At 42.4% G+C, this 42691-nt stretch carries 35 protein-coding genes; 19 read left to right on the forward strand and 16 right to left on the reverse strand.

The features are described from left to right. Positions 1-185: 185 nt before the first annotated feature. Positions 186-1268 (forward strand): endonuclease/exonuclease/phosphatase family protein, encoded by a 1083-nt coding sequence (locus CWC02_RS01385; protein WP_138616035.1) that lies wholly within the window; start codon positions 186-188, stop codon positions 1266-1268. A 245-nt stretch (positions 1269-1513) separates the two neighbouring features. On the opposite strand, the gene CWC02_RS01390 is transcribed toward CWC02_RS01385, so the two are convergent. Further along, complete coding sequence (locus CWC02_RS01390; RefSeq protein ID WP_138616074.1) at positions 1514-2890, reverse strand: NAD-dependent succinate-semialdehyde dehydrogenase; 1377 nt, start codon at positions 2888-2890, stop codon at positions 1514-1516. A 166-nt stretch (positions 2891-3056) separates the two neighbouring features. On the opposite strand from CWC02_RS01390, the gene CWC02_RS01395 reads away from it, so the two are divergent. Genes CWC02_RS01395 through CWC02_RS01405 form a run of 3 tightly spaced genes read left to right on the forward strand, consistent with a single transcriptional unit; the run spans position 3057 to position 5201 of the window. After that, positions 3057-4094 (forward strand): NAD(P)H-dependent flavin oxidoreductase, encoded by a 1038-nt coding sequence (locus tag CWC02_RS01395; RefSeq protein WP_138616037.1) that lies wholly within the window; start codon positions 3057-3059, stop codon positions 4092-4094. Next, positions 4091-4657: a Crp/Fnr family transcriptional regulator gene (locus CWC02_RS01400; protein WP_138616039.1), complete on the forward strand. Its 567-nt coding sequence runs from the start codon at positions 4091-4093 to the stop codon at positions 4655-4657. Before CWC02_RS01395 ends, CWC02_RS01400 begins: the two co-directional genes overlap by 4 nt. Positions 4658-4706: 49 nt before the next feature. Continuing rightward, positions 4707-5201, forward strand: a complete 495-nt coding sequence (locus CWC02_RS01405) for a YgjV family protein (protein WP_138616041.1) — start codon at positions 4707-4709, stop codon at positions 5199-5201. A gap of 7 nt (positions 5202-5208) precedes the next feature. Here CWC02_RS01405 and CWC02_RS01410 read toward each other — a convergent pair whose 3' ends face one another. Next, complete coding sequence (locus CWC02_RS01410) at positions 5209-5742, reverse strand: cytochrome b (RefSeq protein WP_138616043.1); 534 nt, start codon at positions 5740-5742, stop codon at positions 5209-5211. Between the two features lie 80 nt (positions 5743-5822). Next, positions 5823-6335: an NUDIX hydrolase gene (locus CWC02_RS01415; RefSeq protein ID WP_138616045.1), complete on the reverse strand. Its 513-nt coding sequence runs from the start codon at positions 6333-6335 to the stop codon at positions 5823-5825. Positions 6336-6551: 216 nt separating this feature from the next. On the opposite strand from CWC02_RS01415, the gene CWC02_RS01420 reads away from it, so the two are divergent. The 5 genes from CWC02_RS01420 to CWC02_RS01440 are packed head-to-tail and all read left to right on the forward strand — an operon-like array spanning position 6552 to position 12094. Further along, positions 6552-7892, forward strand: coding sequence for a sigma-54-dependent transcriptional regulator (locus tag CWC02_RS01420; protein WP_054552612.1), 1341 nt, complete (start codon positions 6552-6554; stop codon positions 7890-7892). Between the two features lie 12 nt (positions 7893-7904). Continuing rightward, a complete protein-coding gene (locus tag CWC02_RS01425; RefSeq protein WP_054552611.1) occupies positions 7905-8114 on the forward strand; it encodes a histidine kinase in 210 nt (69 codons plus the stop codon). A gap of 22 nt (positions 8115-8136) precedes the next feature. Next, positions 8137-9615: a sensor histidine kinase gene (locus CWC02_RS01430; RefSeq protein WP_138600356.1), complete on the forward strand. Its 1479-nt coding sequence runs from the start codon at positions 8137-8139 to the stop codon at positions 9613-9615. Then, positions 9615-10076 (forward strand): response regulator, encoded by a 462-nt coding sequence (locus tag CWC02_RS01435; RefSeq protein WP_054552609.1) that lies wholly within the window; start codon positions 9615-9617, stop codon positions 10074-10076. Before CWC02_RS01430 ends, CWC02_RS01435 begins: the two co-directional genes overlap by 1 nt. 50 nt (positions 10077-10126) lie before the next feature. Beyond that, the gene (locus tag CWC02_RS01440) at positions 10127-12094 is read left to right on the forward strand and encodes a response regulator (protein ID WP_138616047.1); all 1968 of its coding nucleotides are present in this window, start codon (positions 10127-10129) and stop codon (positions 12092-12094) included. Here the strand turns inward: CWC02_RS01440 and CWC02_RS01445 are convergent. Genes CWC02_RS01445 through CWC02_RS01455 form a run of 3 tightly spaced genes read right to left on the reverse strand, consistent with a single transcriptional unit; the run spans position 12081 to position 15785 of the window. Beyond that, on the reverse strand, positions 12081-13079 hold the full coding sequence (locus tag CWC02_RS01445) for a LacI family DNA-binding transcriptional regulator (RefSeq protein WP_138600360.1): 999 nt from the start codon (positions 13077-13079) through the stop codon (positions 12081-12083). The two genes, CWC02_RS01440 and CWC02_RS01445, sit on opposite strands and share 14 nt — an antisense overlap. Before the next feature lie 21 nt (positions 13080-13100). Continuing rightward, entirely contained in the window at positions 13101-14432 is a 1332-nt protein-coding gene (locus CWC02_RS01450) for a glycoside-pentoside-hexuronide (GPH):cation symporter (RefSeq protein ID WP_138616049.1), read from the reverse strand. A gap of 24 nt (positions 14433-14456) precedes the next feature. Further along, positions 14457-15785: a GH1 family beta-glucosidase gene (locus CWC02_RS01455; protein WP_138616051.1), complete on the reverse strand. Its 1329-nt coding sequence runs from the start codon at positions 15783-15785 to the stop codon at positions 14457-14459. Positions 15786-16016: 231 nt separating this feature from the next. Between CWC02_RS01455 and CWC02_RS01460 the strand changes: the two genes are divergently transcribed. The 3 genes from CWC02_RS01460 to CWC02_RS01470 all read left to right on the forward strand — a co-directional run bounded on the left by CWC02_RS01460 (position 16017) and on the right by CWC02_RS01470 (position 20035). Next, positions 16017-17276 carry a sugar MFS transporter gene (locus CWC02_RS01460; protein WP_138616053.1) on the forward strand — a complete coding sequence of 420 codons (1260 nt, stop codon included), beginning with the start codon at positions 16017-16019 and terminating at the stop codon, positions 17274-17276. 63 nt (positions 17277-17339) lie between these two features. Then, positions 17340-19802 (forward strand): glycoside hydrolase family 3 protein, encoded by a 2463-nt coding sequence (locus CWC02_RS01465; RefSeq protein WP_502705391.1) that lies wholly within the window; start codon positions 17340-17342, stop codon positions 19800-19802. Beyond that, positions 19793-20035: a hypothetical protein gene (locus CWC02_RS01470; protein ID WP_138600370.1), complete on the forward strand. Its 243-nt coding sequence runs from the start codon at positions 19793-19795 to the stop codon at positions 20033-20035. Before CWC02_RS01465 ends, CWC02_RS01470 begins: the two co-directional genes overlap by 10 nt. Positions 20036-20155: 120 nt before the next feature. Here the strand turns inward: CWC02_RS01470 and CWC02_RS01475 are convergent, their stop codons facing one another. From CWC02_RS01475 to CWC02_RS01490, 4 genes are all read right to left on the reverse strand, one after another. Next, positions 20156-21181 carry a cupin-like domain-containing protein gene (locus tag CWC02_RS01475; RefSeq protein WP_138600372.1) on the reverse strand — a complete coding sequence of 342 codons (1026 nt, stop codon included), beginning with the start codon at positions 21179-21181 and terminating at the stop codon, positions 20156-20158. Beyond that, entirely contained in the window at positions 21166-21891 is a 726-nt protein-coding gene (locus CWC02_RS01480) for a SapC family protein (protein WP_138616057.1), read from the reverse strand. Before CWC02_RS01480 ends, CWC02_RS01475 begins: the two co-directional genes overlap by 16 nt. Positions 21892-21911: 20 nt before the next feature. Next, on the reverse strand, positions 21912-23453 hold the full coding sequence (locus CWC02_RS01485; protein WP_138616059.1) for a tryptophan halogenase family protein: 1542 nt from the start codon (positions 23451-23453) through the stop codon (positions 21912-21914). Positions 23454-23542: 89 nt separating this feature from the next. Continuing rightward, entirely contained in the window at positions 23543-26491 is a 2949-nt protein-coding gene (locus tag CWC02_RS01490; RefSeq protein ID WP_249364066.1) for a TonB-dependent receptor, read from the reverse strand. Positions 26492-26791: 300 nt separating this feature from the next. Between CWC02_RS01490 and CWC02_RS01495 the strand changes: the two genes are divergently transcribed. Further along, a complete protein-coding gene (locus CWC02_RS01495; protein ID WP_054552598.1) occupies positions 26792-27403 on the forward strand; it encodes a fumarylacetoacetate hydrolase family protein in 612 nt (203 codons plus the stop codon). Here the strand turns inward: CWC02_RS01495 and CWC02_RS01500 are convergent. The 3 genes from CWC02_RS01500 to CWC02_RS01510 all read right to left on the reverse strand — a co-directional run bounded on the left by CWC02_RS01500 (position 27354) and on the right by CWC02_RS01510 (position 29911). Beyond that, positions 27354-28235 carry an ABC transporter substrate-binding protein gene (locus CWC02_RS01500; protein ID WP_138600380.1) on the reverse strand — a complete coding sequence of 294 codons (882 nt, stop codon included), beginning with the start codon at positions 28233-28235 and terminating at the stop codon, positions 27354-27356. The two genes, CWC02_RS01495 and CWC02_RS01500, sit on opposite strands and share 50 nt — an antisense overlap. 182 nt (positions 28236-28417) lie before the next feature. After that, a complete protein-coding gene (locus CWC02_RS01505; protein ID WP_138616062.1) occupies positions 28418-29470 on the reverse strand; it encodes an aldo/keto reductase in 1053 nt (350 codons plus the stop codon). 12 nt (positions 29471-29482) lie between these two features. Continuing rightward, positions 29483-29911 (reverse strand): acyl-CoA thioesterase, encoded by a 429-nt coding sequence (locus CWC02_RS01510; protein ID WP_138616064.1) that lies wholly within the window; start codon positions 29909-29911, stop codon positions 29483-29485. A 153-nt stretch (positions 29912-30064) separates the two neighbouring features. Here CWC02_RS01510 and CWC02_RS01515 point away from each other — a divergent pair, with 153 nt between their 5' ends. From CWC02_RS01515 to CWC02_RS01530, 4 genes are all read left to right on the forward strand, one after another. Continuing rightward, positions 30065-30271, forward strand: a complete 207-nt coding sequence (locus tag CWC02_RS01515) for a hypothetical protein (protein WP_138616066.1) — start codon at positions 30065-30067, stop codon at positions 30269-30271. Positions 30272-30332: 61 nt separating this feature from the next. Continuing rightward, entirely contained in the window at positions 30333-31385 is a 1053-nt protein-coding gene (gene dinB / locus CWC02_RS01520; RefSeq protein WP_054552593.1) for a DNA polymerase IV, read from the forward strand. A 106-nt stretch (positions 31386-31491) separates the two neighbouring features. Continuing rightward, positions 31492-33174: a carbon starvation CstA family protein gene (locus tag CWC02_RS01525; RefSeq protein ID WP_054552592.1), complete on the forward strand. Its 1683-nt coding sequence runs from the start codon at positions 31492-31494 to the stop codon at positions 33172-33174. Between the two features lie 103 nt (positions 33175-33277). Next, entirely contained in the window at positions 33278-34801 is a 1524-nt protein-coding gene (locus CWC02_RS01530; RefSeq protein ID WP_138616068.1) for a M17 family metallopeptidase, read from the forward strand. Positions 34802-34896: 95 nt separating this feature from the next. Here CWC02_RS01530 and CWC02_RS01535 read toward each other — a convergent pair whose 3' ends face one another. The 3 genes from CWC02_RS01535 to CWC02_RS01545 form a co-directional block, all read right to left on the reverse strand. Then, entirely contained in the window at positions 34897-37017 is a 2121-nt protein-coding gene (locus tag CWC02_RS01535; protein WP_171043805.1) for a Calx-beta domain-containing protein, read from the reverse strand. Positions 37018-37330: 313 nt separating this feature from the next. After that, positions 37331-38968, reverse strand: a complete 1638-nt coding sequence (locus CWC02_RS01540) for a methyl-accepting chemotaxis protein (RefSeq protein ID WP_138616072.1) — start codon at positions 38966-38968, stop codon at positions 37331-37333. 149 nt (positions 38969-39117) lie between these two features. After that, positions 39118-41343 carry a S9 family peptidase gene (locus CWC02_RS01545; RefSeq protein ID WP_138600392.1) on the reverse strand — a complete coding sequence of 742 codons (2226 nt, stop codon included), beginning with the start codon at positions 41341-41343 and terminating at the stop codon, positions 39118-39120. 112 nt (positions 41344-41455) lie between these two features. On the opposite strand from CWC02_RS01545, the gene CWC02_RS01550 reads away from it, so the two are divergent. Next, positions 41456-41860, forward strand: a complete 405-nt coding sequence (locus CWC02_RS01550) for an HIT domain-containing protein (protein WP_138600394.1) — start codon at positions 41456-41458, stop codon at positions 41858-41860. A gap of 58 nt (positions 41861-41918) precedes the next feature. Further along, positions 41919-42671: a substrate-binding periplasmic protein gene (locus CWC02_RS01555; RefSeq protein WP_054552586.1), complete on the forward strand. Its 753-nt coding sequence runs from the start codon at positions 41919-41921 to the stop codon at positions 42669-42671. Positions 42672-42691 lie beyond the last annotated feature (20 nt).

Consider the following 42691-nt stretch of genomic DNA (forward strand, 5'->3'; position numbering starts at 1 on the left):
TGGCAGAAGAAATTACGCAAAGGCGATATTCTTGACCGTGATATTTACCGCCGCGGTAAAGTGATTAAATCACGAGACAGAGATGGTCTAATTTCAATTCAAGTCGACGATACTGTCGTGCGTTTAGTGGAAGATACCCGAGAAATTATTTCTATTTTGAGTCGCTAATTTTGCTTGAATCGATCATGACTTATGGATTGAGTTCACTATTGGCCATGCTGCTAGTGGTCTCAATCTTGCCATTTTCATATTCCCAACATTACTTAATTCGCAGTTGTGACTTTGTACGCTTGCAAGTGGTTTACCTTGCTTGTGCGAGTTTAATTGCTGCAAGCTATTTAATCAGTCGTACGGGCTCCGCGCTTTATATTGGTTGTGCTCTGGCGAGTATCGTCGTGTTGCTTTTACAAGTCGGCTGGATTTACCCTTACACAAGGCTCGCTAATAAAGAAGTTGCCTCAAGTAATATATCCGCTAATCACAGTATTCGTATTATGTCGGCAAATGTACTGATGTCGAACACTGAATATGACAAACTCATTGGCTTAGTCAAAACGCACCAACCTGATTTCCTCATTACGTTAGAGTCTGATCAAACTTGGCAAAATAAACTGAGCAGTTTAGAACAAGAGTACCCATATCGAGTGTACTGCCCAAAAGATAATCGCTATGGCATGCACTTGTACAGCAAGTTTAGAATCAAACAACAGCAAGTTTGTGAGCTTATCGAAAGCGATATCCCCTCAATCCATATTTTGTTCGAAGATGCAGATGGCGTAGAAGTACAAGGGCACTTTATTCATCCTGCTCCCCCGAGCCCCACAGAAGAAGACAGCTCACGACCTCGTGATACTGAGTTGATAATCTTAGCGAAAGCACTTAAAAACAGACAGCGACCTTGTATTGTTGCCGGTGATCTAAATGATGTTGCATGGTCGCGTAGTACCCGCTTGTTTATGCGTATCAGTGGTTTGTTAGACCCACGTAAAGGGAGAGGTTTTTTTAATACGTTTCATGCCAGTTATTTCTTTATGCGCTGGCCACTTGATCACCTTTTTCATAGTAATGAGTTTAGTGTTAAGCGTATTGAGCGTTTGGCAAAATATGGTTCTGATCACTTTGCACTGCTGACTGAGCTTGTTTATAACCCCGATTCTGACAATCAAAAACAACAAGAGCAGATTGATAAAGAAAAAGCAGTGGATGAGTTAAAAATGCCAGCAGCGTCTAAGCAGCAAGTGCCTATGTTTAATACCAACCCGCAATAATACTTAATCATTTTGAGGGATAAAACCTGTCGCTAACTGCGTTAAAAATTTCTCATTTACGACTGCATGGATGCAGAAGGTAGAGCAATGCAGGAGCAATTGCCGAGCACAACTAAATAACGAAATTTTTGCCTTGTTATCAACGATATTTTATTGCCTCAAAATAGACTACTTAATTAAGCGGATTGGTATGAAAAGTGATTCGTTTTAGTAATAAAAAGGGCTCTAATGAGCCCTTTTTGTGGTTAGTCGTTGACCATAATGGTTTTGATATTAACAAATTCGCGTAACCCAAAGCCGCCGTGTTCACGGCCATAGCCACTGTCTTTTACACCACCAAATGGTAAGTTCGGCTGCGCAAGACCATAGCCATTGATATTAACCATGCCGGTATCAAAATGGTGCTTTGCAAGCTCAATGGCTGCTTGTTCGTCTTTTGAGAAAATACCGCCACCAAGACCATAGCGAGAGTCATTAGCAATTTGCATTGCCTCATCATTATCTTTTGCTCTGATAAGCGATGCTACAGGGCCAAATAATTCATCATCATAGGCGGGCATGCCCGGTTTAATGTTTTCAAGCAGAGTCGGGGTGTAATAAAAGCCTGTGTGCTCAGCAACGTTACCGCCGGTAACAATGCTCGCACCCGCATTTACTGAATCAGTCACTTGCTGATGAAGTTTATCGCGTAAATCTTTACGGGCCATTGGGCCGAGTGTGGTTTTTTCATCATTCGGATCACCAAGAACAACCTGTTCAAATTGCTCTTTAATTAAGGCTTTAAAATCATCGTATAAGGCATCAACCACAATAAAGCGTTTTGCTGCAACACAGGTTTGCCCGTTATTGATCAAGCGCCCTTGCGTACATGCGGTAATCGCCGTATTTAAGTCAGCATCATCGAGTACAACATAGGCATCGTTACTGCCAAGCTCAAGTACGGTTTTCTTAACCTGTTTACCTGCAAGCTCAGCAACTTTTTTGCCTGTTTCGTCACTGCCAGTAAATGTCACACCTCGAATAGCTGAGTGCTCAATAAGTTTGCTTGCGGTTTTACCGTCAATCAGTAGGTTTTTAAAGCAATAGTCATCAAAGCCAGCTTGAATAAATAATTGCTCAATTTTTTCAGCCATGCCAAATACATTGCCTGCATGTTTTAGCACCGTGGTATTACCCGCCATGATATTCGCACAAGCATAGCGAATGACTTGATAAAGCGGGAAGTTCCAAGGTTGGATACCTAAAACGACACCGATTGCTTGGTAGCTAATAATTGCACGGCCGTCTTGCATATCACGGCTTTCATCAGCAAGCACTTGTGGCCCTTGCTCTGCGGTATAGCGACAAATTGCAGCGCAAAGCTCAACTTCTTGTAGGCCTTGTTGATATAACTTGCCCATTTCATCGGTCATTAATTGGGCTAACTCTTGTTGATTAGACTCAATTACTTGTGCAAGTTGATTGAGTAATTTAGCGCGCTGCTCATGGGATGTGGTGCGCCACTTTAAAAAAGCTTGATGACATTGGTCAACTTCACTCTGTGCTTGTTGCAATGACAATAAATTATACGTATTTAAGGTTTGCTCATTGGCTGGATTGATTGTAGTTACAGTATCAGTCATCATTATCTCCTTACAAAATTGTAGGAAAAGGTTTGCAAGGCTAATACCTATTTTTATCCATTGTAGCCATCTGATTTTATTGCCTTTTATTTTAATTTAACCTTGGCTAGGTACTCTTTTTTCTGTAAAAACTGCAACAGGCTGCAAAACTTACAAGGAATACGTAATGACAAATTCTGTGTTAAATACCGAACTTGCGATTATTCAAGCGCCAATGGCGGGTGTGCAAAACGCCAAACTGACAGTGGCTGTGTGTGAAGCTGGGGGGCTTGGCTCGTTACCTTGCGCTATGCTCTCGGCTGAGCAGCTTGTCTCAGAGCTTGATTACATTAGTCAGCATACTGATAAGCCATACAACCTTAATTTCTTTTGTCACCAAACACCTGACTATACACTGGCTCAGCAAACTGCATGGCATAATGTACTTGAGCCTTATTTTGATGAGTTTGTTGTCGATGCCTCACAATTTACCCGTAACGCTTCACGCCAGCCAATTAATCAGCAAGTGATCGATATTATCGCGCCTTACAAGCCTGCCGTTGTGAGCTTTCATTTTGGCCTGCCCAGTAAAGAGATTGTTTCTCAGATTAAAGCGTGGGGCGGGGCTGTTCTTTCATCAGCCACAACGTTAGATGAAGCGCGCTGGTTACAAGCAAATGGTGCCGATGCGGTTATCGCACAAGGGATTGAAGCTGGTGGTCACCGAGGTCATTTTTTATCGATGGATTTATCGCTGCAACCAACCACTGTTCAATTGGTGCGAGAATGTGTAGAGCTTGATATAGCCGTTATTGCAGCAGGTGGAATTTGCACAGCAGAAGATGTAGCTCAGTACCAAGCATTAGGTGTATCTGCAGTGCAGGTGGGGAGCGCTTACTTACTTTGTGAAGAGGCAACAACAAGTGCTTTACACCGTGAAGTGTTAAAAACGGCTGAGCCAGACTCAACAGAATTGACGACATTATTTTCTGGCCGCCCGGCACGAGGAGTACGCAACAGAGTGATGCAAGAGTTAGGGGCGATGCCAGAGCAAGCGCCGCCTTTTCCGTATGCGTCGATTGCGATGACGGCATTACGTGCAAAAGCAGAGGCTAAAGGTGACAGTGGTTTTTCACCGCTTTGGTGTGGTGAGCGCTTTGTGGTTCGAGAAGGTATAAACGCTCAGCAAATGACTAAACTACTAATGCAAGGTTGGCAATCTTGATAGATACCCAGTTACTTCCACTTGGTGATAGTTACCATCAACTAGCCTGTGAATTTCGTAACAAGCTTGCTGGGCAATGCGCCATAAAGCGTTACGCTAAAGGTGATGTTTTATTACAACAAGGGGACGAACAAGATGCAGGTTACTTAATTATATCTGGGGTGCTTGGGGCATTACATGCATCATCGCAAGGCGGGCAAAAGTGTAAAGAGTTCTACTTTCAAGATGAATTTGCACTGCTATATGGTAACTGGTTAGCCAAAACCCCAGCGCTTTACCAGCTCAAAGTGATACGTGATGCTGAGCTTGTTAAGGTGCCTTTGGTTTTACTTGATAGTGCCGACTGGCAAGCAATTAAACATCAGTTAGTTAGTCAGCAATTATTGTTTAAAGAAGCAAAAGAAGCGTTTTTATTACTCAATACCCCTGAGCAGCGTTACCAATATTTACTGGAACAAAAACCGCATTGGCTTGAACAACTGAGTTTAAACGAGGTTGCTATGTATTTAGGGATCTCTGCGATTTCTTTATCGCGAATTAGACGGCGTCTTAACTTAAGTTAAGGCGTAGCAAAACAGTGAACATTACACTGCTGATTTTTCAGGAGTCGTTATGTTTATTTTATCTCAGTGCCTAGTTGCCATTGCCACATTACTCGATTTGGCTTCTTTTCAATTTAAACAAAGACAGGCAATTTTAGCTTGTTTGTTTAGCTCGGTTTTACTGACATCTGTGCACTTTATGTTGCTCGAAAACTTTAGTGCAGCAAGCTTAATGCTGATTGCTGCACTGCGTTATGGCTATTGTATTTTTGCCCGCAAAAGCTGGGTGATGATAGCTTTTATGCTTTTGAGTATTAGCGCAGTACTATTTACTTGGCATAGCTGGGTGAGCTTTATCGCGCTGTCGGCAACATTACTGCAAACCTACGCTTCATTCCAAGGCAAAGACTTTACCTTACGCATGCTGATGATTGTTGGCACGATTGGCTGGATAGTCCATAACATCTTGGTTTTTTCACCATTGGCAGTGCTTATGGAGACGGTTTTTTTAATAAGTAATTTAGTGGGCTTATGGCGCTTTTATGCTCACCCTAAGCCCGCTTAAATCTGATTTAAGACTTACCTAACATGCGGCTCAGCATGCCATCTTTGTCAACAAACTGGTGTTTAAGTGCTGCGGCAATGTGCAAGGCTAAAATCACTACGATAATAAGCACTGAACTGTGGTGCACTAAGCTGCCTGCATCAGCAAGCCAAGGTGTTTTCTCTGGTGCGCTCAATAGCTCAAACTCAAAGAAGCTAATTGCACGGCCGCCCGCATAGCTCATGATAAAGCCAGACAACGGCATAGCTAGGGTCGCAAGTAACAATAAGCCATGAGTGAGGTGAGCAATTACGGTTTGCCATTTAGGCATGTCAGATGTTGCAGGTAATGCGCCTTCTTTTATGCGCCAAATAAGCCTTGCGATGGCAAAAACTAATACTACTAAGCCCATTGATTTATGCCATCCCATATAAGTAAATTTAGCGGGTGGCTCGGCAAAATCAGCAACATAAATGCCCATCGCAAATACGCCGATAAACAAAATGGCAACGGTCCAATGTAACAGGATGGTTGGCTTAGAAAGGGCAGCTACTTTACTCATGGTTGACTCTCATAATTGGCTTTAATTATAAGTATAGACTGCCCCAATAGCTGAGGGTTGCGTAAAGTAATGTAAAAAACTTAAAGAGTGTCAGCAATCAGCTTTAATAAAAAGGTCTCGCGCTGAATCGATAAGCCCTGTTTTTCACTCATTGCCATGGTGGTTTCGTTGTGTGCGATGGCATCAAATATATTCACCCACTTAGGTTGCATGCCATTTTGCACTTCGTAGTGCTCCATTTTTGGGTCTGCAAATTCATCGCTAATTTCACAGAAGTAGCAATAGGATTTGATATGAACACAATCAAAGTCGTCTTTATACCAAGGCCTCACTTCTTCGTATAATCCTAGAGGCTGCTTTATTTGAATTTGTAATGCCCCAGTTTCTTCATGAAGTTCTCGCAGGAGCCCTTGCTCAATACTTTCGCCTTTATCAACCCCGCCACCCGGTAAACTGTAGTCATCATAACGAGCGGTGTATAAAAGTAGTATTTGTTCACCTTTTAAAACAATGGCGCGGGCAGTGTTACGAATAAATACAGTGCCGTAGTCGTTTCCTAAACTTAGGTGAATAACTTTTCTTAATAACTTCATATGATTACAACTTAATAACTTAAAATAAGTACAGCTCAGCTTAATTTTGAGTAGGCAATAATAACCCGTTTCTAGTATTTTTCTCACTTTTTACCCTAAAGTGGAACTAAATGCAGTAATATGGTCGTAATTTGAATTCAATTAGTATCTAACGCGCTTTATTTTATTTTTATTGGAACTAAGCGTAGAATGATTAAAAAAGCTTATGGAATAAATATGTTAAACGTACTTTTAGTTGATGATGACAGTGAGTTTAGTGATGTAGTTTGTCACATTGTTGAGTTCCTCGGGCACAATATAAATACCGCAGCGAACCTTGCTGAAGCTGAGCAATGGTTTGAAAACAACACGTTTGACCATGTTTTTTTAGATTTTATGTTGCCAGATGGCAGCGGTCTACATTTGCTTGAGCACTTAAAAGCAATCGGTCAATCGCCTCGTGTTACGTTAATCTCAGGGCATCCTTCAGTAAAGGGTAAGTTGGCTGAAATGTGTGAGCCTAATGTTGGTCACCTAGTCAAACCACTACAACGAGAAGATATAGAACGGGTACTCAACCCGAAAAAAGCAAGCCCTAAGAAAAAAGCAACGCCAGCTATAAAGCGCCACTTTGGCACCTTAATTGGTGAATCTGAGGTGATGCAAAAGCTTTACACTATGATTGAGCGTGTTGCAGCAACTTCTGCCAATGTAATGTTGATGGGGGAAAGTGGTGCTGGTAAAGAAGTGGTTGCTCAGGCAATTCACAACGCCACTGAGTGTGATGGCCCTTTAGTAGCAACTAACTGTGGTGCATTTTCTAAAGAGCTGATTGGTAGCGAACTTTTCGGCCATGAAAAGGGCGCATTTACAGGCGCTATTGCACGTAAAGAGGGGGTGTTTGAGCAAGCTGCTGGTGGTACTTTGTTTTTAGATGAAGTGACAGAAATGCCCATTGATATGCAGCCAAACTTACTACGTGTACTCGAAAGTAAAAAAGTAACTCGAGTGGGTGGAACCAAAGAGCAAGCGGTAAATTGCCGCGTTATTTCTGCAACCAACCGCACCTTGACCGACCTTGCGCAAAATAATGTTATTCGTGAAGACATTTACTTTCGTTTAGCGGTATTCCCTATTGATATTCCACCGCTTCGTGAGCGCAAAGAAGATATTCCATTGCTTGCCAATGCTTTTTTAGAGCAGCTTAATGATGAAAACGGCACCGACTTTAAATGGCAAGCAGCGCAAATCAAAGAACTTGAGGCCCATGATTGGCCTGGTAACGTGCGTGAACTTCGCCATGCTATACACCGTGCCTTTATCATGAGTGACCCTAAAGGCTCCGTTATTACTTTACCTGATTCGTTAGAATCACCGTTTTCTAAAGTGAATAAAGAGAGCCAAGCAAACCAAGTTGTTGCAGGGCAAACCATTGAAGAAGTTGAAAAAGAATTGATCCACGCGACTTTAGATAAAGTACAAGGTAATAAGACGATTGCTGCGCAAATGCTGGGGATCAGTACGAAAACACTTTATAACCGTTTAAATGCTTATGGGGGCATTGGCGAATACAAATAACTAAGGATAGCTATGAGTAACAACGAGTCTTTACGAAAAATGGTGCACGATGCTCGTGCACCGCTAAACCGTATTTCGATGAATGCAGAGTTAGTTAAGCTCGTATTAGAAAATGATATGCCTAAGCAAAAAGCGCTCGAGGCATTAGATAAAATAATTACAAACTGTCAGCAGTGCAGTGAACACTTACAAGAAATAAGTGACACTCACGCAGCAGATTGAGCACTCATTGATTGGGAAGCAAATGCAAAAACAAAAAGGAAAAATAGCGGTCAGTTGGGCTGGCTTTATTGCCGTGGTGCTGTGTATCGTGGTGGCGAATGCTTTTTTAGCCCTCAATAGCATTCGCTCTCTAACAGAAACACAAAGTAGTCTTGATAATACTAACTCACTTAATACTGCAATAGAGCGGCTACATTTATCTGTAGTACAGGCTGAGTCAGGTCAGCGAGGTTATCTTCTTAGTGACCGAGAAGATTATTTACTGCCTTACAATGATGCTATCGCTTCAATGCAAGCGCAGATCATGCTTGTGAAAAGCTTGCATTCAGAAATTCCCGGTCAAGCAGACCGCATTGCTCGTTTAATTCATTTAGTAAACGATAAAGTCGCAGTGATGACTAAAACCACCGATCTGGCTCTTGCAAATAAAGACGTGAAAGCTCGCCGCTTGTTATTAACAGACCAAGGTCGTGATTTATATAAAGATATTCGCGCTGGAGTTGATGAAATTCAAATGCGTGAGCTTAATTTTAAAATAGAGCAGTTTGCAAAGCTCTCACAAATTAAAAACGAAGCGAAGTTAACATTTGCGATTACTGCAGTGACAAGTGCTTTACTGCTTATTGGTATGTTTGTGTTAACCCGTATCAACATACGCAATCAAGCTAAGTACCGAGCTGACCTTGAAAAACAAAACGAAAACTTGGCGGCAAAGGTTGCAGAACGTACGCAAGAGTTAACCATCTATTCAGATGAGCTAAGTCGCTCAAATAGAGAGCTTGAAGACTTTGCCTTTGTTGCAAGTCATGATTTACAAGAACCACTGCGTAAGATTCAAGCCTTCAGTGACCGCCTTGAAAAGATGTTTAAAGATGAGCTCGGCGAAAAAGGGGTTGATTACATTAATCGTATGAAAAATGCCGCTCAGCGTATGTCTAATTTAATCAATGACCTACTTGAATTCTCACGCGTAACCACTCGTGGTAAGGACTTTGTTGATACAGATTTGAATGAAGTCGTTGCAGAGGTACTTGATGATCTTGAAATCGCAATAAAAGAATCTGAGACCACGGTTAACCTCGATACCTTACCGCATATTCAAGCAGACCCGAGTCAAATGCTACAGTTGTTCTTAAACATTCTGTCGAATGCAGTAAAGTTTAGACGTGAGAATGTTGCGCCTGTCATTGATATTGCATATCAGCGAATTTCAGAATTTAGCGAAGTTCATCACACTGATGTAGAGTGGGAAGTTATTACAATTTCAGATAACGGAATTGGCTTTTCAGAAGAATACCTAGAAAAAATATTTGTTCCGTTCCAGCGGTTACATGGCCGTTCGCAATACAAAGGCACAGGCATAGGACTATCGGTTTGTCGCCGTATTGTGGAGCGCCATGGCGGAGAAATAACAGCAAGTAGTCACGTTGGTGAGGGTGCAAGCTTCACTCTTAAATTACCCGTGGAAACATCGCTTTTCACACTACAAGGAGAGGCGTAATGCCACTTAATAAAGTTAAACCAATAACCATTTTAATGGCTGATGACGACGAAGATGATCGTTTATTAACCCAAGATGCATTGGCCGAAAGCCGTGTATTAAACGAGTTGTTTTTTGTTGAAGACGGTGTAGAACTGCTTGAATACCTTGAGCGTAAAGGCAAATTTAGTGAAAAAGAAAGCTCACCGCGCCCGGGCTTGATTTTACTCGATTTGAATATGCCGCGTATGGACGGCCGTGAAGCTTTACAAGCAATCAAAGCTAACCCTAACTTGAAGGGTATTCCGGTGGTGATTTTAACTACATCAAAACAAGAAGAAGATATGGTTAAAGGCTACGACTTAGGGGCTGCATCATACATTACTAAGCCAGTTACTTTTGAAGGTTTAGTCGAGTTAATGCAAACATTAGGGAAATACTGGGTAGAGTTTGTAGAGCTGCCAACACCACAGAACGATTAATTCCAATTTGCGATAATATTTTATTAAGCAAATTGCTATAAGGAATAACAATGTTAGATAAGGTAACCCGATTACTCTTAGTAGAAGACGACGAAGACGATTATATTCTTACTTGCGACTACCTAGAGCAATTAGGTTCCCATACATTCGATGTTGAGTGGTTAAGTTGCCCTGAACAGGCCATCAGTGTGCTGAGCGAAAACAAGCATGATATTTGTTTGTTAGATTATCGTTTAGGTGCCTCTGATGGTCTCGAAGTGCTAAAACGGGCCGTTGATAATGGTTTTCGCGGTCCGATTATCATGCTTACCGGGCAATCAGATGAAGCACTCGATTCTGCAGCGCTTGATGCCGGTGCGGTTGATTACCTTGTTAAAAACGAGATGAACTCTAGCCGTTTTGCCCGCGCTATTCGTTATGCGTTAGCACGACGAGATGTTGAAGATGAGCGTGTTGAACGCTTAAAAGCTGAAGCAGAAAACCGTTCTAAAGACCGTTTTTTGGCGCATTTAAGCCATGAGTTACGTACGCCCCTGTCATCCATCTTGGGTTATACCGAGTTACTAATGCAAAGTGGTAAGAACCAGCATGCCCAAAACGAGCTGGGTGTGATTTACCGAAATGGTAAGCATCTACTGAGCTTACTTAATGACGTGCTCGACCTATCAAAAATTGCTGCTGATAAACTTGAGCTCAATTGCAGTGATGTCAATTTAGATAGCCTAATGGCGGACGTATATACCTTAATGCGCGTCTCAGCCGTTGATAAAGGCTTAACACTTAAATTTGAATCTCAGCAAGCCTTACCTTTAGTTGTCAACACAGACGCGACGCGGTTACGCCAAATCCTAATTAACATCATCAACAATGCAATTAAGTTTACTAACCAAGGCGAGATCACAGTGCGTGCTTGGACTGCTTGGGTTAATGAGCGCGAAATGCTGTTTTTTAGTATTAAAGACACAGGTCTTGGAATCCCAGCCGAAAAACAAGCTTTGATCTTTAAACCATTTGAACAAATTGCCGATGTAGAATCCCGAGATGTGGGTGGAGCAGGGCTTGGCCTCGCCATTTGTTCTGAGCTACTTAGTCGAATGCAAGGCTCAATTGAGCTTGAGTCTACGCAAGGCGTGGGCTCAGAATTTACCCTTTCTATCTACCCGGGCAACATTCGTGATGTTGAGCGCCAAGTACTGCGTTTTGATTCAAACCCAGATTGCCAACAAAAATTAGCCACCCTTGAAACCAGTGGTCGGGTATTAGTGGTCGACGACTTAAAAGATTTACGTAACCTAGTAGGTCATATGATCACTATGACCGGTGCTGAAGTGGAATACGCAGAACACGGTAAACAAGCTATTGAGAAAGTCGCTAGTGCAGAACAAGCGGGTGAGCCTTTTGATATTGTTTTTATTGATTTGCATATGCCGGTTATGGGCGGTAAAGAAGCCACTATTGAACTTCGTAAAATAGGTTATCAAGGGCCAATTATCGCGCTTACTGCAGCCACCATGAAAGGGGTGAAAACTGAGTTAAGCGCGCTGGGTTTTAACGATATGATTGCCAAGCCGGTTGATTCTGGGTTGCTTTACCAAGTGCTTAATCATTATATTTGCGAAGGCAATACTGCACCTGTGGTTGAGCAAGACGACAGCCCTGAAATGACCAACCAAAGCACGCGTTATTTATTGGTTGAAGACGACAGTGATGCGGCACAGATTACCCAATTATTGCTTGAAAGCTTAGGTGTTGAAACTGTCATAGCGCCAAGTTGTGCCGCTTGTCTTGAGACACTGAGTGACGACCAAAATTTTGCTAAAGTATTACTGGATATGCATTTGCCTGATGGTGGAGGGCTAGATTTAGCAAAAGAAATTAAACAGCGCCACCCCGACTTAAAATTAGTCATTGTAAGTGGCGCCGAACCAGAGCCAGAAAGAATTAAACAACTTGATATAGAACAAGTGCTGTTAAAACCGATTAATCTTGGCTTGTTATCCGAGCTTATTGCTGACTAATTGAATGCCTGACTACAAGTTCAGGTTCAAATAGCGTTTGTAACGGCGGTGTTTGTTTTTGATAAACTTGGTTTAATACCCAGTCAGCAGCCATGCGGCCCATTTCATTTATGGGGTAATTAATGGTGGTTAATTGTGGGTAAACGTGACGGGTGAAAAACACGTTATCGTAGCCCATAATCGACAATTGCTTAGGTAACGTTAGCCCTAAATCGCGTGCGCTTGCCATGGCACCCACTGCCATTTCATCATTAGCACAGATAAGCGCCGTGAATGGATGCGTTTGTTGATGAAGCGCTTTTAACCCCTCGTAACCGCTCGCTTCCATGAAATCACCTTGAAATAAGAGGTTTTCATCAAACTCAAGGTTAAACTCAGCCAGCGCTTGTTTGTGGCCTTCTAGGCGGTCTTTGGCATCTTGCTTCCAAGCTGGTCCACTGATGTAGGCAATGTCTTTATGACCTTGTTCTAGAACATGTTTAGTCGCTAGATAACCGCCTTTAATATTATTAAGCAAAATGCAGCGGTCACTGAGTTCGCTGATATAGCGGTTGATTAGTACAAACGGAGTACGGCCTTTGCTAAGTTTAATTAGGTAGTCGTCGCTGACAGCTTCAACATGCAAAATAAGCGCATCGCAGTTACGGCTAATTAAAAATTCAATCCCTTGTTTTTCTCGTTCTTCATCACTGTGACCTGCAGCAATAATCAGGTGTTTGCCTTGATTACGAAAGGTATTTTCAATGCCGCTCATCATAGGCCCGTAAAATGGACCTTGTAATTCAGAGACCAGTAGACCAACACTGTTCGAGCAATTTGATGCCAGTGACTGAGCAATTGAGTTAGGTCTATAGCCAAGCTCATCCATTGCGGCAGTGACCTTTTTACGTGTTGCATCACTGACATTTGCATTGTTGTTCATTACTCGCGAAACGGTTGCAAGAGAAACGCCTGCAAGTTTCGACACCTCGTAAATGGTGGCCATGTTATTCCTTTTTAAACAAAGTTATGGATGCTTTTTTAACGATAAATCGGCACTGATCCGCTCAACCGTTTGATTGTCAAGAATATACCTTTTCATGATAAATGCGACAAGCATACTACCTATTGCTGGGTAAAGGGTAAATGAAATTAAGATACCCGAGAGCGTGTGTTCACTGAGTTCGGTATTGGCTTCATAGCCATAAAATGCCAATAACCAACCTGCAATGGCACCGCCAAGAGCAAGGCCAAGCTTAATAAAAAAGACCACGCTTGCGTAGACTAGGCCTGTTAGCCTTTCACCGGTTTTCCATTGCCCATAATCTATGGTGTCGGCCATTTTTGCCCACAGTAACGGAGTTGCCATTTGCGTGAAAAAACACCACAAAAAGTACACCGCAAAGGCAAGTATCAGTTGTTCGCCCGGCAACCAAAACGCCACACAACTAATTGCTGCAGAGATGTATTGCAAACGAATATAGGCAGTTTTCTTATCAACGCGTTTACTAAGAGGGTTTGCACAGGCACAGCCCAGAATATTACCTATCATGCCGATGGTAACAAAGTAGGTGACCAGCTCGGCTTCACCAAGTACATATTTTACATAGTAAATGGCAAGGGTGGTGCGCAGTACCATACTGGTTAACAGCATAAATGCAGCAAAGCACAACACTTTAAATGGGCCATTTTGCCATAGCGTGTTCATACGGGTTTTCCAGCTCAACGATGAGCTGTTATGAGCAGCTACGCGCTCTTTGGTAAAGCGAAAACAAATCAAAAATAAGATCACACCTAAGCCGCTCATCAGGGCCATAGTGAGTTGGTAGCCCGTGGCGTTATCACCTTTGCCAAGCCAGTTTACCAAAGGCAAAGTACAGGCACTGACAATTAAGCCGCCCAGCATACCAAACACAAAGCGATAAGATTGAATGGATACTCGCTCTTTAGGGTCGCCACTTAATACCCCACCTAACGCTGAGTAAGGAATGTTAATCGCGGTGTACACCAGCATCAGCAAAGTGTAAGTGACAAAGGCGTAAATGACTTTGCCTGACTCAGGCAAGTCTGGCGTGGTGAAGGTGATCATGCTGATCACCCCAAATGGTAAAGCGAGCCAGAGTAAGTAGGGGCGATAGCTTCCCCACCTAGTGCGAGTTGAATCGGTTAAGGCTCCCATTAATGGGTCGGTGATGGCATCAACGACTCTCACCACCAAAAACAAGGTGCCAACAATCGCGGGTGAAATACCAAAGATATCAGTATAGAAAAAAGTTAAAAATAACATCACCGTTTGAAAGATGATATTACTTGCTGTGTCGCCTAATCCGTAGGCTATTTTTTCTCTTTTTGTCAGCATGTGTGTTCTCGATTGTTGTTATTTTTATCGCTGTTTGAGTAGCGCGCGATATTGTTTTGCGCTTTCTTTTAAAATGCGTTGTTGGCTTTGGTAGTCAATATAAACTAACCCAAAGCGCTTTTCGTAGCCATAGGCCCACTCAAAGTTGTCCATTAAGCTCCACGCAAAGTAGCCTTGAATATCGACGCCTTGGCGAATTGCATCACACACTGCATTTAAATGAGTGTGATAATAATCTACGCGTTCTATGTCGTTCACTTCACCATTTTCTAATGTATCGGCCATGGCTGCGCCATTTTCGGTAATGTACATTTTTGGTAAATCATATTGCTGATGCAATGATACTAAAAGCTCAGTTAAGCCTTGAGGATAAACTTCCCAGCCCATATCGGTAACACGAACATCCGCAAGGTTTGCTTCTTCAAACCAGCCATCAGCGGTATTTTTGTAGTGTATGCGGGTATAATAGTTAACGCCAATAAAGTCGACGGCTTGACGAATAATTGCCATATCGCCAGCAATAATAATTGGTTTAACTTCATCTGCTAAATCATCCATTAAAGAGGGGTAAGCACCTTCTAAAACCGCTTTGATATACCATTGATTGTGGTATTGATCAGCAAGCTCTGCGGCTTTTTTATCATCTTCGGTTAAAGGATACGTTGGGCTGAAGTTTAATACGATACCTGCTTCTGTGCTTGGGCAGTTTTTACGTAATACTTGCATAGCAAGGCCGTGGGCGAGTAGTAAGTGGTGCGCTGCTTGTCGGCCAGCTTGTTGTGATTTTATGCCAGGTGCATGTACACCCACTTCATAGCCTAAATAAGCGCTACAAAATGGTTCGTTCAAGGTGGCGAATGAATCAACCAAATGGCCTAAATGTTGAGTAACAAGTTCGGCATAGTCTTTAAATTTATAGGCTGTTTCGCGATTTAACCAGCCGCCATTATCTTCAAGGTATTGAGGTAAATCCCAGTGATATAAGGTGACATAGGTTTTAATGTTACGCGCTTTTAAAGCCGTTAATAACTGAACATAAAACGCCATACCTTGCTCGTTAACCGAGCCATCTTGCTGCATGACCCTTGGCCACGAAATAGATAAGCGGTAAGCATCGACAGCCAAATCTGCAATCATCTCGACATCTTGCTGCCAACGTGCAACATGGTCACAAGCTACATCGCCATGGCTTTGGTCAGCAATAGCGCCAGGCTTTTCGCAAAATGTATCCCAGATACAATCAAGGCGCTTATCGCGTGCCCCTTCAATCTGGAATGAAGCTGTTGCCACACCGAACGTGAACTCGGGCTTGAGTAAAGATGAATCTGGTAACAGTGAAATTGATTTATACACAGTAGATACTCGTCCTTCGGGTTAAGTGTAAGGCTTGGTAAATTAGAGCTTAGACTCAGTTGTAAGCGCTTACAATTTTTCTGCAAATAAATTGCTAAATATGATTTATATGTTATAAATGTAAGCGCTTACATTTAATGTTGCAACATATTTCGCTATTTGCTGTTAGTGATTAAGTATTAAACCTTGCTGTAACAAACTGATAAATATAATTAACTAGAGAAGAAAATTATGGCTCATGTTTCAACCCCTGTGTCGGCTGCTGCAAGCCAAGCAGATATGCCTAAGCAGCACTTTGCGCTGGCATCATTGACCACATTATTTTTTATGTGGGGATTCATAACCTGTCTGAATGACATTTTAATCCCTTATTTAAAAGGTATGTTTTCACTTAACTATACGCAGGCTATGCTCATTCAATTTTGCTTCTTTGGTGCGTATTTTGTGATGTCGATCCCTGCTGGAAAGTTGGTCAGTCGTATTGGCTACCAGTTTGGTATCGTGGTTGGCTTATTGGTCGCAGCCGTGGGGTGTGCGCTGTTTTACCCAGCTGCGGTTGCCCATGTGTACGAATTATTTTTACTAGCCTTGTTTGTCCTTGCCTCGGGCATCACGATTTTACAAGTATCTGCCAATCCTTATGTAAGTGTACTTGGTCCGCAAAAAACAGCATCTTCGCGTTTGACTATGACACAAGCATTTAACTCGTTAGGAACCACGGTTGCGCCAATTTTTGGTGGTTGGTTAATTCTATCTGAGGTTAGTCAAGCCACCGCAGAAGAAGTGAAACTCCCTTATTTAATGTTGTCGTTAAGCTTGTTGGTACTTGCGGTTATCTTTGCATTTTTAAAACTGCCAAAACTAGGTAAAGAAAGTGATAGCGAAGCGGCACATCAAGATTTAGAAGATTTTGTTGATTTAGGCAGTGTTTGGCGTTACCGCCACCTCATTTTAGGTGCTGTAGGTATTTTTGTGTATGTGGGCGCAGAAGTGGCGATTGGTAGCTTTTTGGTGGGCTTTTTGACCCTAGATAACATTGCTGGTTTACCAGAAAATGAAGCTGCGCATTATATTAGCTACTACTTTGCAGGAGCCATGGTTGGCCGTTTTATTGGTGCAGTTGTAATGCAGAAATTTAATGCAGGCAAGGTGTTGGCATGCCATGGCTTGTTGGCGGTATTGTTAGTATTGATTGCTATGACGGGTGAGGGCAGCCTTGCTATGTGGGCAATTTTGCTTGTGGGATTATGTAACTCGATTATGTTCCCAACCATTTTTAGCCTTGCTTTACACGGCCTTGGCAAATACACCTCAAAAGGCTCTGGCATTTTATGTTTAGCGATTGTAGGGGGAGCGATTATTCCATTACTACAAGGCGTATTAGCAGATTCTATTGGCGTGCAAATGGCGTTATTCTTACCAATCGCCTGTTATTTATATATTACTTACTTTGCGCTGGTTGGCTCAAAAGTATCAACTCAGACTTCATAGGTGCAAAAAATGAAATTGAAAAAAACATTCACTCTCTGTTCGTTAATGATGGCAAGCGTCAGCATGCTAGGTTGTACTGGACAAGATAAGGTGACCAACGTGAGCACTGAGCAAGAAATTTGGCCAAATATCGAAACGGGCATTGCAGCAAATCCAGAAATGGAAGCACAAATTGCGAAAATGCTGGCAAATATGACCCTTGAGCAAAAAATTGCGCAAATGATCCAGCCAGAAATTCGCGATATAACCGTTGAAGATATGCGTAAATACGGCTTTGGTTCTTACCTCAATGGCGGTGGCGCATTCCCTAATAATGATAAACATGCCAGCGCTGCAGATTGGATTGATCTTGCTGAAAAAATGTATCAAGCCTCAATTGATGACTCGCTCGATGGCAGCTCAATTCCGACTATGTGGGGTACCGATGCCGTGCATGGTCACAATAACGTAATTGGTGCGACATTATTTCCACATAACATTGGTTTAGGTGCAACAAACAACCCTGAGTTAATCGAAAAAATTGCCGCCGCTACCGCGCAAGAAGTGATGGTAACTGGTATCGACTGGGTATTTGCACCAACTGTGGCTGTTGTTCGTGACGACCGTTGGGGCCGAACTTATGAAGGCTATTCTGAAGACCCTGAAATTGTAAAAGCGTATTCAGCAGCCATTGTTAAGGGGTTGCAAGGTGCGGTTGATGACGACTTTTTATCTGATAAACGTGTGATCAGTACGGTTAAACACTTTTTAGGTGATGGCGGCACAGAAGGCGGTGATGACCAAGGTAATAACACGGCGTCTGAGCAAGAGTTATTTGATATTCATGCGCAAGGTTATGTAGGCGGCTTAGGTGCGGGGGCGCAAACCGTAATGGCGTCATTCAACAGCTGGAATGGTGAGAAAATTCATGGCAGTAAATACCTACTTACCGACGTGCTAAAAGATAAAATGGGTTTTGATGGTTTTGTTGTTGGTGACTGGAACGGCCACGGTCAAATTCCGGGTTGTACTAATGGCAACTGTGCGCAGGCTGCAAATGCGGGTCTTGATGTGTACATGGTACCGACAGATGCATGGAAACCACTTTACGAAAACCTTATTAAGCAAGTTAAAAGTGGCGAAATTGCACAAAGCCGTATCGATGATGCAGTAACACGTATCTTACGTGTAAAAATGCGCGCAGGTTTGTTTGATAAGCCAAGCCCTGCCAAGCGTCCGCTTTCAGGTAAAACAGAGATCATTGGTAGTGCAGAACATCGCGCAGTTGCAAAACAAGCAGTCCGTGAATCACTAGTACTACTGAAAAATAAACAACAGTTGTTACCGCTATCAGCAAATGCAAATGTATTAGTTGCCGGCCAGGGCGCAGATAACATTGGTATGCAGTCAGGTGGCTGGACAATCACATGGCAGGGTACAGGTAACGAAAATAGTGACTTCCCGGGTGGCTCTTCAATTTTTGATGGGATCAAAAATACAGTTGAGCAAGCAGGAGGTCAGGTTCAATACAATGTGAATGGCGAATTTGAATCTAAGCCAGATGTCGCGATTGTGGTGTTTGGTGAACAGCCGTATGCAGAAGGTAATGGTGATTTAGATAACCTTGAATACCAACGTGGTAATAAAACTGATTTAGCCCTGCTTAAAAAGCTAAAAAATGCCGGTATTCCTGTGGTGTCGCTATTTATTAGTGGCCGCCCAATGTGGGTGAATGCAGAGCTGAATGCTAGTGATGCGTTTGTCGCAACTTGGTTACCAGGCAGTGAAGGTGATGCAATCAGCGATGTTATCTTTAAAAAGCAAGATGGTTCTATCAATCATGACTTTAAAGGTAAGTTATCGTTCTCGTGGCCAAATAACCCGGTAGGTAACCAAAACCGTGGTGATAAAGATTACGCGCCACTATTACCTTATGGCTTTGGTTTAACTTTCCAAGATAAAAATACATTAGCAGATGACCTTAGCGAAAAATCACAAGTTGCCGCTAAATTAGAAGACTTAGTATTATTTGAACGTGCCGTAAAAGCACCGTGGTCACTGCAACTACAAAGTGGTTCTGAGCAACAAGCCATGACCAGTAGCCGTGCAGCCCTTAACGCTGTTAGCGTAAAAACCTTTGATAAAGACGTACAAGAAGATGCGCGCGCAATCAGCTTTAATGGTAAAGAAGCGGCTGCGGTTCGTTTAATGGCTGCGTTCCCATCGGATTTACGTTCATACGTTGAAAAAGCGGGTCAACTGCAAATGCAGATTAAGGTAGACCAAGCTGCTGATGCGCCGCTAATGCTAGGTATGCAATGTGGTGAAAACTGTGACGGCCAATTTGATATTAGCAAACAGCTTAAAGCAGTAAATGATTGGCAAACACTAACGGTAGATTTGAGCTGCTTTGCAGAGCAAGGTGTGCAGCTTGGGCAAGTATTCTCGCCTTGGCAATTAGCCACTGAAGGTGCATGGCAAGTATCAATTGCTAAACTATCAGTAACGAGCGCGCACAGCGAGGACGCAACAGTCTCATGTCAGTAAAATCGTATGCTGTTATTTTGCTAACAGGTGCGCTTAGTGCCTGTCAGCAAACCCCAGCGCCTGTCAAAGCCAGCCTAGGAGAAGGCTGGCAGTTAGTTTGGCAAGATGACAAAGTGTTGATTTTGCCGGTTATCCTAAGCAAATGCTGGTGGATTACGTACGTGTTTTTCAATGTAGTAAAAATAGTGAAACAGGTATCGGCTGTGCAACAACACAGCCATCAGCAGCACTAATAAAGGGTAAGAACAATCCGCAATAGTACTTATTTAAGCGGATTGCTATAAGTGAATTATGAACCAAGAGCCTGCAGATGCTTCGCCGAACTCGTTGCATTCGCTGGCTTTTGGTTCATTCTATCGGTTGAGTTTTTGTAGTAATAGCTGCCTTATTCTTCTGGCCGTTAGTTCGTCGATATCCGCTAATATCCCTTGCGCAGGCTCAGCAACGTGGCTTGCTAAATCCACATCATCAGCAAACACATAATGATTAAAGAGTTTCTGCCATTTTTGTTTATGCTCGCTTGGCAAGTCTTTAATTGCCAGCATACTGTGCAGCATGGCATCAAATGGGTTTGCTAAATACTCTGGGGCTTGTCGCCACCAATAGTTCACCAACACATTAAACGGACTGGTTGCGCTAACCTGATGCCACCAAAGCGCTGGAATATAAATAGCGTCGCCAGGGCCAAGAGTTGCCGATTGCGTCTTTGCTATAGCCTCTTTAAAACGTGGAAAACGGTTGAAATCGGGGTTATTAAAATCAACCAAGCTAACCGCTTGCCCAGCGGGTGTAAATTCGAGTGGACCAACGTAAAGATTATTGACCTGATCAGTTGGCAACAGAGTAAAGGTACGCTTACCCGCAGCAACACAAGCTAGGTTATCGGCGTTGTCATAGTGAGCGGCAATCTGACTATGATTTCCCACCCAGAGGCTGGTTAAGCAGTTATAATCGGTCACTGTTAATGGGTTTTTAACACTAAAGCCCGGAGCGCAATACTCCACAGCAGTAGAGCCCATATACAGTGAATCACTGTCGGTTTGTGTGATTGAACGTGCTAATTTTTGCAGCACAGAAACTAGGTTATCGGCGTGCTGTGAGAAATTAAGCCCTGAGAAATCAGCGTTATAAAAATAGCGTCCCTGATGAATTGCTTGGCTGCTAAAACTGCGTACTGGGGCGTTATTGGCAAGCCCTAAAAGGTAGTCTAAGGCGTTTTTAGAACTTTGTTTAGCTGCCATGACTTGGGGCCAATCAACGCAGAGATCTCTTATGACCAGTGGTTCAGTTTGCTCAGCTAAAAACACTTTTAGATCAGCAATGCTTGAAGCCTGGCATTCTTTTATTGGCGCAGCCGCAAACATTACTGCTGAGCCCATTTTTTATTAAGCAAATGAGGAATGTGCTCCATTGATGCCAGCACCATATAAATAGCCTGTAGGTCACCTTGCTGTTGTAACTGCTTAAGCTGTTCAGCGGTTAAGCCGTTTAGCACCTGTTGGTTAATAGTATAAAAGCCGCTTACTGTGACTTTTTCGCCATTTTTATCTGCATATTCAATACTGAAAGCTTCGAGTAAATTAACGCTAAGCAAACGCTCAAAAAACAGATTAATTGTTTGGTGTTCTTGATGTAACGCGTTAAGTACTTGAGCAATATGATTTAAGTATTCGCTATTTCCACCATGTTCAAGGAAAATGGCTTCGCCATCATGTGTGCTTATGCGTGGGCTGTCTAAATCAATATGTACCACCAGAGATTGCTCAGGAATACCGTTGTTATACTGGGTTTGTTGGCCAATTAAAAATGGCTGGCGCTGCATACTTAGCGGTAAGTAACTCAGTTGCAATTCGCCTTGCTCGTTTAGCAGCAAGTTCTCACCATTTTCAAAACCAAATAAAGCGAGGGCTTCGAATTGACCTGTTTGTGGGTGCTTACGAAATACGATAGGTTGATTTGCTTGAACTTTAGCAAACTCACTTGGAAATACGGTAGCGCAGCTAATATTGTCGCCCCAGTTAGCACCGCGTGTGGTGATCACTTTTAGGTCTTTATGGCTGATGTTATCAAGTAAGACATGATTGGCCATTGGGCCTCCTAATACTGAGATTAAATAGGTTGTATACCAAATTGCTGAATATGATTTAACAGCTCGCGGTTAGTGGGTAGTTGTTGTAATCCGCGTTTGGCTTGTTGTTGGTTAGCACTAAAATGCTCAATAATTGCCGCAGGCATTGCAAGTACAGGAAACTGTGGCAATTGCTTCATTCCATAAAGTACATACTGGTAACTGGCTGCAGAGAAGACCTCTTGAGCACGGTCAAAGTCGTTTAACCACGGACTTTGATATCGCCAAAGTGCTAAGTTTTCTTGAAGTTGCAGAGGAATTGAGTTTGCCTCTTTATGAGCTTGCCAATAAGGGCTTGTGCGCTTTGACAACACATAATGCAGCTTTAAAAACTCAATGATACGTTTCCAGCGATAATGGCACTGCTCATCAAAACGTTTTGCCAGTGTCGGCATTGCAGCACGATGTGTTGGGAAATTAGCAAGTAAGTTATTAAGGCCAAGCTCCACCATGACTAACGCTGAGGCTTCAAGTGGTTCAATAAAGCCTGCAGACATACCAATAGCTAAACAGTTTTTATACCAAAAACGGCGTCTATAGCCGGGCGTAAAACTAATTTCACGAAATATCAGTTCATTTTGTGCTGTGCCAGGCTGGGTTTTTGCAATGTACTGGCTAAGCGCTTGTTTCGCATCTTCGCTATTGGCAAAACGACTTGAGTACACCATACCTAGACCACGGCGGCTTTGTAAGCCGATATCCCAAATCCAACCGGCATCTTGCGCAGTGGCTTTGGTATAAGAAAGGACCTCTTGCTGCGGGTTTAAATAGGGCACCTGTACGGCAACGGCTCGATCGTTAAATAACACATCGTGTTGCTCAATTAGTTCTATCCCGTAATGTTGATGTAACAGCTTTGCGTGGGTGCCAGAGCAATCAATAAATAAATCACCCGCAATAGTGCCATGATCGCGGGTTTGCAATGAACTAATATAGCCATCTTCATCACTATTGATGCATTCAACATGACTGACGATATGCTCAACGTTTAGCTTGGTCGTGCAGTGCTGTTGTAGCAGCATGGCAAACTTACCGGCATCTAAATGATAGCCATAGTTTGCTTCACCTTGATAGGCGCTATGCAAGTGGTTTTTCGGTGCTTTATGGTGATCGCATAAGTAGGTTTGGCTTGCCACTGCGTGGCTGAAACTCACGGCATCTTTGTTGGCAAACCAGTAAGGTGCAATATTTAATTGCTGATATGCTACCGGTAAGCTGAACGGGTGGTAATAATGTGCGTCGCCTTCATCGTCGCACCAGCCATCAAAGCGTGAACCTTGTTTAAAAGATGCATCACAGCGTTGAATAAATTCACTTTCGCTAATGCCGATGGTTTTTAAGGTTTGTCGCATGGTTGGCCAAGTGCCTTCACCAACACCAATGGTGGCAATATCGGGCGACTCAATCAGGGTGATCTGTGCGTTGTGAGTTAAATGGGGCTGGGCAGCAATTAAACCTGCGGATAACCAACCTGCAGAACCACCACCTAAAATGACGACTTTTTTTACTTCATTCTTTTGCATGTTTAAGGCCATCTCAAATGCTATGTAGACAAACTAGCATAAATACGAAAAAAAAAGCCGCTGTTGAGCGGCTTTTTGACAACAAAATGCTAGAACGAGTAGCGGAAGCCGATGTTGTAGCGCGCACCGTATTGGTTTGCACGTAACAGCTGCTCAGAGTAACGAACGTAAGTACGTTGCGTTTCATCTGTCAGGTTAAGGCCTTCAACAAACACAGTTAGGTTCTCGTTAACTGAATAGTTCACGTTGATATCCCACTGGCCATAAGACTCAGTAAAGATAGGTGAAGCATGTTGGTCAAAGCCTGTTAAGAACTCATCACGCCAGTTATAAGAAATACGAGCCGATAAACCATTTAAATCATAAATCGCAGAGAAGTTAGCTGAATCACTTAAACCCGGTAGGGCAAATTGATAGCCGATAGCATCTCGGTCTGCTTCAACATCACCAAATACGAAAGTCGCGTTAGCGGCAATACCAAAGCCAGAATCACCAAACATATGTTGCGCTGCTAGTTCCCAGCCCCATAGATTTGCTGTTTCAACGTTGTTATCACGCGATACGAAGAAGTTTGCTAGAGGATCTGTATCGTTACCAACGATAGGTGTGCCTTCTTCTGTGCCTTGGTTTTCGTTGATCTTATCGTGAATTGCTTGATCAGATGGTTGCTCACCCGCTGCCGCTAAATCGTCACGCGCTTGCTCAGCACGATCACCGATGAATGGGTCTGTAATACCGTCAATCGTCTCTTCGGTTGTGATATTTACAAGGAAGTTATCAACTTGCTTACGATAGTAACCTGCAGACATATAGCTGCCTTCACCGTAGTAGTATTCAAGTGATAGGTCGATATTATCTGAAGTATAAGGTTTTAAGTTCGGGTTACCCACAGCCACTTTACGTTGACCCACTTTCGGGTTACCTAAGAATGACGTTGTTGAGCGAAGCGCGCCTACAGGAGGACGAGCAAGGCTGCGGCTGTAAGAGAAACGTGCAATAACGTCTTCAACTACTTCGATATTCATATCGATGCTAGGTAGAAACTCTTTGCTACTACCTTCACCGTTTGAGAATGAGCGTTCATCAGCGTAAATGTAAGACCATTCGTTACCGTTAACCCATTCCATTGCAACAGCAGGGCGCTCTAAGCTGTTTGCTGTAACATCTGTTGATTCGTAACGTAAACCCGCAGTGATGTTCACTGGCATACCGTTAAATTCTGTTTCGAAGTTAGCTTGTGCGTATACCGCCGTTGTTTCTTCGCTTACACGGTGGTCGTCATCGATTGGACCCGCTTGCACCATGCCGTTTACATCAGCAGGCCAGCTACATGCGCCAATACCGCCATCAGGATGATCACAGTCAATGCTTTCGGCAATCGCGACAATCTCATCAAAATCAGCATCGTAGTAGTAATTTAATAACTTATCGCTACCACCACCAGAGAAGCCATCAAGTAAACCTGAGCTGTCGACACGAGTGAACATGCTGTCATCGTACCAATCGGCAGAGTTCAACCACCAACCAGCAGCAAGCTGACCTGAGTAGGCAGTTGTCGTACGGAAATCGATTTTAGTGTGTGATACACCAAAGTTAATGCTCGATAGGGCACCGCTGTCTTCGTTATACCACGTACCTTTTAACTGGTATTGGTCAAGATCGTTAGTGTTGGTATCTTTATTTACACCGGCGAAAAGGGTTCCCATATCGCTCGGTAAAATTTCTGCTTGGCCATTGGTTAAGGTCATATCAATAAGCGGAATTTCGCCTTGGCTAAAGTCAGCCATTTTTTCGTCGATATTAACCGTTGGGTTTTCACACCATGAACATGATGTGTTACCAATGATCATAAACGCATCGTGGCCAATACCTACACCGGCACTTTCAGCCGATGAGTTATGCGCATCAAACTCAATGTTTAAATTATCTGTTACTTGCCAATCAATGTTTAAACCAAGCGATTTATTTTCGTTGGTTGTTGCACCACGGTTTAAGTTTGTAGAGTAGTCACCACCAATTTCAGTTACCTGTGTGTAAGTACCTTTTTCATTGATAGTTGCTGCGCTGACGTTACCACCATTATTGAACCATACACCAAAGCTACGGCCATCTTTTTCAAACTCGAGTTTTGAGTAAGTGTAATCAACGGTTGCAGTAATGCGGTCATTCGGTGCGTATTGCAGCACAAGTTGACCATTGGTACGTTTACGTGAATTATCTGAAAACGCATAACCAGCATTTTGCGGATACCAGGTTGCGCCATCAGCGCGCTGGTTGTTATCTGTCAGTGCTAAATCAGGAGACGATGAAATATCAACATTTGGGATCCAGTTATCAACTGCCATTGATTGTTCGCGGTTATCACGTTCTTGAACTGAGCCTGAAATTAAAATCCCGAATTTGTCATCGTTGAATGTGTTGCTGTAGATACCTGAAAGCTCAGGGGTTAAATCATCACCTGTTTCGTTTGATGTGTCGTGAACTGCTTTTGCACCAATCGAAGCGTGCAAACCAGGATTAGAAAGTGGTTTAGCTGTAGTGATATTAACTGTTGCACCAATACCACCGCTAGGGATATCAGAACGCGCTGTTTTATATACTTCAACACCGCTCACACTTTCTGTTGCGATGTCACCAAAATCAAATGAACGACCGCCAGTTGTTGGCATTTGGCGATTGTTAAGGGTTACTAAGTTAAATTCAGGGCCAAAACCACGAACCGTAATTTTGCTACCTTCACCATTACTACGGTCAATAGACACACCGGTAATACGTTGCAAAGATTCAGCTAGGTTGGTATCAGGGAATTTACCAATGTCTTCAGAGGTAATTGCATCAACAACCCCCGCAGATTGACGCTTGATATCCATTGATTTTACTAAGCTTCCGCGAATACCTGATACTTGTATTACTTCAATATCACTTGCTTTGTCGGGCTGTTCTTCGGCGACAGCTGAGTGAGGAACTAGCGCGCTTAAACCCATTGCCATAGACAGGCTAATAGCAAGCTGCTTTTTCTTGAAAAGTGTGTGGTTCATGCAAATCTCCAGATTTGGTTTTATTTTATGTTGTTGTCTATTTTTGTAAGCGCTTACATTTCTTTCCAAAAAAAATCGCCGAACCCGATTTTTAAAATGTAACCGCTTACATTAAGTTATTAGAAAGTAAAACAATCGTCAACATAAATAACGCTTATAGTGAAAGGTAATATCTATGTTTATGTTATTATGGGAAATATTCTACCAATGAGTTTACTTATTTTAGGTACGAAATTGGCGTGTTAATGCTAAAAATAAAAAATTGAGTCTTTTACATTTGTTAAAACGAGAGGTATTTGCGTGCAATCAGTGAAATGGAATAAAGAAGTATTCACCCCAAGCAAAATTATTTGCGTAGGTCGTAATTATGCTGCGCATATTGCGGAGCTTAACAATGAAACACCAACAAATATGGTGCTGTTTGCAAAACCAAATAGCGCCATCACTGATTCTCTTAATAGCGAACACTTAGGTGAGGCTCTACATTACGAAACTGAGCTTTGCTTTTTAGTTAAAGATAAACAGCTGGCAGCGGTTGCGCTTGGGCTTGATTTAACCAAACGAGGCTTACAAAGCACACTTAAAGAAAAAGGCCTGCCTTGGGAGCGCGCAAAAGCATTTAATGGTTCAGCGCTTTTTACTGAATTTGTTGCGGTTAATGCCAGTTGTCATTATCAATTTAGTCTAAAGATTGATGGAATAGACACTCAACTAGGCGATACAAGGTTAATGCTGCATAACGCAGAGCAAATCTTAGCTGAAATTAGTGATTTTATGGACCTAGAAGATGGCGACATCATTATGACTGGCACGCCTGAAGGGGTAGGGAAGGTTGTCGCAAATTCGAGCTTTGCTGTAACACTTATGGATGATCAACAGGAGCTGTTATCTCATCAGTGGCAGGCTCTTTAAGCGGGTCTAAAATAGAGCGCTGATAATAAGTTGAAAACTCAGGAAAGCTTTGTTCGAGCCAAATTCGTTGGCTTTGCTGGTATTTTTCACTCGGCAGTACTTTGTTTTTCAGCGCCTCATTGATTTCTGCAAGTACTTTTTCGGCATAATTATTAGGCGCATTCGTTGAGCAACCAATGGCACCAAAAACCACATTTTGAGTTGGATTAGCAATGCTGAGCTTTTGAATATTCTGTTGGTTTTGTTGATTGTAATAATCAGCAACAAATGGGTAATCAATTGTGTAATCAATGTAGCCATGCTCTAACTGCGATAGTAGCGCTTGGTTTGCATGGCTGCCGGTGCCACTTAATGCAGCACTCTCATAAAGCTTAGTATTTTTAGCTATTGCGTCCAGTTTACTGCCAAATTTTCGCGCATCATTTTGGCCATAAATAAAATTGGCATCAGTCAATAATGAAATTAATGACACTGGATTACCGTGTTTTTGCTTAATCTTTAGCGCCCTTTCTTCAGTACTTAATACGCTAAAGGATGGATAAACTGCAGTTGGAATTGAGTAAGTGGCACGGTTAGTTTTTTTATCTCGATGGATCATGCACGCGTAACACGCTAAGTGGCCATCATCGAGATATTTGCTTAATCGCTTAGGTGGTAATAGTGACTTTTGATGCTTAAAATTTGGCATCGCTTCAATCAGTAAGTCGGTTATGTTGTTGCACAAGCCACCTAAAGGATATTGCTCAGATTTATCAACAAAGAAAGGTTTGTTATCTGTTTCGAGCCAAGTTATAGAAAGCCGCTCTGAAGCATAGGTTATAGGAACAAGCACTATCACCATTATCATGCATAATATATGTTTAACGTATTTACTCATTAACAACCAAAAAAGTTAAATGCTGTGAATTACCATACACTAAAGTATTGGTGAAGTTGTAGAAGAAAGGTAAAAATGATGAATAAGTATTAATAAGCCTATCATTTAATAGACTTATTAATATTGCAGGGAAATGCTCAAAAAGGCATTGGATAACGGTTAAATACGTCAGCGATTTTATCGTTAGCTTCATCGCTTAATTGCACAGAAAAAGCATCGATATTTTCTTTTAACTGCGCCATAGATGTAGCGCCTATGATTGTTGAGCTTACGCCATCCACTTGATTACACCAAGCCAATGCAAGTTGTGAAGGGGTTAAATTAAAGGCGTTAGCAATTTCAACATATTCAGCAATCGCAGCGCGAGATTGTACTGTGTCTCTAAATAAACCATTACGTTGCACTAGCGTCCAACGACTACCTTCAGGGCGAGCACCATTTAAGTACTTACCGCTTAACATGCCGCCACCTAGCGGTGACCAAGGTAGGTAAGCAATATCTTCATGAATACATTGTTCAATTAAATACGGCCAATCTTTGGCGTGCAGGAGACTAAATTCGTTTTGAATAGAAACCATACGCGGAAGGTTATGCTGCTCACTTAAACGCAAGTACTGGCTAATGCCCCAAGGAGTGTCGTCTGATAAACCACAGTGCTTAATTTTACCAGCCTTGATACAGTCATTTAGACCTTCAAGAATATCTAACATACCCGCGATATTTTGATCAGTGTCAGCTTCTGAGAAGCACACTTTACCTGGCCACTGTTTACCAAAGTGCGGTGATGTACGGTTAGGCCAATGTAATTGGTATAAATCGATAACCTCAGTTTGCAAGCGTTTAAGAGATGCATCAACGGCTTCAACCACTGCTTGGCGAGTAATATCGCCTGCATCGCGTACCCACGGTAAGCCGTTACCCGCAATTTTAGTGGCAATGACAAGATCATCGCGTTTGTCTTTATTTCGCGCTAACCAATTACCGATGATCTCTTCTGTTTTACCGTAGGTGTCAGGAGAAGGTGGAACGGCATACATTTCGGCGGTATCAATAAAGTTAACGCCTTTATCTAACGCATAGGCGATTTGTTCATCGGCATCGGCTTGGTTGTTTTGCATACCCCATGTCATGCTACCTAAGCAAACACGAGATACATCAATACCACTTCGACCAAGTGGGCTATAAAGCATAATAGATCCTTGTTAATCGCTAGAATGGGCTCTAAGTGCAGTTAATAACTCATCATTTAACTGCGCTTTTTTACCCGTTTTAAAATTAAACATAACCACTTGTGATGAGCCAATGGTTGTTACTGCGTCTTGGCTTTCACTAAATACAGTGTAATGCATCATAAAACGATCGTGTTCAATGTCACTAATCTTTACACCAACATGCACCGTATCAGGAAATGTTACTGGGCGTTTATAGCGGGCATTGTTTTCGCTGATCACCGGACCCACACCTGTTACTTGTAAATCTTTAAGAAAGCCTAGTTGAGTGAAAAAATCGATACGAGCTGTTTCGAAATAGCGAAAGTACACCACATTATTAACGTGTTGTAGGGCATCCATTTCACCCCATGCGACATTTATTTTGGTTCTGATAGGGTGTTGTTCTATAAACGATTGCATAGTAAATCTTCATTGATTGTGAGAAAACTTAGGTTAGCAATATGATGCTTTTAGCTCAAGGAAATTAGAAATCTCAGTAAATTGTGCTAGATTTGTAAGTTCACGCTTACGTAAAGTGTGAGTAAAATGAACACACATTAAAGGACCTTAATTATGCAGCAACTAACCTTGAGGGTGATAAAGTGGATTGCACTTTTCATCTTACTTGCTCTAGCTTTGCTCTGTTATAGCATGGGCACAATGTCAGGATTTATCGCTTTAATTGTCGTGGGCTTGTTATTCGAAGCCGCGTTTTGGTTATTTGGCGCACGGCTTTTCAGTCGCAAAAAACCAAACCAACAAACAAGCCAAACCTCTTAGCTTGCACTCTCAGGAAGTTTAAATATAATAACTGTATATATAAACAGTTGTTGTGTTCCTGATGAAAAAATTCATTCACATCGATATGGACTGCTTTTATGCAGCCGTTGAGATGCGTGATAACCCCGCGCTTGCCAATGTGCCTCTGGCTATAGGTGGTAATAGTCGTCGCGGGGTGCTATCAACAGCTAATTATATTGCCCGTAAATATGGTGTGCGCTCGGCCATGTCTAACTATCACGCCAAACAACTGTGCCCCGATCTGGTTATCGTGCCCGGGCGCATGCAGGTTTACAAAGAAATTTCCACGCAAATTCGCGCCATTTTTGCAAAGTACACAGACCTTATTGAGCCGTTATCGTTAGATGAAGCCTACCTTGATGTAACCGACAGTACCGCATGCAAAGGCAGTGCAACACTCATGGCACAGCAAATCCGCCAAGAAATCTATGACACCACTGGGCTGACAGCCTCAGCGGGCGTTGCGCCAATAAAGTTTATTGCCAAAATAGCCAGCGATGAAAATAAGCCTAATGGTCAGTTTGTGGTATTACCCGATCAAGTTGATGACTTTTTGGCGAGTTTACCGCTTGGCAAAATTCCCGGCGTTGGCAAGGTGACCTTAGAAAAGCTGCAACTTAAAGGGCTTTACACAGGGGCTGATGTGCGTGCGAAAGGGGTTAATTGGATGCAGCAGCACATTGGTAATTTTGGCGTGTCTTTATATCAAAAGTGTGCAGGCGAGTACGTTGGCAAAGTGTCAACTGAGCGAGTACGAAAGTCACTCAGTGTTGAGCACACCTATGAATACAACAAAAATAATTTAGACGAGTGTTTAAGCCAGTTACCCCGCTTGATGGATGAATTAACCCGCCGTCTTGATAAACAACAGTTAAACAACCGCATCAATAAATTATCGGTAAAAGTAAAATTTGCCAATTTTGTCGTGACCAGTGCCGATCAAAGCCACCATCAATTAGACGAACGCATTTTTGCTGAGTTAATGAGTAAAGCCTATGAGCGAGGTAATAACCAGCCAGTACGCCTGTTAGGGATAGGTGTCGGAATAAAGAGTCAGGCTCACGAGCATTTTCAGCTGAGTATATTAGACTAAAGGTTAACACCTTGGTGATTGAAAGTTTGTTAGTGTCTAGTTGGGGTGCTAGGCCTGCCTAGTTCAACACCTTAGACAACATTATAACTTAATAAGAGAGATGACTATGCAATCGGTCGTAATCGTGCTGCTCGGAATAGTCGGTATGTTGTTCGGATGGTTCTTTTATTCGAAATTCATCGCCGAAAAAATATTTAAAATGGATGATAATTTTGTTACACCTGCTCATGAACTTGAGGATGGTGTGGATTATGTGCCAACTAACAAAGTTGTGTTATGGGGCCACCATTTCACTTCTGTTGCAGGTGCTGCGCCAATTGTTGGCCCTGCTATTGCCGTATATTGGGGCTGGGTGCCTGCGGTACTTTGGGTGGTATTTGGTACTATCTTTTTTGCTGGTGTTCACGACATGGGGGCTCTTTGGGCCAGCGCGCGTAACAAAGGCAAATCAATGGGCGCTTTATCTGAAAGCGTAATTGGTAAGCGCACCCGTGCGCTATTTATGATTGTGGTGTTCTTAGTGCTGCTGATGGTGAATGCGGTATTTGGTGTGGTTATTGCCAAGTCATTTGTATCGCAACCTAACGCGGTATTCCCCGCTTGGTCAGCGATTGTAGTGGCCTTAGTTATTGGCCAGTTACTACGCCGTAAAGTGTCGTTAATTCCGCTTTGTTTAGTTGGTGTGGGAATTCTTTATTACACCATTTACCTTGGTAGTGGTATGCCAATTTCATTACCTGATGAAATGTTTGGTCTAAGTGCGAATGCGAACTGGATCATCATCTTATTTATCTATGCAGCCATTGCTTCATTATTGCCTGTGTGGATGCTGTTACAGCCTCGTGACTTTATCAACGGTATGCAGTTATTGGTTGGCTTAGTGCTTCTTTACGGTGCGGTGTTTGTATCAATGCCAGATATCACAGCGCCTGCGTTTAATACGCAAACGGCGGTAGATACACCAAGTATTATTCCATTGCTATTTGTGACCATAGCTTGTGGTGCGGTATCGGGTTTCCACGGTATTGTGTCTTCAGGTACCAGCTCTAAGCAGTTGAACAAAGAAACTGATGGTCGCTTTGTGGGTTACTTAGGTGCGGTAGGCGAAGGTATGCTTGCACTTATTACACTCGTTGCAGTTAGTGGTGTTGCACTTGCTGTATCACCTGAAGAATGGCATGAAATTTATAGTCACTTAGGTGCAGGTAGTGTCAGCGCCTTTATTAATGGTGGCGCTAACTTAATTGAAAGTGGTTGGGGTATCTCGCAAGAGGTGGCATCAACCTTACTTGCCGTGATGGTGGTCTTGTTTGCGGGGACTACCATGGACTCTGGCGTACGCCTGCAGCGTTATATCATCCAAGAGTGGGGAGATATTTATAATATCAGCATCATTCGTAATGGTATTGTAGCTACACTTATTGCAGTTCTAAGCTGTTTACTGCTTGCCTTTGGAGCTGGTGGCGCTGACGGTAGCGGCGGTATGATCATTTGGCCGTTATTCGGTTCGACTAACCAAATCTTAGCAAGCTTAACCTTACTGGTTATCTCGGTAATGCTAATTAAAGCGAATCGCCCAGCTAAATACACGCTTATACCAATGAGTTTTGTATTAGTTATGGCGTTCTTTGCTGGGGTTATTAAACTTGGCGAGTACTACCAACAAGGTAACTGGTTACTGGTGACACTTGATTTATTAGTACTGGTCGTAAGTGTTCTGGTTATGCTTGAAGCTTGGTCTGTGATTGTTAAGCATCGTAAAGACTCAGCACACATTACAGAGCAGTAAACTTAGCTTGCCAGCCTTATAGTAAGCTGTCTTACTTGGCTGGCAATAGCGCCCTAAATCAATGATAATAAGGTCCTATGTTTTTAACAGCAGGACCTTTTTTATGGCATACCCTCATGCAGTTGCAGCCCCTCAACTAGCGGATGCAAATCACGATGCATTGATTATTATCGGTGATGACTTTTCTTCTTTAGCAGACGCAAGCTTAAGTCAAGCTATTAGCGCTCAACAAGCTGTAGATGCACGTATTGGCAAACAAGTGACATTACTTGTAATTGACTCTAAACGCGTTATTTTAGCGCCTACAGGCCCTCTAAACCGTGATTATGATGATGTACGTCGTTACTTTGATGCAGCAAAGCAAGGTGTACTAGAAGCGAAAGCATCGGGTAGCACTCATCCTGCAATTTTACTTGCTAATGTAAATCAAGATAGCCGTTACAAGCATGCCCTTGAAGTGGCTTATTTAGGTGCTTGCCAAGCGCTTTGGCAACCACTTGAGGCACGTGAGTTCCACGGCCAAGCGATTGAACCAATTAGCCAAATTAGCCTAGTGGGTGCAGACGAGGCAATGAGCAAAGCGCTTAATGCTATTGCTGCAGGTCAATACGCTGCACGTGATTTATGTGGTACAGAGCCTGAGCGTATGGCACCACCTCGTTTTGCAGACTACTGCGTTGAGTTATTTGCTGGTAGTAAGGTGTCTGTTGAAGTGATTTCAGATATCAACACTATCGATAAAGATTACCCAATGATGAGCACTGTAGCGCGCGCATCTTATGCTGTTGAGCGTCATCACCCACGTGTTGTAAAACTAGAATACGTGCCTGAAGGCGACGTTGAGCGTACCTTAATGTTTGTTGGTAAAGGTTTAGTTTACGATACCGGTGGTGCAGACCTTAAAGTGGGTGGCTTTATGGCAGGTATGAGCCGCGATAAAGGCGGTGCAGCTTCGGTTGCTGGCTTTATGAAATCAGTGGCTGACTTTGCACCAAAAGGCGTAAAAGTGATTGCTTACTTAGCCGTAGTTCGTAACTCAATTGGTTCTGATTGTTTTGTTCCTGATGAAATCATTACTAGCCGCGAAGGTGTACGTGTTCGTATCGGTAACACAGATGCTGAAGGCCGTTTAGCTATGGGCGACTTACTAAGCGAAATGAAAGATCGGGCTTTAAACGAAGTGAATCCAGAGCTATTCACTGTTGCAACACTAACAGGCCACGCAGCACGTGCTATGGGTCCTTACAGTGCGTATGTTGAAAATGGTCCAGCTCGCGCGGCGAAAATTTCGCGCCAAATTGCTGACTTAGGCGATTTATGGGCAGATGGCGCAGAAGTATCTCGTAGCCGCCGTGAAGATTATGACTTCATTCGCCCTCGCACATTAGCTGATGACGTACTATCAAGTAACAATGCAGCTTCTGCTGTAACTGCACGTGGTCATCAGTTCCCGATGGCATTCTTAGCGATTGTTGGTGGTTTAGATAAACATGGTACTGAATCAGCGCAGCCATTACCGTATGTTCATATGGATATCGCAGGCAGTGGTGTAGAAGGTGGTGATTGGCAACATGGCAAGCCTACCGCCGCAACAGTAAGCAGCTTATTCGCTCGTTATTGTTTGTAAGTTGTAAGTTGTAAGTTGTAAGTTGTAAGTTGTAAGTTTAAAAAGCATAAGCTTTAGACACAACCCTGTGCTCTAAAGCCTATGCTTGGTCAGGTTTAGTCTTTTATGTTCTTCTTTCGGTTTCTACGAATAAAGCACAGTGCGCCGAGCATTAGTGTAAAGTAACCTGATACACTGCCGCTTGCTTTATCATCTGGGGTTGCATGCTCTGGAATACCATCTTCATTGGTGATTGTGATTACTTCATCAGCGTATTTTTCATTGAATGATTCAGACTCTAATACGAGAGTGAAGCGTCTTGAGCCATCTACCTCTGAATTATCAATAATGTCGATCGTAATGTCTTTTTGTGTTTCGCCTTGAGCAAAGGTAAGTACTTCATCAAGAGCTGTAAAATCAGTGCCGCCGACCGCGCTATCATCCGTCGTTTTTATACGAACTTTTGTTTCAAAATCGGTTGGATCGGATTTGATTATACCAACTAATAGTTGGCCGCTATTTTCTGATATTTGTGTGTCTGAAATGTCTAATTCATAGCTGAAATCAACATCGTTGTCTTCAATCGTTACAATTGATTCATTGAAGATTATGTCACTTTCATCAGATGCTAGTTTGATATTAAAAGAGCGAGAACCATCAACTTCATTATTATCAAATATATTTATAGCTAGTTCTTTTTCAGTTTCTTGGCTCGAAAAAGTAAGGGTCTCATCAAGTGCTGTATAATCTTCTCCAGCAATAGCATCCACGTCTTCGGTGTAAATTCGTATTTTCGAACTACTATCTAAGCCTGAGTTTTTAATGACCTTGAATGTTACTTCATTTTCGTCTTCGGCTATATTGAGAGTATTACTATTAAATTCATAATCTTGCTGAGGTTGAGTGCCCGAAACAGTGAAAAGATCAAATGACGCATCACCTTTTTCACCTTCTATGATATGACTTAGTCTCAGCTGTGCGGGAGTTGTTCTGTAGTTAGATAGATCAACCGTCACTTTTTCCCAAATGTCGCCGTCGGAGTGTTGTTGGCCTTCTTTTCGCCATAACTCAGCCCACGTTTGCGCATTATCGGCGGATACCTCGATAATACTAGTTCCCATATCTTTGCCGTGCATATTGAAGTAAAACTCCAATGTCGGTTTTTCGATGAAGCTCAAGTCATAGCAAGGGCTTAAGTAGTTTAATTTGTCACCTTTTTTGGCATATACAATGTCATCAAAATCAGTGTCATCCCGTTTGCTACTATCAATTTGTAAATAGCTGTGCCCCTCAAAGGGTTCATCAGCACCTGTTCTGCTTGAATTTGAATCAGGTGAGGTTCTAAAAAAGAAGCCGTTATTAGCTACATCTTGAACCCATGGCTGCGCTATTTCTTGATTAAAATTAAAGCCATCTATATGTGGGAATTGAGTAACTATAATTGAGTTTTCGCAGTTTGGTACGGTTCTACCTTCACCAAATTGATTAAAAAGATGGTATTTATCTCTTTGCAAAACGTACTGCATACGGTCTATTTGTTGTGCTGAAAAGTGCGTACGGCAGGTATTTTTTCCTTGGCTCATTATGTTTTTGGCATCAGGGGCGTAGGGAGTACCTTCTTCATCTTCGGCAGAGCCTGTGTATTCGCAATTTTCAATATCATCATCTAAGTCATCAAAAGAAGGAGGGGTGTCGATTATCTGGTCACCGTACAAGTAGCCACGTTCACCGATTTGCACTGAAATAGGTTCATCATCACCATCGGCAAAGGTATGCAATAAACTGAGGTTATGGCCGATTTCATGTGCGAGTGTCGTTGTAACAAGGTCTTCTGTATCAATTAACACACCATCTACGCCAAAGTAAGGAAAAAACGCATTACCATTGACGCCATCAAAGTCTGCGACCATGACATTTAAAGCTGATTTATCAAAATAAGGCTCAATAAATAACACTCTATTGTCTGGTGAGTAATCGTCGTCATAAAAACCAGGCATCTCTTCGTTGGTTACGAAGTCAGTAGATTTATAGTGATATGAGTAACCTGTACCTTGATAATGTGAATTTAAGTTTTCAATTGATTGCTCAATAGTGGCTTGGTCAACTTTGGCATTAGCGCCATTTTTATCGGTTGCTGCAACAATAAAGTGTAATGGAATTTGTTTTGTTTGAGTTGTATCTGCCAGCGCTTGATTAGTTACTCCGAGTAGCGAGTAAGTGCAAATTGCAGCTAACATAGTACGCTTTAAGTGTGTGTTCTTTTTGGGGTGTATGTTTCTTGAAGGCACTTTGGTATCGCTCCTTATTATTTTTGTAATAGTGATTAAATGCCAATGGCAATTTAATTCAGCACACCCCATTAGTTCCTTTTTAATTTATTTATGTAAATCTCGTTAATATCTATTTATCATCTTTTTTTTATCTATTTAATAAAGATCTAATTAAATCAGTGGGTTGAATTTTTAGTGGCTTCAAAAATTACTAGGGGATAAAAAAGAAAGGTTATAGAAAAACCCCGCAAACCATTGCAGGGCTTTTGAAGTGCTGTGATCAATCGAGTTTGAAACGGTTAACTACATCGCTCAATGCTTGTGAGCTATGCTTTAAATTATCACTGGCGTTCGAAAGTCCTTGGGTATTCGACAGTGATTGCTCGGTTGATTGTGAAAGCTCATTAATCCGCAAGTTAACTTCATCTGCGGCGCTGGTTTGTTGCTCGGTAGCGCGGGCAATTTGGCTGTTCATATCTTTGATAATGGTGACTAGTCGTTCAATTTCACTGAGGGAGCTATTTGCTTCACCTGCCTGTGAAACCGTTTCACTTGATAACTGCTGACTTGCTGATACAGCATCAACAGCAGCTTGTGCACCGGTTTGTAGTTTACTGATCATAGCTTGAATTTCATCGGTACTTTTACCTGTACGGCTTGCCAAAGTTCTCACTTCGTCAGCTACAACGGCAAAGCCTCGACCTTGCTCACCAGCACGTGCTGCTTCAATGGCTGCATTGAGTGCCAGTAAGTTGGTTTGCTCTGCAATGCTGCGGATAACATCAAGCACTGAGCCTATGTTGTTACTCTCTGCAGCAAGGTCGGCAGTAACCTTACTCACTTGTTCAATGTTACGCGACAAGGTTTCAATGGCGGTGATGGTCTTGTTAAGAACCTGCTTGCCTGCTTCGGCATTTTGCGCCGCTTCGTTAGCGGCATGCTCAGCTTGTTCAGCATTCTGACTGACATCATGAATTTGATGGGTCATTTGTTCCATCGCCGTAGCCACTTGAGTTGAGCTGTCGTTTTGCAGTTCTATAAATGAATGATTGGTTTTGCTGGCATCATCAACGCTGTGGGCAAACTGATTCACTTGCTCTGCGTTGTCGGCAACATGTTTTAGTGACTCACGCATTTTGGCCGTGTACAAATTAAAGTAGCGCGACAAACGAGACACTTCATCATTGCCGTTTTCATCAAGCTTTTGAGTTAAATCACCTTCACCTTGTGAGATATCTTTCATCATATTTGCGGCAAGTTGTGTCGGACGAAGAATGCTATTGGCAATTAGGTAGCTAAGCGCAACTAGTAGGGCAATAATCACTACCGCGGTGATAATGACATGGGTACGAAGTGACGAGAAGGCCTCTTCAATGGTATCAATGTAGACACCAGAGCCAACAATCCATTGCCACTTTGCAAACCCTTTTACGTAGGCAATTTTATCAACGGGCTGATCTTTACCTGGCTTTGGCCACTTATAGGGAATAAAACCCTCTCCTTGTTTTTTGACGATATTAACCATATCGACAAATAACAACACACCATCTGGATCTTTACTGCCCGCTAGCGATTTACCATTTAATTCTGGCTTAAACGGGTGCATGACCATAACGGGTTCATAATCGTTGATCCAAAAGTAATTGTTATTGTCATAACGTAGTGCAGAAATTGTTTCGAGGGCTGCTTGCTTGGCTTGTTGCTCACTCAGCTTACCTTGCTCAAACAACGCATAGTTATGCTCGATAATAGAGTAGGCTGACTCAACAAGGTTTTGGGTTTTTATGTATTGCTCTTGCTTTAGCGAGCTGTATTGCTGCGTTAAACTCGAGACGCTCAAAAATATCAGCCCTATCACGACCACACTCACTAACATGGCGAGGCGCTGAAAAATTGTAAAACGGCGTAAGTAATTCATGTGTGTTCCTTCGTCATGCTCATAAGAGCAATGTATTAAGCGTAGCCAAAATAGGTCGAAAATCTAGTTAAATAGTAGAATACATTGAGACAAAAAAAAGGCTGATTTAACAATCAGCCTTTAGTCTAAGTTACCGAAATTAAACGTGATTACTCAACGTTAAAGTGTCGGTTGAAGAAACTTGTGATGGTTTGGTGTAAGTGCGTTTGTACGCTCTTGCCACGTAAACTGTGTTTTGAGCCCGGGTAAGTCATCATTTCGAACTGTTTTTCTTGATCTTGCAGTTGTTTGAATAACTTAGTGGCGTGAGTGAATAACACGTTATCATCAGCCATACCGTGATAAATCATCAGCGGGCCTTTTAAGCCTTCAGCATACGGGAAAACTGCACTTGCTTCGTAACCTTTCGCGTTAGTTGCAGGGTGACCTACATAACGCTCAGTGTAGTGAGTGTCGTAAAGTGCCCAATCAGTAACTGGCGCACCAGAAACACCGGCTTTGAAGTAGTCGCCCGCTTTAAACATAGTCATAAGCGCCATATAACCACCATAGCTGTGGCCATAAATTCCAATACGTTCAGGGTCAACGTAATCAAGGGTGCGTAAGAACTCGACACCTTTGATTTGGTCTGCCACTTCAGCAACACCTAAGTGCTTATAAATCACGTCTTCAAATTTTTTACCACGGTTGTATGAACCACGGTTATCAAGTTGGAAAATAACATAGCCTTGTTGTGCCATGTATTGGAAGTATAAGTTTTTACTACGCCAGCTGTTTGTTACGCGCTGAGCATGAGGACCGCCATACACGTTAACAATAACCGGGTGCTTTTTACCGTCTTGGTAATTAGTTGGTTTGAATAAACGGTAATGCATGATTTGCCCGTCTTCAGCTGTTAACGTGCCGTATTCAGGTGTGATCAAATCAGCTAGGTAAGGCGTTAATGGGTGTGACTTATCTAACTTGTTTTCTTCAAGCCAAGTGATAAATTCGCCATTAATTTTACGTAATGCTGCTGAGCCAGGCTTATTCACTGATGAGCTGTTATCGATAAAGGTTTTGTTATCTTTAGCAATTACCACATTATGGTAAGCACCTAGCTCAGTTACGCGCTTAATTTCGCCTTTTTTGAATAGCGGTACGCTGTAAAGGTGGCTTTCAAGGGCTGTGTCTTTACGACCTGCGAAATAAACGATGCCTTTTTTCTCATCGATACCTTTTAAGCTATCAACAACCCATTCACCTTGGGTGATTTGACGGATCATTTCACCGTTTGTGCGGTATAAATAAAGGTGTTTAAAACCGTCGCGCTCAGATGCCCAAACGAAATGTTTTTTATCGTTTAAGAACTGTAAATCAAAGTGCAGGTTAATCCAAGTATCACTGGTTTCTGTTAGGGCAACTGTTTGTTTTTTAGTGTCGCTATTATAAAAACGTAACTCTAAGTTGTGTTGCGAGCGGTCTTGCCACTGGTAAGAAAGCGTTTTGTTATCTTTTAACCATTTTGCGCGAGCGATATAGATATCTTGATCGTCGCCTAAATCAACCCAGTCAGTTTTTTGATTGTTGATGCTTACAACACCTAACTGAATTTTAACGTTGTCGGTACCTGTAAACGGGTAGCGTTGGTTAAAAAGCTTTACTTCATCGGCGTAAATTTCATTACGGATCGCTTCTTTTACTGGGCTTTCATCAACACGGGTATAAGCGATTTTAGACTCATCACCAGACCACCAGTAGCCAGTCATACGGCCCATTTCTTCTTGCGCAACAAACTCGGCCATACCGTTTTTAATAACACCGCCACCATCTTTACTTAATTGGATTTCTTGACCCGTTTTTAAGTTAAGTGCGTATAGGTTTTGCTCACGAATAAACGATACGAAGTGCCCTTTAGGTGAGAAGCGTGCATCGGTTTCAAATGCGTCTGTGTCGGTTAATTTGCGGCTTTTAGCTGAGGCAAGCTCGTAATAGTAAAGGTCGCCATTAAGTGGGAATAAAAGCGCTTTACCATCTTTAGACCATTTATATTCTAAGATCCCTTTACCAAAAATACGTTGGCGCTCACGGCGTGCTTTTTCTTCATCAGATAAGTTTTCTGGACCAGAAAATAGCGCAGCAGAGTCAACTAATAAGCGGTTTTTGTTATCTTTTAAGTTGTATTCCCATAGATCGTAGCGGTTGTAATCATCGGTTTTACCTTGCAGGTAAGTGACACGACTGCCGTCTGGAGAGAATTTAAGTTGTACAGGCGCTTTGCCTGCTAAGCTTGGATCGTCAAAAATACGCTCAAGTGTGAGTGGTTCAGCAGTCACACTAAATGCAGTGGCCACCACTGGCAGAGCAAGTGAGAGAGATTTAATTTTTTTTAGCACAGTAGTACCTTCGCTCGAATAAAAACTGCCATGATGTTAATGGTAAGCTTAGGCAACTGCAACAAAATGCTATAAAGTAGGATTTGATTACCCAATATCAAAGGATTTATTGATGAAAAATACTGATACGTCGTTTTCTCTGGCCCCAGAACTACAACGCGACTGCATTGAACTTGCGGATTGGCCACTGTGTAAAGTATTGCTGATGAATGATAGCCAATACCCTTGGTTTATCTTAGTGCCAAGAGTTGCAGACGTTAAAGAGATTATCGATCTGTCTGAAGAGCTACAAATTACCTTATTACAAGAGTCGGGCAAACTGAGTAAGTTGTTACAACAGGTATTCAGCCCAGACAAACTCAATATAGCAGCATTGGGTAATATGGTGCCGCAATTACATGTTCATCATATTGCACGCTTCACTACCGATCCGGCTTGGCCAGCGCCTATTTGGGGTAAATTACCGGCAGTTCCATATAGCGATGAACAAATAGAGCAACTAAGAGCACATTTTTAATCAATCATATTAAATTGCGCTAAGCTAAGTAGATGCGAAAAATAAGAGACTAATAAAAGTGAAAAGCACAGTAATAGCCGTATTGGCTTTTCTATGTTCATTTTCCGTAACAGCAAAAAGTTATTACTTTGTTGGGAGCCATTTCCCCGCAATCTTAGAACAAGATCAACAAGGTACAGTGATTGGTTTAGGTGCTGATATTGCTCATGAAATTTGTCGACGCCTTGGGCATGAACTCGTCATCGATATCATGCCACTAAAGCGTGCTTTAAAAATGGTTGAGCAAGGCCATGCAGATGCCATTATCGGTCCTTATAAGTCTCTTCAACGTCAACAATATATGCAATTTAGTGCCTTGCCATTTTATGAAGATCCTATTGTCTTTTTTACCAAAAAAAATAGCGATGTAACTTGGGCTGGTAATTTCGCAAGCTTACGTAAAGACGTGATTGGTATTACTCGGGGTTGGAATTATGGTTCAGAATTTAAACGCAATAAATCAAGTTTAACTTTGTCAGAAGTGGCGAGTGTTAAAGCTAGTTTTTTACAGTTAATGCATAATCGAGTTGATCTAGTGATGACTCACCCGCGAGCTGCTCTTCCGATTATTGATGATTTATCAATTTCTAGTAAGGTTATCATGCTGTCGCCAATCATTACGGTGAATCAAGGCTATTATGGTTTCACTAAGCAACGGGAGCTTAATGAGTTTATAGATGACTTTAATTCAGAGTTTAATAAGATGTTGATTAGTGGTGATATAGTCCAGCTGAATAGCAAATATGGATTAAGTTTTGTCGCACGAGAATAATAAAAAACGCTGCAATTGCA

Origin of the sequence: Pseudoalteromonas sp. S2721 (assembly GCF_005887425.1) — a bacterium.
Lineage (GTDB): Bacteria > Pseudomonadota > Gammaproteobacteria > Enterobacterales > Alteromonadaceae > Pseudoalteromonas > Pseudoalteromonas simplex.

Bases quoted from the DNA above. Each gene is read 5' to 3' on its own strand.
- CWC02_RS01385 (WP_138616035.1), top strand. From the start codon at position 186: ATGACTTATGGATTGAGTTCACTATTGGCCATGCTGCTAGTGGTCTCA.
- CWC02_RS01390 (WP_138616074.1), bottom strand. From the start codon at position 2,890: ATGACTGATACTGTAACTACAATCAATCCAGCCAATGAGCAAACCTTA.
- CWC02_RS01395 (WP_138616037.1), top strand. From the start codon at position 3,057: ATGACAAATTCTGTGTTAAATACCGAACTTGCGATTATTCAAGCGCCA.
- CWC02_RS01405 (WP_138616041.1), top strand. From the start codon at position 4,707: ATGTTTATTTTATCTCAGTGCCTAGTTGCCATTGCCACATTACTCGAT.
- CWC02_RS01410 (WP_138616043.1), bottom strand. From the start codon at position 5,742: ATGAGTAAAGTAGCTGCCCTTTCTAAGCCAACCATCCTGTTACATTGG.
- CWC02_RS01415 (WP_138616045.1), bottom strand. From the start codon at position 6,335: ATGAAGTTATTAAGAAAAGTTATTCACCTAAGTTTAGGAAACGACTAC.
- CWC02_RS01420 (WP_054552612.1), top strand. From the start codon at position 6,552: ATGTTAAACGTACTTTTAGTTGATGATGACAGTGAGTTTAGTGATGTA.
- CWC02_RS01425 (WP_054552611.1), top strand. From the start codon at position 7,905: ATGAGTAACAACGAGTCTTTACGAAAAATGGTGCACGATGCTCGTGCA.
- CWC02_RS01430 (WP_138600356.1), top strand. From the start codon at position 8,137: ATGCAAAAACAAAAAGGAAAAATAGCGGTCAGTTGGGCTGGCTTTATT.
- CWC02_RS01435 (WP_054552609.1), top strand. From the start codon at position 9,615: ATGCCACTTAATAAAGTTAAACCAATAACCATTTTAATGGCTGATGAC.
- CWC02_RS01440 (WP_138616047.1), top strand. From the start codon at position 10,127: ATGTTAGATAAGGTAACCCGATTACTCTTAGTAGAAGACGACGAAGAC.
- CWC02_RS01445 (WP_138600360.1), bottom strand. From the start codon at position 13,079: ATGGCCACCATTTACGAGGTGTCGAAACTTGCAGGCGTTTCTCTTGCA.
- CWC02_RS01450 (WP_138616049.1), bottom strand. From the start codon at position 14,432: ATGCTGACAAAAAGAGAAAAAATAGCCTACGGATTAGGCGACACAGCA.
- CWC02_RS01460 (WP_138616053.1), top strand. From the start codon at position 16,017: ATGGCTCATGTTTCAACCCCTGTGTCGGCTGCTGCAAGCCAAGCAGAT.
- CWC02_RS01465 (WP_502705391.1), top strand. From the start codon at position 17,340: ATGCTAGGTTGTACTGGACAAGATAAGGTGACCAACGTGAGCACTGAG.
- CWC02_RS01470 (WP_138600370.1), top strand. From the start codon at position 19,793: ATGTCAGTAAAATCGTATGCTGTTATTTTGCTAACAGGTGCGCTTAGT.
- CWC02_RS01475 (WP_138600372.1), bottom strand. From the start codon at position 21,181: ATGGGCTCAGCAGTAATGTTTGCGGCTGCGCCAATAAAAGAATGCCAG.
- CWC02_RS01480 (WP_138616057.1), bottom strand. From the start codon at position 21,891: ATGGCCAATCATGTCTTACTTGATAACATCAGCCATAAAGACCTAAAA.
- CWC02_RS01485 (WP_138616059.1), bottom strand. From the start codon at position 23,453: ATGCAAAAGAATGAAGTAAAAAAAGTCGTCATTTTAGGTGGTGGTTCT.
- CWC02_RS01490 (WP_249364066.1), bottom strand. From the start codon at position 26,491: ATGAACCACACACTTTTCAAGAAAAAGCAGCTTGCTATTAGCCTGTCT.
- CWC02_RS01505 (WP_138616062.1), bottom strand. From the start codon at position 29,470: ATGCTTTATAGCCCACTTGGTCGAAGTGGTATTGATGTATCTCGTGTT.
- CWC02_RS01510 (WP_138616064.1), bottom strand. From the start codon at position 29,911: ATGCAATCGTTTATAGAACAACACCCTATCAGAACCAAAATAAATGTC.
- CWC02_RS01515 (WP_138616066.1), top strand. From the start codon at position 30,065: ATGCAGCAACTAACCTTGAGGGTGATAAAGTGGATTGCACTTTTCATC.
- dinB (WP_054552593.1), top strand. From the start codon at position 30,333: ATGAAAAAATTCATTCACATCGATATGGACTGCTTTTATGCAGCCGTT.
- CWC02_RS01525 (WP_054552592.1), top strand. From the start codon at position 31,492: ATGCAATCGGTCGTAATCGTGCTGCTCGGAATAGTCGGTATGTTGTTC.
- CWC02_RS01530 (WP_138616068.1), top strand. From the start codon at position 33,278: ATGGCATACCCTCATGCAGTTGCAGCCCCTCAACTAGCGGATGCAAAT.
- CWC02_RS01535 (WP_171043805.1), bottom strand. From the start codon at position 37,017: ATGTTAGCTGCAATTTGCACTTACTCGCTACTCGGAGTAACTAATCAA.
- CWC02_RS01540 (WP_138616072.1), bottom strand. From the start codon at position 38,968: ATGAATTACTTACGCCGTTTTACAATTTTTCAGCGCCTCGCCATGTTA.
- CWC02_RS01550 (WP_138600394.1), top strand. From the start codon at position 41,456: ATGAAAAATACTGATACGTCGTTTTCTCTGGCCCCAGAACTACAACGC.